53 protein-coding genes (1 of these 53 running past the window's edge) are annotated in these 57,671 nt (G+C 40.9%); 22 read left to right on the top strand and 31 right to left on the bottom strand.

Annotated features, from left to right (window positions below; translation table 11 throughout):
* The 8 genes from CWC17_RS07985 to CWC17_RS07950 all read left to right on the top strand — a co-directional run.
* Positions 1-2,592, top strand: the 3' portion of a protein-coding gene (locus tag CWC17_RS07985; RefSeq protein ID WP_138542061.1) for a bifunctional glycoside hydrolase/polysaccharide deacetylase family protein. 117 nt of this gene lie to the left of the window's left edge; 2,592 of the gene's 2,709 nt are visible here — the last part of the coding sequence; its start codon lies off the left edge, out of view; the stop codon is at positions 2,590-2,592.
* Positions 2,592-5,879 (top strand): tetratricopeptide repeat protein, encoded by a 3,288-nt coding sequence (locus CWC17_RS07980; RefSeq protein WP_138542088.1) that lies wholly within the window; start codon positions 2,592-2,594, stop codon positions 5,877-5,879. The genes CWC17_RS07985 and CWC17_RS07980 overlap by 1 nt, the downstream gene beginning before the upstream one ends.
* A 14-nt stretch (positions 5,880-5,893) precedes the next feature.
* On the top strand, positions 5,894-6,409 hold the full coding sequence (locus CWC17_RS07975; RefSeq protein ID WP_055015381.1) for a hypothetical protein: 516 nt from the start codon (positions 5,894-5,896) through the stop codon (positions 6,407-6,409).
* Positions 6,406-7,701, top strand: a complete 1,296-nt coding sequence (locus CWC17_RS07970) for a PelD GGDEF domain-containing protein (protein WP_138612551.1) — start codon at positions 6,406-6,408, stop codon at positions 7,699-7,701. The genes CWC17_RS07975 and CWC17_RS07970 overlap by 4 nt, the downstream gene beginning before the upstream one ends.
* Positions 7,694-8,677, top strand: a complete 984-nt coding sequence (locus tag CWC17_RS07965) for a HEAT repeat domain-containing protein (RefSeq protein ID WP_138612550.1) — start codon at positions 7,694-7,696, stop codon at positions 8,675-8,677. The genes CWC17_RS07970 and CWC17_RS07965 overlap by 8 nt, the downstream gene beginning before the upstream one ends.
* Positions 8,670-10,187, top strand: coding sequence for a GT4 family glycosyltransferase PelF (pelF, locus tag CWC17_RS07960; RefSeq protein WP_138612549.1), 1,518 nt, complete (start codon positions 8,670-8,672; stop codon positions 10,185-10,187). Before CWC17_RS07965 ends, pelF begins: the two co-directional genes overlap by 8 nt.
* On the top strand, positions 10,175-11,539 hold the full coding sequence (pelG, locus tag CWC17_RS07955; protein WP_138612548.1) for an exopolysaccharide Pel transporter PelG: 1,365 nt from the start codon (positions 10,175-10,177) through the stop codon (positions 11,537-11,539). Before pelF ends, pelG begins: the two co-directional genes overlap by 13 nt.
* Positions 11,540-11,607: 68 nt before the next feature.
* Complete coding sequence (locus CWC17_RS07950; RefSeq protein ID WP_138612547.1) at positions 11,608-11,925, top strand: hypothetical protein; 318 nt, start codon at positions 11,608-11,610, stop codon at positions 11,923-11,925.
* A 93-nt stretch (positions 11,926-12,018) separates the two neighbouring features.
* Here the strand turns inward: CWC17_RS07950 and CWC17_RS07945 are convergent, their stop codons facing one another.
* The 3 genes from CWC17_RS07945 to CWC17_RS07935 form a co-directional block, all read right to left on the bottom strand.
* Entirely contained in the window at positions 12,019-13,020 is a 1,002-nt protein-coding gene (locus CWC17_RS07945) for a D-Ala-D-Ala carboxypeptidase family metallohydrolase (protein ID WP_138612546.1), read from the bottom strand.
* Between the two features lie 15 nt (positions 13,021-13,035).
* Entirely contained in the window at positions 13,036-14,352 is a 1,317-nt protein-coding gene (locus CWC17_RS07940) for a L,D-transpeptidase family protein (protein ID WP_138612545.1), read from the bottom strand.
* A gap of 211 nt (positions 14,353-14,563) precedes the next feature.
* Entirely contained in the window at positions 14,564-15,541 is a 978-nt protein-coding gene (locus CWC17_RS07935) for a DNA topoisomerase IB (protein ID WP_138612544.1), read from the bottom strand.
* 247 nt (positions 15,542-15,788) lie between these two features.
* Here CWC17_RS07935 and CWC17_RS07930 point away from each other — a divergent pair, with 247 nt between their 5' ends.
* Both CWC17_RS07930 and purU read left to right on the top strand, forming a co-directional pair.
* On the top strand, positions 15,789-17,675 hold the full coding sequence (locus tag CWC17_RS07930; protein WP_138612543.1) for a hypothetical protein: 1,887 nt from the start codon (positions 15,789-15,791) through the stop codon (positions 17,673-17,675).
* 294 nt (positions 17,676-17,969) lie between these two features.
* Positions 17,970-18,800, top strand: coding sequence for a formyltetrahydrofolate deformylase (purU, locus tag CWC17_RS07925; protein WP_055015391.1), 831 nt, complete (start codon positions 17,970-17,972; stop codon positions 18,798-18,800).
* A 71-nt stretch (positions 18,801-18,871) separates the two neighbouring features.
* Here purU and CWC17_RS07920 read toward each other — a convergent pair whose 3' ends face one another.
* From CWC17_RS07920 to acs, 3 genes are all read right to left on the bottom strand, one after another.
* Positions 18,872-20,467, bottom strand: a complete 1,596-nt coding sequence (locus CWC17_RS07920) for an AbgT family transporter (protein ID WP_138542050.1) — start codon at positions 20,465-20,467, stop codon at positions 18,872-18,874.
* 198 nt (positions 20,468-20,665) lie between these two features.
* Positions 20,666-21,316 (bottom strand): response regulator transcription factor, encoded by a 651-nt coding sequence (locus CWC17_RS07915; protein WP_055015393.1) that lies wholly within the window; start codon positions 21,314-21,316, stop codon positions 20,666-20,668.
* 104 nt (positions 21,317-21,420) lie between these two features.
* Positions 21,421-23,361: an acetate--CoA ligase gene (gene acs, locus CWC17_RS07910; RefSeq protein WP_138612542.1), complete on the bottom strand. Its 1,941-nt coding sequence runs from the start codon at positions 23,359-23,361 to the stop codon at positions 21,421-21,423.
* Between the two features lie 419 nt (positions 23,362-23,780).
* Between acs and CWC17_RS07905 the strand changes: the two genes are divergently transcribed.
* A complete protein-coding gene (locus tag CWC17_RS07905) occupies positions 23,781-24,950 on the top strand; it encodes a DcaP family trimeric outer membrane transporter (protein ID WP_138612541.1) in 1,170 nt (389 codons plus the stop codon).
* A gap of 461 nt (positions 24,951-25,411) precedes the next feature.
* Positions 25,412-27,538 carry a TonB-dependent siderophore receptor gene (locus CWC17_RS07900; RefSeq protein WP_138612540.1) on the top strand — a complete coding sequence of 709 codons (2,127 nt, stop codon included), beginning with the start codon at positions 25,412-25,414 and terminating at the stop codon, positions 27,536-27,538.
* Between the two features lie 160 nt (positions 27,539-27,698).
* On the opposite strand, the gene recA is transcribed toward CWC17_RS07900, so the two are convergent.
* Both recA and CWC17_RS07890 read right to left on the bottom strand, forming a co-directional pair.
* Positions 27,699-28,742, bottom strand: a complete 1,044-nt coding sequence (gene recA / locus CWC17_RS07895; RefSeq protein ID WP_055015397.1) for a recombinase RecA — start codon at positions 28,740-28,742, stop codon at positions 27,699-27,701.
* Positions 28,743-28,807: 65 nt separating this feature from the next.
* Entirely contained in the window at positions 28,808-29,299 is a 492-nt protein-coding gene (locus CWC17_RS07890) for a CinA family protein (RefSeq protein WP_138612539.1), read from the bottom strand.
* 21 nt (positions 29,300-29,320) lie between these two features.
* Between CWC17_RS07890 and mutS the strand changes: the two genes are divergently transcribed.
* Entirely contained in the window at positions 29,321-31,906 is a 2,586-nt protein-coding gene (gene mutS, locus CWC17_RS07885; protein WP_138612538.1) for a DNA mismatch repair protein MutS, read from the top strand.
* 73 nt (positions 31,907-31,979) lie between these two features.
* On the opposite strand, the gene rpoS is transcribed toward mutS, so the two are convergent.
* The 11 genes from rpoS to CWC17_RS07830 form a co-directional block, all read right to left on the bottom strand.
* Positions 31,980-32,954 (bottom strand): RNA polymerase sigma factor RpoS, encoded by a 975-nt coding sequence (gene rpoS, locus CWC17_RS07880; RefSeq protein WP_055015400.1) that lies wholly within the window; start codon positions 32,952-32,954, stop codon positions 31,980-31,982.
* Between the two features lie 35 nt (positions 32,955-32,989).
* Positions 32,990-33,814, bottom strand: coding sequence for a peptidoglycan DD-metalloendopeptidase family protein (locus CWC17_RS07875; protein ID WP_138542045.1), 825 nt, complete (start codon positions 33,812-33,814; stop codon positions 32,990-32,992).
* 41 nt (positions 33,815-33,855) lie between these two features.
* Positions 33,856-34,434 (bottom strand): YqaA family protein, encoded by a 579-nt coding sequence (locus CWC17_RS07870; RefSeq protein ID WP_055015402.1) that lies wholly within the window; start codon positions 34,432-34,434, stop codon positions 33,856-33,858.
* Positions 34,435-34,443: 9 nt separating this feature from the next.
* Positions 34,444-35,082 carry a protein-L-isoaspartate(D-aspartate) O-methyltransferase gene (locus tag CWC17_RS07865; protein WP_138542044.1) on the bottom strand — a complete coding sequence of 213 codons (639 nt, stop codon included), beginning with the start codon at positions 35,080-35,082 and terminating at the stop codon, positions 34,444-34,446.
* Complete coding sequence (gene surE, locus CWC17_RS07860; RefSeq protein ID WP_138612537.1) at positions 35,072-35,836, bottom strand: 5'/3'-nucleotidase SurE; 765 nt, start codon at positions 35,834-35,836, stop codon at positions 35,072-35,074. The genes CWC17_RS07865 and surE overlap by 11 nt, the downstream gene beginning before the upstream one ends.
* On the bottom strand, positions 35,820-36,866 hold the full coding sequence (gene truD / locus CWC17_RS07855) for a tRNA pseudouridine(13) synthase TruD (RefSeq protein ID WP_138612536.1): 1,047 nt from the start codon (positions 36,864-36,866) through the stop codon (positions 35,820-35,822). The genes surE and truD overlap by 17 nt, the downstream gene beginning before the upstream one ends.
* The gene (ispF, locus tag CWC17_RS07850) at positions 36,863-37,360 is read right to left on the bottom strand and encodes a 2-C-methyl-D-erythritol 2,4-cyclodiphosphate synthase (RefSeq protein WP_138612535.1); all 498 of its coding nucleotides are present in this window, start codon (positions 37,358-37,360) and stop codon (positions 36,863-36,865) included. The genes truD and ispF overlap by 4 nt, the downstream gene beginning before the upstream one ends.
* Complete coding sequence (gene ispD, locus CWC17_RS07845) at positions 37,357-38,058, bottom strand: 2-C-methyl-D-erythritol 4-phosphate cytidylyltransferase (protein ID WP_138612534.1); 702 nt, start codon at positions 38,056-38,058, stop codon at positions 37,357-37,359. The genes ispF and ispD overlap by 4 nt, the downstream gene beginning before the upstream one ends.
* Positions 38,048-38,335: a cell division protein FtsB gene (gene ftsB, locus CWC17_RS07840; RefSeq protein WP_055015408.1), complete on the bottom strand. Its 288-nt coding sequence runs from the start codon at positions 38,333-38,335 to the stop codon at positions 38,048-38,050. Before ftsB ends, ispD begins: the two co-directional genes overlap by 11 nt.
* Positions 38,336-38,365: 30 nt before the next feature.
* Positions 38,366-38,995, bottom strand: coding sequence for a hypothetical protein (locus CWC17_RS07835; protein ID WP_138612533.1), 630 nt, complete (start codon positions 38,993-38,995; stop codon positions 38,366-38,368).
* A 75-nt stretch (positions 38,996-39,070) separates the two neighbouring features.
* A complete protein-coding gene (locus CWC17_RS07830) occupies positions 39,071-39,550 on the bottom strand; it encodes a DUF2947 domain-containing protein (RefSeq protein WP_138542039.1) in 480 nt (159 codons plus the stop codon).
* A 60-nt stretch (positions 39,551-39,610) separates the two neighbouring features.
* On the opposite strand from CWC17_RS07830, the gene CWC17_RS07825 reads away from it, so the two are divergent.
* From CWC17_RS07825 to CWC17_RS07810, 4 genes are all read left to right on the top strand, one after another.
* On the top strand, positions 39,611-39,850 hold the full coding sequence (locus CWC17_RS07825; RefSeq protein ID WP_055015410.1) for a DUF1653 domain-containing protein: 240 nt from the start codon (positions 39,611-39,613) through the stop codon (positions 39,848-39,850).
* A gap of 53 nt (positions 39,851-39,903) precedes the next feature.
* Positions 39,904-40,752 (top strand): AAA family ATPase, encoded by an 849-nt coding sequence (locus CWC17_RS07820; protein WP_138542037.1) that lies wholly within the window; start codon positions 39,904-39,906, stop codon positions 40,750-40,752.
* Position 40,753: 1 nt separating this feature from the next.
* Positions 40,754-41,941: a vWA domain-containing protein gene (locus CWC17_RS07815; RefSeq protein ID WP_138612532.1), complete on the top strand. Its 1,188-nt coding sequence runs from the start codon at positions 40,754-40,756 to the stop codon at positions 41,939-41,941.
* A gap of 279 nt (positions 41,942-42,220) precedes the next feature.
* Complete coding sequence (locus CWC17_RS07810) at positions 42,221-43,048, top strand: hypothetical protein (protein ID WP_138612531.1); 828 nt, start codon at positions 42,221-42,223, stop codon at positions 43,046-43,048.
* Here CWC17_RS07810 and CWC17_RS07805 read toward each other — a convergent pair whose 3' ends face one another.
* From CWC17_RS07805 to tkt, 12 genes are all read right to left on the bottom strand, one after another.
* Positions 43,049-43,246 carry a hypothetical protein gene (locus tag CWC17_RS07805; RefSeq protein ID WP_249935905.1) on the bottom strand — a complete coding sequence of 66 codons (198 nt, stop codon included), beginning with the start codon at positions 43,244-43,246 and terminating at the stop codon, positions 43,049-43,051.
* Positions 43,247-43,306: 60 nt separating this feature from the next.
* On the bottom strand, positions 43,307-43,678 hold the full coding sequence (locus CWC17_RS07800; protein ID WP_138612530.1) for a hypothetical protein: 372 nt from the start codon (positions 43,676-43,678) through the stop codon (positions 43,307-43,309).
* Between the two features lies 1 nt (position 43,679).
* A complete protein-coding gene (locus CWC17_RS07795) occupies positions 43,680-43,898 on the bottom strand; it encodes a hypothetical protein (protein ID WP_138612529.1) in 219 nt (72 codons plus the stop codon).
* 433 nt (positions 43,899-44,331) lie between these two features.
* Positions 44,332-44,748: a GNAT family N-acetyltransferase gene (locus CWC17_RS07790; protein ID WP_138612528.1), complete on the bottom strand. Its 417-nt coding sequence runs from the start codon at positions 44,746-44,748 to the stop codon at positions 44,332-44,334.
* Positions 44,749-44,765: 17 nt separating this feature from the next.
* Positions 44,766-45,221, bottom strand: coding sequence for a GNAT family N-acetyltransferase (locus tag CWC17_RS07785; protein WP_138612527.1), 456 nt, complete (start codon positions 45,219-45,221; stop codon positions 44,766-44,768).
* 71 nt (positions 45,222-45,292) lie between these two features.
* The gene (locus CWC17_RS07780) at positions 45,293-46,528 is read right to left on the bottom strand and encodes an NRAMP family divalent metal transporter (RefSeq protein ID WP_138612526.1); all 1,236 of its coding nucleotides are present in this window, start codon (positions 46,526-46,528) and stop codon (positions 45,293-45,295) included.
* Between the two features lie 142 nt (positions 46,529-46,670).
* On the bottom strand, positions 46,671-47,027 hold the full coding sequence (gene hpf / locus CWC17_RS07775) for a ribosome hibernation-promoting factor, HPF/YfiA family (RefSeq protein ID WP_024033129.1): 357 nt from the start codon (positions 47,025-47,027) through the stop codon (positions 46,671-46,673).
* 178 nt (positions 47,028-47,205) lie between these two features.
* A complete protein-coding gene (gene ppnP, locus CWC17_RS07770) occupies positions 47,206-47,520 on the bottom strand; it encodes a pyrimidine/purine nucleoside phosphorylase (RefSeq protein ID WP_055016910.1) in 315 nt (104 codons plus the stop codon).
* Between the two features lie 275 nt (positions 47,521-47,795).
* Positions 47,796-48,602 (bottom strand): hypothetical protein, encoded by an 807-nt coding sequence (locus CWC17_RS07765; RefSeq protein WP_138612525.1) that lies wholly within the window; start codon positions 48,600-48,602, stop codon positions 47,796-47,798.
* Positions 48,595-49,401, bottom strand: a complete 807-nt coding sequence (locus CWC17_RS07760) for a hypothetical protein (protein ID WP_138612524.1) — start codon at positions 49,399-49,401, stop codon at positions 48,595-48,597. The genes CWC17_RS07765 and CWC17_RS07760 overlap by 8 nt, the downstream gene beginning before the upstream one ends.
* Positions 49,398-50,588, bottom strand: coding sequence for a hypothetical protein (locus CWC17_RS07755; RefSeq protein WP_138612523.1), 1,191 nt, complete (start codon positions 50,586-50,588; stop codon positions 49,398-49,400). The genes CWC17_RS07760 and CWC17_RS07755 overlap by 4 nt, the downstream gene beginning before the upstream one ends.
* A 380-nt stretch (positions 50,589-50,968) precedes the next feature.
* Positions 50,969-52,960, bottom strand: coding sequence for a transketolase (gene tkt / locus CWC17_RS07750; protein WP_055016909.1), 1,992 nt, complete (start codon positions 52,958-52,960; stop codon positions 50,969-50,971).
* Between the two features lie 304 nt (positions 52,961-53,264).
* Here tkt and metK point away from each other — a divergent pair, with 304 nt between their 5' ends.
* The 5 genes from metK to serA all read left to right on the top strand — a co-directional run bounded on the left by metK (position 53,265) and on the right by serA (position 57,652).
* Positions 53,265-54,416: a methionine adenosyltransferase gene (metK, locus tag CWC17_RS07745; RefSeq protein ID WP_004586168.1), complete on the top strand. Its 1,152-nt coding sequence runs from the start codon at positions 53,265-53,267 to the stop codon at positions 54,414-54,416.
* 147 nt (positions 54,417-54,563) lie between these two features.
* Positions 54,564-55,106 carry a hypothetical protein gene (locus CWC17_RS07740; RefSeq protein ID WP_055016907.1) on the top strand — a complete coding sequence of 181 codons (543 nt, stop codon included), beginning with the start codon at positions 54,564-54,566 and terminating at the stop codon, positions 55,104-55,106.
* A 19-nt stretch (positions 55,107-55,125) separates the two neighbouring features.
* Positions 55,126-55,722: a 5-formyltetrahydrofolate cyclo-ligase gene (locus tag CWC17_RS07735; protein ID WP_138612522.1), complete on the top strand. Its 597-nt coding sequence runs from the start codon at positions 55,126-55,128 to the stop codon at positions 55,720-55,722.
* Positions 55,723-55,759: 37 nt separating this feature from the next.
* The gene (rpiA, locus tag CWC17_RS07730) at positions 55,760-56,413 is read left to right on the top strand and encodes a ribose-5-phosphate isomerase RpiA (RefSeq protein WP_138612521.1); all 654 of its coding nucleotides are present in this window, start codon (positions 55,760-55,762) and stop codon (positions 56,411-56,413) included.
* 9 nt (positions 56,414-56,422) lie between these two features.
* Positions 56,423-57,652, top strand: coding sequence for a phosphoglycerate dehydrogenase (gene serA / locus CWC17_RS07725; RefSeq protein ID WP_055016904.1), 1,230 nt, complete (start codon positions 56,423-56,425; stop codon positions 57,650-57,652).
* Positions 57,653-57,671: the final 19 nt, after the last annotated feature.

The raw sequence follows: 57,671 nt of genomic DNA, 5'->3' as shown, positions 1-57,671 counted from the left end.
TATTCACGGGTTGTTGTGCAACCACAAAATATCACTAAACACGAACTGAATTGGCTAAAAGAGCGTGATATTAGTGTATATGCTTATCTAAGCGTAGGAGAGTCGTATACTGAAAATGAATCTTCAGTAGCTCAAAACCCACACTGGGATAGCCACATTGCTGATTTAACCGCTGAGCATTGGCAACAACATTTGCAAAAACAAGCGAATCAATTAAAGCAACGCGGCTTTAACGGTTTGTTTTTAGACACACTCGACAGCTACCAATTATTAAAACCCGATTACGATAAAGCAGCTCAACAAGCGGGCCTTGTTGATATAATTAAGGGTTTGTCGAGTACGTTTAACAAACACTTAATCCTCAACAGAGGATTTGAGTTATTGCCTAAGCTTAATAATTACGCATCTGATTTAGTTTCCGAAGGACTCTTTAGCCACTTTAACCCAGTCGATAACAGTTACAAACTCACCACTGTGGATGATCAAAACTGGTTAAATGCACAGCTTAACAAAGCACAAAAACTTGGCTTTAAAGTGCAGGTTATTGACTATGCAAAACCGCAGGCTCGCCTTGCAATGGCAAAACAAATTAGCGATCAAGGCTATGCACCTTGGGTTACTGATGGACACCTTCAAACTTGGGGGACATCAAGCATCCAGCCTGTGCCTAGGCGTATACTCATTCCGTATAACAGTAATGTAAAGCCACTGATATACACCACTGTCCATTTAAAACTTGCCACAATGATTGAGTATTTAGGCTACATCCCCGATTACATTGATGTAGCAAATACGCCTTTACCTAAAGTAGATACCAGCCTCCATGCTGGCATTATCTCGTGGACAACGAGCGATCAGTTTTATGATGCTCAAGTTATTGAGTGGCTCGAAGGTAACTTGGGGGTGGTACCACAACTTATTCTCGGCGAACTTCCACCTTCTAATAAATTATTACAAAGTTTAGGGGTAGAAACCCTTAACACTCCTTCAAATGGGCCTTATAAGCTTGCAACGATGGTACCTTGGCTGAAGGGTGAAGCGGCCAGCGCGCCCGCTATTGTAAAACCGTATTTATTAACACTTACTACGAACGCGCAATCATTAATATCAATACACGCTGACGATGGCACCACGCTAACTCAGGCAAGCAAAACAAAGTACGGTGCACTCATTGCGGCCCCCTGGCTAATAGATACATTACCTATGGAGGGCAGCAACTGGGTTGTAGACCCAGTTGCTTTATTAACTGATGCGATGGGACTTGCACCAATACTTGCCCCTGATACCACCACATTAAGTGGCCGGCGGATGCTGACACTGCATATTGATGGCGACGGTTTCACGAGCATTGCGCACTTTGCAGGTAAGCCTTATGCTGCAGAAATAATCCGTGATGAATTTATTAAAAAATATAAGCTGCCATTAACCTCTTCAATTATTCAAGCTGATATTGAGCCTAATGGATTGCATAGCGCTGACAGCCCAAAGCTTGAAAAAATAGCCAAAGAAATATTTGCGCTTCCCTATGTTGAGGTTGCATCACACACCTACAGCCACCCCTATTTTTGGACAGCCTTATCTGGCAGAAAAGAAATAGATAAAGACGATACCGACTACGGGTTTCATTTAGATGTTCCCGGCTATGATGCCATAGACTTAAACAAAGAAATAACTGGTTCAATAAACTACATTAATGAGCGACTCGCACCAAAAAACAAAAAAACCGTAATGATGCTATGGTCGGGTGATGCGACCCCAGGGCCTAAAGCGCTTGAGCTTGCACGAAATGCGGGAGTAATTAACGTAAATGGGGGAAATACCGACGTAAATGCTGATAACCCAAGCTTGTCGCATATTTCGCCTATTGGCCGCCCTGAGCGAGATTTGCTGTATCAAATATACGCCCCTATCTTAAACGAAAATGTTTACACTAACTTATGGCATGGCCCTTACTATGGCTTTAAGCGTTTAGTAGAGACATTTGAAATAACCGAAAAGCCATACAGGTTAAAACCTTACACAATTTACTTTCATTTTTACTCTGGCGAGGTGCCGGCGGGGCTTGACGCACTGCATTACAATGTGGATTACGTATTAGCCAGAGAAAACACCCCTGTGCATTTGAGCCAATATGCACGTATCGCCAAAGATTTTTATTTCTCTGCGCTTGCTAAAAATGCGCGTGGCGAATGGCTCTTTAGCTCTAAATATATAAAAACGCTACGCTTGCCTGCTATTTTTGATGTACCTAACATGACTAACAGCCACGGTATTTTAGGGGTAACGGCGAAAGGCAATTATATTCACGTGGGCGATGAAATAGCCACAATCAACTTTGATCACACAACCCCCGATAACCAACCTTATTTGCTTTCTGCCAATGTAGCGTTTAGTCATTGGCAGGTAAACGGCCCTGTCAGCTTTAAAGCGTGGATTGAAGCTAAAATTGAGCTAAGAAATGCCCAAAACTGTCAGTTTATCTCTCATATGGGTGAGCGTTACAGTGGAAAAACGTTTGGTAATAAAACGCAGTTTACATTACCTGCTGGCGAATTTTATGGCTATTTAAACTGCGCAACAAGGGCTCAATGATGAATAATAAAAAACGCCCTCACTTAGTGTCTGTTAAAACTATTTTAATTATTTTAGCCGTAAGCTGCTTTTCTCTTTACGCGCTGTTCCCACACACCCTCTTTTTTGAAGACGACTCATTATCGCAAGATTATACCTTTGAAAAAACCTACTTAAATGCCGCGTTAATTACAGACCCCTACAATGAAAAACTACGTGCAAAAAAAATAGCCATTCATATTGGTTTAAATGAATATTCACAAGCAACTAGCGAGCTTAAAAAGCTTCCTAAAAGTGATAAAAAAACTGAGCTAGAAATTAAACTTTTATACGCACTATGGGTTGATAGCGGTGCTAAAAAAGATGACCGTTTTGAAGAATTAACTCTTAAATTGTCGGCATTCACACATTGGGATGAACAATTATTAGAAATAGCCAAAGCAACAGGGCTTAATACAAGCGTAGCCCAATACTATGAGCGATACGCTCAGCCATTACTAGCCGCTGATTTTTGGTTAAGCGCTGGGGAGCCAGCCAAGGCCTTGGCCATTTATAAAACCCATATAAATGCTGATGTAGCTCAAAAAGCAATTGAAACTGCGCTTGGCGCTAACAACCCAAAGCAAGCCTACAGATGGTGGAAAAAATACGGTGATACCGCAAATTCTGAGCGTACATTATATTATGCAAGCCTAGCAGGTGATGATGTAGCCGCCTTGAAAGCAGTTGAAATATTACTAAAAGCACAACCTAATAACAGCGAGTATTTAACCAAAGCCATGCACTTACGCCTTGCCAATGGCGATGCACCAGGGGCTGAGCAATTAATCGCAAAGTTATTACGTAAAACCCCAAACAATAAATCGCTTAGGCTTTTAAACTGGAAAATTATGCGCTGGCAAAACAAACCAAAGCAAGCGCTTAAAGAATTTAAATGGTTAATGGCTCACAAAGCCGTTGATGTGGCTATGCTGACCGATAGTATTAATGACGCCAACGCTCTTTACTTGTACCAAGACGCTAACGACATTTACGAATATAAAGCGCAAAACCGACAGCTTAAAGGCAACGGATTTGCAAATTGGATGCAAACCAACGAATTTATTGGTAACGCAAAACAAGAGCTTAATCATATTGAGCGCTATGAGCAAATAAACGGAAAAACACCTCTTTCACAATATTGGAAAGCCAAGGTGTTACACGATACCGGTAATTTAGCTGGATTAAGAGCCTTGTGGCCTCACTACGCAGGGCCAAAAAACGAAGAAGATTTACTCTGGCTTGCAAGAGCACATTGGTTAAATGATGACTTTACAACTGCTTTGACCATTCTAAAGCAAAAAACACACAGTAACGATGATGAGTTTTGGAGTGCACGTGTTGATATGGCTATGCGTGTGAACGATAAACAAGAAGAGTTGTACGCCTTAGAGCAATTAAAAAACATTACCCCCTTGAGTGTAGGTGATATGCTGCATTATCAGCAGTTAAAATTTGCCGACAACCCACAAGGTTTATTAAATTACCTATGGCAGCAAGCGCCATTGACCGATAGACAATTAATTCAAATCACCTTATTAAGTACGCAAATTGGCGATGAAGAACACGTTACTCGTGCTCATCAGGCTCTTGAAAAACAACGTTATAATAAAGCGCTTTACCCAGCATGGTTAATCTTATCAAACTGGTACCAAAACCAAAGTGACTTAAACTACGCGTACACAACACTTAACCGTGCAGCAAAACTAAGCGAATACAATCCCGATGTGGTACTCACGCAAGGCTGGCTTGCATTACAAATGCACGACACCATTATGATTAAGCGTATTTTAGCTAACTACTCAAGCAATGAGCCCAACCGAGATTGGGCACAATTATTGGCGAGTTTATCTATTCATCAAAAAGCCTTTAATAGTGCTTACTTTTATCTGCGCCAGTTAGCTGTTAGTAATCCTCGGGATTTAACCACTTTAGTAAATTTAGCCGATGTGATGAACCAATTAGGCTACTACGCTAACGCCAGCGAACTTAAACATTATTTATTAAACCATTTACCAAAAGACAAATACGCATACCGCGGTTTAATGATCCAGTGGGCAGGTGCTATGGCCGTGCCCCACTTACGCCAATTTAGTAGCTTAGATGACATAGCGCCTGAGGCTATAAACAACACAACCGCTAACTGGTGGTTAGCAAGACGGGCTGCACAAAAGCTTGAGCCATGGCAAAAGCTACAATTAGCTATGAGCAACGGCGAATTTAATAAAGTGAAGGCGCTGGTAAATACACAAACGTTAGGCAAAGTAGATGAACTCAGCGCTTTATTATATTTAAAGCAACCTTATGCAACTATGCAGCGTTGGTATGAGGAGTTAACACAAGAGCCAACACTAGCCGAAACGTCTTTATTACGTAATGCCCGCACCAGCTACTTTAGAGCATTAGAGATTAATCTATCGCCCGAGGCGGGTTTAAACACTAGCCAGTACGATGTAAATGTTTATTTTCCGTATGCTAAAGGGCAATGGAAACTAAGTATTAGTAATCAGCAAAATCTAAATAACAACGGGTTGCTGTTTGCCATTGAAGATAAGATGACGTGGGGCCGCTGGTACTTTGATGCAAAAGTAGACTCGCATCAGGGCAAATTAATGAGCCGCCAAGGCCTGAGTCTAGATACGCGTTACCAATGGGATTCACGTACTCAGGTAGGTTTAAAACTTGAGCACAATGTTGAAAACCGCCAGTCAGAAACCTTGCTTAGCTTTGCTAAATTAAATAAAACCACGGCTTATATTAATTACGCCATTGATGGGCGCCAAAACGTGCAGCTCTCGGCAGCCGCAATGGCGTTTAAACGCCGCAGCGATAGCTCAACGCTTGTAAAAGGCCAAGAATACAACGCCCGCTATCAATACACTATTTTAAAAGACCGCCCTATTTGGAATACCTATTTTAGTGCGCAATGGCAAGACTTTGAGCGCACACTCGCCCCTTTAGGTGTAGACCAAAGAGCACGACCGCAACTTATTGATATACAACCATTTAGGCGCTTTGCTCTGGGTACCTCGCTTTCGTCAAACACAAACTTAGCTCCGCCATACTTAGGCGAAAGTCCCTCATGGTTATTTGACATCAGTACGGGTTATCAAACGTTAAATGATACCCTTGATGTGTCAGTATCAAGTGGAGCAGGCTGGTCTGTGCTAGGGGATGACTTATTTAAATTACAACTGGGTTATCAAAGTAGTAATAAAGTGGGCAACTCAGATACACAATTACAATTAGGCTATTACGTACATTTTTAATGTTAGGAGAGAATATGTTTCGTTTAATCATACCGTGTTTGGTATTAGTGCTCAGCGCATGTACCACCAGCCGTGTGGCTGATGATGTAGAGCTGGGACCATCAACTACCGTGGCGTTACTGCCTTTGGTAAATCATGCGCAAACCCCATTAGCTGGTGAACGTGCAGAAGATATACTGGCCAGTATTTGGCAGCAAAATAAGCTACCAAAGTTATTACGTGCACCGCGAAATAATAACAAGGAGCTTCCGCCGCTTGACGACCAATACCGCCTTGATAACGCTATGCAGTGGCTAAACACGCAGCAAACAGACTATGTATTATCAGGCAGCATTGAAGAATGGCGTTATAAAGCAGGCCTCGATGGTGAGCCTGTAGTAGCACTAACACTCAGCTTAACGGCTACAGGTCAAACAACACCACTTTGGACCGGTACTATCGCCAAAAGTGGCTGGGGACGCGATAGTATTGCCGCCACAGCACAAGATGTTATTGCCGATTTAATTTCGTACATTGAGGTTAGTGAGTGAAAACACATTTTTTTCGACCAAGAGAGGTTCCTGAGCTACAAATTTGGGCTGAGGTAATTATATTTACCACGCTTGCAATTGTACTGCCGGTTATATTTAACGCCGAAGACCCCTTTTGGACGGAAAATGGGTTTTCGTGGCCAGTCCTTGGGCCGCTGTTAGTGGCTCTACGCTACGGTTTTTCAAAAGGTTTTATAAGTATATTATGTTTATTAGCTGGGCAGTTATTGTTAAGTGAAAGCCAGGTATTAGCGCAACCTAACGAGTTTAATATCAACGCTATGATTGGTTATTTAATTGTTATTATGATTGCTGGCGAATTCAGAGATGTATGGGAGCGCACCAATCAACAGCAAAGTATTGAACTTGAATATGTCACTAACCGATTAGAGACCTTTACCCGCCAATATCATTTAATAAACTCATCCCATGACCGGATTGAGCAAATGCTGGCAGGTCATACTCTTAGCCTTCGCGAATCACTTCAAGCGGTTCGCTCCGTTATCGGGCAACTAACACAAAGACGCTTAGACAGTGCAGCAACAAGCATTTTAAACTTATTTGTTGAGTATGGCTCACTCGAAAAAGCCGCACTTTATAAAGTAGAAAACAACGCCATAATAGAGCCGCCCTTAGCAAGTATAGGTGCTATGGGGGAGCTAAAGCTGGACGACCCACTTATAAAAGCTATGTTTGAAGAGCGCGAATTGGTTTCGGTAAAAGAGATTAAAAATACGTTTAGCCAATACCACATTGCTATCCCACTGGTTGATATTAATAACACCATTTATGGGGTTATTTTAGTACAAAACATTCAATTTTTTGCGCTCAAAAACACCACTCTCACCTTGCTTGCGGTTATGGCCGGTAATATCGGTGATTTACTTCGCCATGAAATAACCAACCCGGTAATGACCCCAGAAGAAACACCTTATTTTGTAAGACAGCTACGCAGAGCAAACAAAGAAGCTAAACGCTATAACATTCCCTCGCAGCTGCTTAAACTAAAAGCAGTGCAAACAAGTGATGAGTCGCGTCAGTTGTTAGAGTATTTAAGTGAGGCTCGTCGGGGACTAGATATTTACCTTTACGACAGTGAGAACTACACTCTGTTATTGCTTATGCCAATGGCAAATGAACTGGATAAAAGCGGATTTATATCGCGTATTAACACATGGTGTATTGAACACTTTGGCAAAACCATTGAGCAACTGCATATTAAAATAGAAGAACAAGTGGCCTTACCAATAAGTAGCGAACACATCGCTAAGCTAGTTGCACCTCATGATTAAAATTATTGTTGCCGCTTTTATTGGTTGTTTATGTGAATACTTTGCTTTTGCGCATATTTTAGATGCGCCTAACTGGCTATTGATTGTTTTATTGCATGGCATTGCTAGCCTGTGCTTTACCTTTGTTAGTCATGCTTTTATGCCTAACAAATATAAAACCACCTTAAAAAGTGGCTCAGCGCTGTTATTTTTGCTGCTATTTACCTTGCCAGTGTTTGGTATTTTAGGGGTGGTATTTGCCATTACTTTTGCCCTTAGTAAACCGCTTAAAAACAGCGACATTGATATTGTAGAGCACAAGGTTCCTGCCCTGCCTTTTGAAGCAAGAAGTGTCTCAGCTACGCCTATTTACTCAATGGGTGGATTAAAAGCTATTTTAAAACACGCCAGTGAGCCCAATAAACGCCTAAGTGCAGTAATGGCTGCTCGGCATATGAGCGATGCCCAGGCTATTCCTATTCTCAAACTGGCCTTAAAAGACTTAGAAGATGATATTCGCTTACTTGCCTATTCAACTTTAGATAGCAAAGAAACAAAACTGAACGAAAAAATAAGCCAGTGCCAGCAAGACATAGCCAATACTACTCAGCAACCCAAATTAAGCAATCTGCAGCGCCAACAAGCAGAGCTTTATTGGGAGCTTAGTTACTTAGGGTTAGCACAAGGCGCACTAAAGAAATACGTACTAGAGAAAGCAGAAACACTGACTTTAACAAGTATAGAGTTTGAACCTCAACCAGCAAGCTATGTGTTTTTAGGGCGTATTCAGCTAGCGCTGGGTAAGTTAAATGATGCACAACAAAACTTAAATCTAGCCACTCAATTGGGCATGGCCAGACGCCACGTATTGCCTTATAAAGCCGAAGTTGCCTTTGGATTACATAATTACACTGACTGTCAGCGCTATCTTGAAGAATTAGCGCTACAGCCCAAGGGTTCTGAGTTACGCCATTTACAGGAGTATTGGCATGAGTGAAAAAAAAGCTGACATTCTACTCTTACTTGAAGGCACTTACCCCTATGTCAGGGGCGGCGTATCGAGCTGGGTGCACCAGATAATAGAAGGCCTACCCCATTATAACTTTGAACTTGTGTTTGTCGGTGGCGCACCCGAACACTACGGCGATATTCAATACACGTTACCAAGTAATGTGACAAAACTGCACGAACATTATTTAGTTACGCCCCATAATGCAAAAATAAGCGCTAAACATGGCGTTAAATATAAAAAAGAGCTGTTCGATTTTTGGCAGCAACTGCACAGCTATTTTCGAGACTGTAAAGATCCTATCCCCACAGAATTAGTCAAGTTTGCCTTTGAAAACCTAGCTAAAAAAAGTGGCATAAACGAAGCCGATTTTTTATACAGCGAATCGTCGTGGCAAGTGCTGGCAAACTATTATTTAACCTATTGCGATGAATCCTCATTTATCGACTTTTTTTGGTCGTACAGAAATTTATATAAACCACTGTTTAAAATAGCCGAAATAGCCCGCTCCCTCCCCGATGTAAAACTGATTCATTCTATTTCGACAGGTTATGCGGGTATATTAGGCGCAGGTGCAAGCGTTATACACAACACGCCATTTTTGCTTACCGAGCACGGTATTTACACTAAAGAACGTAAAATAGATTTAATACAAGCTAGCTGGATAAAAGAGTCTGAGCAAAGTCTCGGTAAAAACCTAAATACTGAAATGGGCTTTATTCGCCGAATGTGGATCAGTTTTTTTGAGCAAATTGGCCGCACTACTTATCATCAGGCAGACAAAATCATTTCTCTGTATGAGGGTAACAGACAACGACAAATTAAAGATGGCGCCAGTGAAAGCAAAGCCTCTGTAGTCCCTAATGGTATAAAAACAAAACGCTTTGTTGATGCACTTAACGCAAGACCTAAATCGGTCCCGAGGGTGGTAGGGTTAATTGGCCGTGTAGTGCCAATTAAAGATATTAAAACCTTTATCCGTGCCATCAAAGAGGTCCAAGCCGACCTGCCAGACATAGAAGGCTGGATCATAGGCCCTTTTGAGGAAGACCCACAGTATTACAAAGAGTGTCAGTTACTGGTAAGCAGCCTAGATTTAAGCAATAACATTACGTTTACCGGCATGCAAAACATTGCCGAAATACTCCCCAAATTAGGCCTTGTGGCGTTGACTTCAATTTCTGAAGCACAGCCTCTGGTATTGCTTGAAGCAATGGCAGCAGGCGTACCTGTGCTTGCAAGTGACGTAGGATCGTGCCGAGAAATAATAGAAGGAGGAAGCGAAGAAGACAAGGCGCTTGGTAAGGCTGGCGAAGTAGTGTCTATTGCTTCACCTAGCGAGACCGCACAGCAAATAAACACGATATTACAAAACGAGCAAACATGGTATCAATACCAACAAAGCGGCCTCAAACGAGTTAAAACATACTACGACGAGAGCCACATGTTTGCCCGTTACGATAAACTTTACAAGGATACAATCGCATGGCCGGAATAGGTTTTGAGATACGTAAAATTCTCAAAAAAAATACCCTACTTTCTGTTTTTGAAGCCTACGGTTACGCAGGATTAATAGGCTCGGGGCCTTGGCTACTTTCTATTATAGCGCTCATGCTCATTGGTATTTTAAGCTTAGGTGTCGTGCTGCCTAAAGTATTAATTGTTCAATTTTTAACGCTCATCACCTATATGATGGCAGCGTCTCTTATATTAACAGGCGGACTACAGCTGTTATTAACACGCTTTGTTGCCGATCTGTTTTTTCAAAAAAAGGATGAGCAAGTACTGCCTAACTTACTGGGGGCACAACTAGTAACAACAGTTGCGGCCTTGCTTATTGGTTTAGCCGTTTGGCCAATACTACCGCTGCCCGTAGTCACTAAAATAATCATTTTAGGGGCATTTGTAAGCTTATGTAACCAATGGCTTGGCGCTATATTTTTATCAGGAATGAAAGAATACCGGCTTATTTTAGTGACCATGTTAAGCGGTTACAGCTTTATGGTGTTACTGGCATTTTTACTGCGCGACTGGCAAATAGACGGGTTGTTTTTTGCGTTTTTTGCCGGTGAAGCGCTACTGTTTTTTAGCTTTTTGTTTATGATTATTCGCCGCTACCCTGGCGGTAAACTCATTAGTTTTGATTTTTTAAACAATAAAAAAGTGTATTACAGCCTCTTTTTTTGTGGGCTCTTTTACAATGTAGGCGTGTGGGCCGATAAAATTATTTTTTGGTACACCCCCGCTACCTCTATTCAAATTATTGGCACATTAAGAGCAAGCCCTATTTACGACTTGCCTATATTCTTAGCCTATTTAACCATTATTCCTGGCATGGCGGTATTTTTAGTCAGAATGGAAACCGACTTTGTAGAACAGTACGACCGTTTTTATACCGCCATTAGAGGTGGCTCATCACTTGAAGAAATTTTTTATCTAAAAGATAAAATGGTGCAAACAGCGCAAGGCGGCCTTTACGATATATTTAAAATCCAAGGTATAACCGTTGCGTGCTTATTACTGTGGGGCGAACAAATACTGAGCTTTATTGGCATAGACCCTAACTACAAAACACTGTTGTTTATTGATGTGGTGGGTGTAGGTGTACAAGTAATATTTTTATCTATTTTAAATATTTTATTTTATCTAGATAAGCGTGCCACCGTATTATTTTTATCTGGGCTGTTTTTGTTTATCAATATTGTATTTACGATTGCCTCAATTGCATTAGGGCCACAGTTTTATGGTTACGGTTTTGCGCTCTCGACTATAATTACTTCGGTCGTTGGCCTGTATTGGCTATCAAAACAATTTGAAGAGCTTGAGTACGAAACTTTTATGCTACAGTAGATTAACCGTACCATTATTGGTAACTTACAATAATAAAGCTAACACTAAATAAAAAGGACTTAACTTTAATGAAAAAAGGAATTACTACGCGCTTTAATATCTTTGCGAGTATAGCTTTGTGGGCTATTAATTTGCTGTGTACGTTAATGACATTTGATATAGGGAATACATATCAAACGAATAGCCTTATTGACATTTATATACACTCGTTCACAGTAAAAATGGCGCTACTACTAGCAATGTGGATTATAAGTGCCTGTATTTTGTCAGCACTGTTTAAAGAAGTTTGGAACCGTTTAATTTCTGATATTTTCAACCTGCGCTTAATCCGTTTTAACGAGTCTTATACCTTATGTGTTTTAATAACATGGCTGGTATTGATTTAAAGCTTTGCACTTAAATTTGAGTAAGCTATAAAACGTGAACAACATTTAGCAATACTTTTTATGCTAACGTAATAACTGACCACTAAACATATATTATTTACTCACCCAACGCGCTTTAAAACCCCGTGTATCAACATGTATAAATGCGCCGCGGTGCGACTTAGGCCCGTAAACACCTAAACCGCCTAATAAGCCTTTAAATGATTCTCGCTTAGCAAGCGACTCCACTATACCAGCCATCGCTTGTGCATCGCCAATAGAGTGCTTACCGTCGTTGTTTATGTCATCCATACGGTAGTCGCCATCGTTATCTATAAATATATCGGCAGCGTCGCCAAACACATGGCGGCTAAGCTTTACATTACCAATGGCTTTATTGTAATAAGGGGTGCGGTAACCGCTCATTACCACCATATTTTTAACTGGTATGTTTTCTAAAATCAGCTCTTTGCGTATTTTTTCAAGTTTAAGTAACAACTTGTTTTGTAAAAATAAGTATTTAGGGTGTTTACTTCGTTGCTTACTCACAAATTCTTTAAGAGAAAAATGCGGTGATATTTTTGTATTTTCGTTCTCAGGTGTCACCTTTACAAAGCCATCGGGTACTATGTAATGCTCACTGTCTTTAATTTGCGAAGGTTTTGGGTAATGACCAATATGGTAATATTTAAGCTTTCCACCTTGTACTTCACCTGCAGGCACTTTTACAAACACATTAATTGTCATGCGCTGCTTTTTATCGGGGGATTCAATAATGACCTGTGTTAAACCTGGCTTTTTAGGTGCACGCCACTGCCATCGGTTTGTATCAGTTAAGGTGGCGTTTCTGTCGTCATTTATAAACGAATAGCTGCGTTTTGATTGTGCGTAAAGTACTTCAAATTCAACCGCTTCATTAGGCATCACAAAAACAGAAAACACCGAATAAGGCATTACTATGTCGTTAATTTTTAGGCTAAATTCTGCATCTTCAAAATTTGCTTTATTTTGAATATTAACGCTCGGGTGCGCTTGTTTAACGGGCTCTGCAGCATAACCACCTACGCTTACGCAAAGTGCTAGTACACACCCTAAAATACATGGAATAAACGGCATAAATCCCCTCATAATCTATTTTATTAATGCAGCAATAACTGATTGCTCTTCGTCATTAAGTAATGCTTTTGTGTCGTGCTGATAAATATCATCTCTAAAATTAACGAGCATGTCCTCATCAACCCAGGCCGTCCAATACACTAAATGAATAGGTAACGGCTCATCTAAATGAAACGTTTGCGTGGTGTCGTTTACCCTAGCTTCATCCATTTGTTTTAATGTGTGAGTTTCTCCTTGGTGCTTGATTATTTCACGCGCTAAAGAAAATGGCTTTTCGACTCGAATACAGCCATGCGATAACGCACGCTGTGTTTGTCCAAAGCGTTGCTTTGCTGGGGTATCGTGAACATAAATGGCTTCAGGATTTGGAAACAAATACTTCACTTCGCCAAGTGGGTTTTCATCCCCTGCACGCTTAACTAAAAAATGATCAAACTGATAGGGTTTAATAGCCTGCCAATCGATATTACTGGGGTTTACTGTTTTAGAGTCTAGGTAACTATTTTTTCTAACTTCGATATTATTTTTAGCAAGGTAGTGAGGATCTCTTGCCACCTTTGGCGCTATTTCTTTGGTTGCAATAGAGGTAGGTATGCGCCACTCGGGATTTACAACAAACTTTTCGATTTCGTCACTAAAGGCTGGTGTTTTCCAACTTGGTTTGCCGACGATGACGTTATTTTGTAGTTTTACCTCGCCCGCTTTTACATACCGTAATGTGTACTCAGGTATGTTTACATAAACATATTGTTCATCGCTTGAGCCGGCAAAGTTAGTAATACGATAAAAATTTAGCTTTAACTTATTTAGCTTCACCTTTGCAGGTACATTTAATTTAGCAACAGTGCGTTTGCCAACGCGCCCATCAACCTTTAAGCCATGGCGGTGCTGAAATTGCTTTACGGCCTGTTCAATTTGTTGATCAAAAGTACACTCCGCATCGGTACATGTATTATTTTTTAAATCACGCTCCTGGTATAAACGCTCTGCAAGCAAGTTTACCTCTTTACCTGTGCTGCCTAATTCAAGCAGTTCACTTATTTGCAGCGGAATAAAACCACCATTGCTGACAATTTCTTTATACCAGTTGATTGCTTTTTCAGTACGTTCTATTAGCTGTGCTGCATTTTGATCAAAGTAGTAGTCTTGGTTGCTTTTAAGGTGCTGCTGCGAGCTATAGGTGATTAATGAAGAGCCTGCTAATGCAGTACTTTCAAGCTCAGAGGCGGCCAAAGCAGGTAAAGAGCTTATGCAAGCTCCCCCTATAAAAGCAGTGCTTAATGTGATGCTTTTTACCTTTTTAGACACCTGGTTTGAAAATAACCCCTTCATTGTGTACCTCCTCGCTAAATATCGTTGATAAATGCTTATGTACTTACTGCTAATCAGTAACAAGAAGGTGCAACGCCAGTGCCAAACTTAAATATAACTTTAAACAATTGATATTAAATAAGTTTTAATAAATTCCATTTTTAATACAAGCAGGTTTAGTGTATCGCATTGTGTAATTAATTTGCTGTAGTGTGTAAAGTTGCCACAGCTATTAATCCTTTAAAAAGGCTAAAAAACCACGTTCATAGCGGCTTAAATATTTTGTTTTTCGTGGTAAAGATAATGACTCTCGCCACGCAGTTTGGGTTTGCTCCCCCTCTTTACACAAGGCAATTAAATCAGGATGAACATACGATTTACGGGCAATAGCTGGCGTGTTACCTAGCTGTTCAGACACGCTCTCGAGCATACTTTTTAAACTAAGTGCACCTTTTGCTTTTACTAGTTGCTTAAAGGCAATAACACTGGCTCGCCAAGTTCTAAAGTGCTTAGCGCTAAAGTCCTCGCCCATTATTTGTTGAATATACTGGTTAATTTCACTAGAGGTTACGTTTGTGCGCTCTCCATCGCTTATATATTGAAACAAATGCTGACCGGGTAAATCTTGAAGATCTTTAATTACATGACTAAGCACTCTGTCGGTTATGTTTACCTCGCGCTCTTTACCCGATTTAGCCCGATACCGTAGCTGTATATTTTTACCCGTCAGCTTGGCATGGCGTGTACGTAATGTGGTGGCACCAAAGCTTTTGTTTTGCTTTACATTTCGCTCATTACCAACTCTCAAAGCGCCTAGGTCCATAAGTCTAACGACCGCAGCCAGGGTTCGCTCTACGCTGAGCTCATCCCCTTGTAAATCGTTTTCTAAACGGGCGCGTAAAAGGGGAAGCTTGTTGCCAAATATACCGCACGATTGATATTTTTTAGCCTCCTGCTGGGCTCTAAACTCAGGGTGATAACGATACTGCTTGCGACCTTTGCTATCAAACCCGGTAGCTAAAATATGGCCATTTTCTTCAGGGCAAAACCAGACATTTTTATAAGCGGGCGGAAACGCTAACGCATTTAAACGATCAATCACTTTTTGCTCGTTAATTTGCTTGCCTATAGGGTCAAAGTACAGCCACGTTTTGTTTTTGCGCTTACGAGTTATACCGGGTAAATTATCATCTACGTAAATCAGTTTCATTTGCGCTCCAAGCAACTTTAACCATTTTTAACAAATGTATCACTGTAAAATAACCTTAAACTGAACAACGTAATTGATATATAATCAAAAATTCAATAATAATATAAAAAAGCTCGCGTTTAATTACCTGGTTCAGCATATAAACAGCACCTTGTGGCTCAGTTTAGCCATGCTTAAATCTGGTCAAAATACACGCAAATAATAATAACCTCCCCTTCAAAAATGTGCTGTTTAAAAGGAGCATACAATGGCATTTGATTATGGTTCTATTGATCTAGGATTAAAAAACCCCTTTAAACTAGAGGGTAAAGTAACTGCAGCAAGAGGTCTTGTTGAGTCAATTACAGGCATCAGTTTACTTGTTATAGCTGCAAGCTCGGTGAAAGAAGATACCACCGCAGGTTGGGTTTTAATGCTGTTTGGCATGTTCATTTTAGCACTGGGTATTCGCTCTTTATCAACGGGTATTTATGCTACCTTAAAATACTTTGTTGGTAGGAATCACCCCACTTCGCTTGCGTACAACTTTAGTAAGTCAGAAAGCTCTACAGCGCAGGAAGAAAAAAATGAGGTTGCCTATAATGCTCAATCGCTTGAAGAAATGCTGGTTGGTCGTAAAAACAGTACTTTTAAAGAACCAAATGGCTTTTTATCTCGTTTGTTACACAGCTTAATCCCCAAGCTATTATTTTTACCTTATCCTATACGCAATGTCGCCCAGCGGTTATTTGGCTCGTGGGTGAGTACGCTTGTTGCACTCGTTGCTTATGGGCTTGTTGCCTTTGTTTCGTTGTCGGGCTTTACTGGTGAAGCCGGCGAATTAGCCTTTCCGGTTTACAGTGCTATTTTGATGTTTTATGTGCTTTTTTCTTGGCGTTCGAGTAGCAAGCCGATTTCTCGCAATGCTGAAAGAAACATTGAAGCGCTGGGAGGCGGGACATTAGCTAAAATTATTTCGTTGTCGTTTATTTTGCCTATTGTTATTGGTCTGTCTATGTCGTGGTTGATGCAAGAGCAGCATATCAGCAAGCAAGAAATAGACACATGGCTGGCGCAGCTGCCAAACTTACATGCTGGCTTGTACCTGATTGCTATTATTATATTAGCAACGTTAAGCTGCACACTTGTATTTACAATGGTTAAAGCACGCTTAAATACTGTAACCCCTAGCGCAGAAGTATCAGAATTACGTGAAAACTGGCAAGAGTCTGTTCACCCTGATGAAGTATTTATAAACCTTGATAACCTTGTTATGGCAAATAGGCGCTACAAAGAAGTGCCAAATAGAGTTTACCGCGAGTTAGACCCAAAACTGCAAGAGCAAATTGAAGGCAAAGGCGGTTTTAGAGGCGAAATGATTCAAGAGGTACAACCTAAACTTCATACTGTGGAGCTTGGAAAAAACTTTACCCTCGCAAGATTAGTTTCACTCATAAGTGCTAATTTACTTTATATTGTGGCGTTAGCATTAACGGTATTGTTAGCCTATTCATTAATAGATATTTATTACTATATAGATAGCGCTAACATTAACAATCTACAACAAGCGTTTAATAATCAAAATGTTACACAGTTTAGTAGCTTAGTAATGAGCAGTGTTCATATTTTAATAATAGCAGTGATAATTAAAGCTTTTGCGCGTTTACTGGCTAACTGCGCACACTTATTTTTTGCTGAAATGCAGTTTGAATCATTATTAGTTTACTTCAAATGCGAAGGCACATTTACTGAGTCAAAAATTTCAACAGGAACCGGTATTCACGATAGCACTCGCTCTGAAAACACCTTAGTGCGTAGCAGTATAACGCCTTGGGTCATTGTCTCTCGTGTTATTTCGAGCACATTTGCAGCTACTGGCATGAAAAACCTTGAGCACCCTCGCCATATTATGGAAATGCATAAAGACGAAGGTCAATTACAAGCGATTAAAAATGATGTGATAGCCTTTCTAAAAGACCGCGAATCAATCGCTTCAATTACCAGTGAACGCGATTTAGGCAATGCATCACAAATACATCAACTAAACCAACAGACCCGTGCAATCCCTACTCAGCAAGCTATAACGAAAGAGGATGAAGAGGCTGCAGGCTACTTAAGGCAAGAAGAAAACTCAACGCCAGAGCCCAAAACTTAACAATCGCTTTGTTATACTTTTAAACGCTATCCGGCCTCGCGGTTTGTAGCCTAACCAACAAGGTTACAAACCGCGCACCACCTACTAACTGTTTAACCCTTCTTGTAAACACCACCTTGTTAAAAATTGGGTGTGTATGTGCCACGCTGTTAACGTATTTTTAATTGTTCTTCACTTTATTGAATCATTTATACCTATTTGACTAATTAATTCTAAATTTACGCATAAACTCCTTGCTTTATGCGCTAAAAACCAAATAATGAAGCAATTATAATCTGGGTAAGAATGAGGAAAATGAGCTATATACTAACCACCCAATGTGACGATGATGTAGGCCTAATTGCCAAAATTACTGGGCTTTGCCACGCGCACAATTTAAATATTACACGTAATAACGAGTTTGTAGATAAAGACGCCAAACGTTTTTTTATGCGCACTGAGCTAACGGGCGAACCACAAAACGACTTTTTATCGCAATTACGCGCATTATTACCTGAGGGTGCACAACTTGCTCTGCATGACGATACAAAAACTAAAGTGGTGCTGCTTGCAACAAAAGAAGCGCATTGTTTAGGAACTGTACTACTCAAGCAATTTGAGCAAGCGTTAAATATTGAAGTATTGGCTGTAATCGCCAATTACCCAGATTTAGAACCACTAGCAAAAGGCTTTAATGTGCCTTTTCATGTTGTCTCACACGTAGGCCTAAGCCGTGCAGAGCATGATAAAAAAGTAGGTGATTTAATTGCCTCTTATAACCCAGACATTATTGGCTTGGCAAAATACATGCGCATACTAAGCCCAGAATTTGTGGGCCGGTTTGAGAACAAAATTATTAATATTCACCACTCGTTTTTACCGGCCTTTATTGGCGCTAAACCGTATCATCAAGCATTTGAGCGCGGCGTAAAAATTATTGGTGCCACAGCCCACTTTGTAAATAATGAGCTAGATGAGGGCCCTATTATTTTACAAGACGTCACTAGCGTAACGCACGCTAACACTGCTGAAATGATGGCTAAAATGGGTAAAGACGTAGAAAAGACTGTATTTAGCAAAGCGCTTCAGCTTGCCTCTGAACACAAGCTATTTATTAACGGTAATAAAACCGTGGTATTTAGCTAAAATACTTTTGCACATATTAAAAAGCCAGCAACAGGGTCTGCCCTGCTGCTGGCTTTTTTATACCAAACAAATTATGGCGTGTAGTAAATAGGTGATTCAGGCCCAACAGGCAAACCTAACGCAAACACCCATACGTAAAATAAAATTACCCAGCCAATAAAAAACACAATGCTGTAAGGCAACATCGTCGCCACTAAAGTCCCTATTCCCATGTCTTTTTTATATTTAACCGCCACCGCTAAAATAAGTCCAAAGTAGCTCATCATTGGGGTAATTAAGTTAGTTACAGAGTCACCAATACGATAAGCCGCTTGAATAGTTTCTGGCGCGTAACCAATAAGCATAAGCATAGGCACAAAAATAGGTGCTGTAATCGCCCACTGCGCCGATGATGAGCCTAAACTCAAGTTCACCAATGCACACATTAATATAAACAATACAAATACTTCTGGACCAGTTAGGTTTAAGGCCTGTAACAGGGCTGCGCCGTTAATTGCCAAAATAGTGCCTAAATTAGTCCATTTAAAAAAGGCCACAAACTGTGCGGCAAAGAACACTAATACAATGTATAAACCCATTGAGCTCATGCTTTTACTCATTGCGTTAATAATGTCTTTATCGTTTTTCATACTGCCAACAACACGCCCGTAAACAAAGCCTGGCACACTAAATGTGACAAATATTATGGCAACTATGCCTTTTAAAAATGGTGAGCCTGCTACCTGGCCTGTTTCTGGATGGCGTAAAATGCCATCGGCGGGAATAATCGTCCAAGCAAATAGAGATAGCACTACTAATAGCGCAACGCCCGCCCACTTTAAACCGGTTTTTTCAAGCGCGGTAAGTGTATCAATATTGTTTTGTGATAAGTCGATGCTGGCTTCATCTGGGTTATATTTACCTAAACGTGGCTCGACTATTTTTTCGGTAACCAGTGTACCAAGGGCGGCTATAAGTAATACCGATATCATCATAAAATACCAGTTAGCCTCAGCCCCAACCTCGTAATTTGGGTCAATCATTTGTGCGGCAGGTGTTGTGATACCCGCTAATAGTGGGTCTATTGTACCGAGTAGTAAATTAGCGCTATAACCACCAGACACACCAGCAAATGCAGCCGCTAAGCCAGCTAAAGGGTGGCGCCCTAAACTATGAAATATCATCGCTGCAAGCGGTATTAAAACCACATAACCAAGCTCTGAAGCCGTGTTAGACATAATGGCTGCAAACACCACCATAAAGGTAACTAAGCGCTTTGACGCGCCCATAACCATGCCTCGCATCGCAGCAGAGAGTAAACCTGAGTGCTCAGCAACACTTACCCCAAGTAGTGCCACTAGTACGGTGCCTAAGGGCGCAAAACCAGTAAAGTTAGTAACCAGGCCAGCCATAATACGCTGTAGCCCCTCAGCACTGAGTAAACTAACGACCTCAATCACGCCACCAGGTGCACGCCCTGCTGCGCCAATAGGCCTTGGGTCTACGGCGCTTAATCCGAACCAATCTGCTATACCACTTATCAACACAATTGAAACTGCAAATATCGCAAATAAAGTAATGGGATGCGGAAGCATATTTCCTAAAAACTCAACGGTTGCTAAGAAGCGATTAAATAAGCCGTTATTGTCTTTAGGTTGATTATTAGGTGAGTGTGTGGAGTCTGTCATACTTAGCTCTATAAATTACAAAATTGCGCTAACCTAGCATTGTTTGCAAAAGAGATCATGTATAAAAGGTAAATGACATGTAGATTTTAAGTGTAAAATTAAGTTGTGTAGAGACGAGCAGGCTTTTTAATTAAACGTTTTACAAGCTAAGGGCGATTTAATAGCTGAAAATAAAACGCCCTCACTTTTATATTATATTTATGCTTGCTCTATTGGCTCTAACTGTAGTTTAGCGGCAATTAAAACAGCCTGTGTACGGTTATAGACCCCAAGCTTTCTAAAAATAGCAGTAATGTGTGCTTTTACGGTTGCCTCTGAAATATGCAATTCGTAAGCTATTTGTTTGTTTAGTAACCCTTCATGCAGGTATTGCAATACACGGTATTGCTGCGGCGTGAGCGAGGCGACTTGTGCGGCAATTTCTCTGTCCTCTCCTTCTATTTCAGCTACTTTATTTTTTAATTCGTTTGGTAGCCACGTATCGCCTTCAAGTATTTGGTTAATAGCATTGGCAATATCATCTGAAGACGATGACTTAGGAATAAAACCCATTGCACCATAACCCATTACCTTAGAGACTATGTTGATGTCTTCACTCCCTGAGACAACCGCTATGGGTAAACTTGGGTAGTCTTCGCGAATGCGGATCAGGCCATATAAATCACCATTGCCTGGCATGTGTAAATCTAGCAGTAATATATCAAGATCTTCTTGTTCGCTGAGTACTTGCAATGTGCTGTCAAAATCTGATGATTCAAATACCTCTAAATCGTCAAACTTAGCACTTAATGCTCCCTTTAGTGCCTCACGAAATAACGGATGATCATCCGCTATTAAAAACTGACTCATGGTTCGCTCCTAATAAATTCGGCCGCCAATAAGGTATAACATACTTACTGACAGCCGATATACTACGTTTAGAATCAACTTGTAATCAAGTTTTTAACGCGCATTTAACGATTTAATCGGTTTTCTATGAGCTCATCTACCACGGTTGGGTCTGCAAGGGTTGATGTATCCCCTAGCTGTTGGTGCTCATTTGCGGCTATTTTACGTAAAATTCGACGCATAATCTTACCTGAACGCGTTTTCGGTAAACCTGGCGACCATTGAATCATATCAGGGGAGGCAATCGGGCTTAGTTCTTTACGTACCCAATTACGCACTTGCGTTGTGAGCTCATCACTGACAGTAATGCCTTCGTTTGGCGTAATGTAAACATAAATACCTTGGCCTTTAATATCATGCGGGTAACCTACTACTGCAGCCTCTGCTACTGCTTCGTGGGCTACCAGCGCGCTTTCTATTTCAGCGGTGCCTAAGCGATGCCCTGATACATTAAGCACATCGTCTACTCGCCCTGTGATCCAGTAATAGCCATCTTCATCACGACGACAGCCGTCACCTGTAAAGTAAACACCAGGGTAAGCACTAAAATAGGTTTGTTCAAAGCGTTCGTGGTCGCCATAAACAGTACGCGCTTGTGATGGCCAGCTATCTAATATAACTAAATTACCGTCAACCGCACCTTCAAGCGTATTACCCTCTGCATCAAATAACGCGGGTGCAATACCAAAAAACGGATGGGTTGCTGAGCCAGGTTTTGTTTGGGTTGCACCCGGCAATGGGGTGATCATAATGCCGCCTGTTTCAGTTTGCCACCACGTATCTACAATTGGGCAACTAGCGTTACCAATATTTTCGTAATACCAGGCCCATGCTTCTGGGTTGATAGGTTCACCCACCGAGCCTAAAATACGTAAGCTTTCACGCTTTGAAGACGCGGTTGGCTCATCACCTTTGGCCATTAACGCACGGATAGCGGTTGGTGCAGTGTATAAAATGGTGACGCCGTGCTTATCAATCACCTCACCCATACGCCCTGCTGTTGGATAGGTAGGCACGCCTTCAAATACCACTTGCGTACAGCCATTGACCAATGGCCCATAAGCAATATAGCTGTGCCCTGTGATCCAACCCACATCGGCGCTACACCAATATACGTCATCCTCTTGTAAATCAAACACGTACTCGTGGGTTATTGATGAGTAAACTAAGTAACCACCTGTAGTATGCACAACCCCTTTTGGTTGACCGGTAGAGCCCGACGTGTACAAAATAAAGAGTGGGTCTTCTGCATTCATTGGCTCTGGTTCACATTGCGCCGGTTGGTCAGCAACGAGATCGTGCCACCAAATATCGTTCTCGTTCCAATCAACTTCGCCACCGGTTAACTGGTGTACAACAACATGTTCAATTGTTGTAACAGATTCTTGGGCTACCGCCTCATCTACATTGGCTTTTAATGGTACACAATTGCCCGCTCTGCGCCCTTCATCGGAGGTGATCACCACTTTAGCGCCTGAGTCTTTAATACGGTCAGCAATAGCTGAAGGAGAAAAACCACCAAATACAACCGAGTGTATGGCGCCAATACGCGCACAGGCCTGCATGGCGTAAATTGCCTGCGGTGTCATTGGCATGTAAATAGCTACTCGATCACCTTTTTGTACGCCTAGTTTTTTTAAACCATTTGCAAAGCGCGCCACTTCATCATGTAATTGTTGGTAGGTAATGTTTTCACTTTGGTTTGGGTTGTCCCCCTCCCAAATAAGCGCCACTTTATCAGCTTTGGTTTTTAAATGGCGATCAATACAATTGTAAGAAGCATTTAAAACGCCGTCTTCATACCATTTAATATCTATATGGCCTTTATCAAATGAGGTGTTTTTAACTTTGGTATAAGGAGTAAACCAATCTAAGCGCTGGCCATGTTCACGCCAAAACCCTTGTGGGTCATCAATCGACTGTTTGTAGAGTGTTTTATATTTATCGTTATCAACTAACGTCGTTTTTTCAATGTGTGCAGGAACAGGATAGATACTTTGTGACATCTCAGTCTCCATTTTAATAACTTGCCATGAATTAAGGATTACTCAGCAGTACTTTATTAAGTATTAGACCTTAGTTGTACAACCCTTCTAATTGCCGTTTTGTGGTTTATAATCACGCGGCTCATGACTTTTTTACATAGAAATACAATATGTTAAATATAAGTAAGTGATCACTAAATTACTCTTAAACCTTCGTCTTATAGACCAATAGGTAATTGAGTAAATTTTGCACATATTTAAAAGTAGTTTCGAGCATTAAAATAATGTGACCATGCTACTCAAAGCTTTATTTAACGGATGAATTCATAGCGTGAAGCAAAATAAGTAAAAGTTTTATTCGTAAGTAATACCAGTAGCAAGTAATACATTTGAACGTATAAAAAGCAACAAACAACAAGTAGCCTTTAAAGGACACCACAATGAAATTTACCCCATTAAAAACTCTTGCAGCGAGCGCTGTGTTATGTGCCTTGACAAGCACAGCTTATGCGGCAACTGCAGCTAAAGTAGGTAACACAGAATTTACTTACGGCGGATACATTAAGCTTGATACTATGTGGAGTGACTACTCTGCAGGTGCCCCTTCTGGTTCAAGTGTAGGGCGTGACTTCTATGTACCAAGCACAGTGCCCGTAGGCGGTGATGCTGATTCAGATGCTGTATTTGATATGCATGCACGTGAGTCACGCTTTAACTTTGGTACTTCCACATTAATGGATAACGGTAAAACAGTTAAAACTAAAATTGAGCTAGACTTTTTAGCTTCAGCCCCTGGCGGTAACGAGCGCGTATCAAATTCTTATGCTCCACGTATTCGTCATGCATTTGTGACTTACGACGGTTGGTTATTTGGCCAAACATGGTCAAACTTTCAAAACGTAGGTGCACTTGCTGAAACACTTGATTTTGTCGGCCCAGCCGAGGGCACTGTTTTTGTTCGCCAAACACAAATTAAATACACAACAGGCGCATGGTCGTTCTCTTTAGAGAACCCTGAAAGCACTATTACCACTCAAGGTGGCGCGCGTGTAGAAACAGACGATGCATCACTTCCTGATTTTACTGCACGTTACACACATAACGCCGACTGGGGTAACTTTGTAGTTGCAGCACTTGCTCGCCAACTTACTTATAAGGTAGGCGATGTGGACGCTGATGAAACCTCGTTTGGTATTAGCGCTTCGGGCCGTGTAAATTTTGGTGAAGACTACCTTAAATTTATGCTTACTCAAGGTAAAGGCCTTGGCCGTTACGTGGGCTTAAATGTAGCACACGGTGCAGTACTTGATGGTGATGAGTTAGATGCAATTGACTCAACCTCGGGCTTTGTTGCTTATCAGCATAAGTGGACAAGCCAGTGGCGCTCAACTTTCTTGTATTCTTTCTTTAGTGCTGATAACAACACTGATTTATTAACCATTTCGGGTGACCCTGTTGAATCAAGTCAAAGCTTCAGTGCAAACATTTTATACTCACCCGTTAAACGTTTGACATTTGGTGCTGAGTTTAAGCATGCCGAGCGTGAAACGGAAAGTGGTATTGACGGAGATTTAGACCGTTTACAGTTTTCTGTTAAGTACAACTTTTAATTAAGCATATTAATAACACCAAAGCGGCTTAGGCCGCTTTTTTTAGTCTTTGAAAAAATACTGAACCAGCGCTATTTACTATTAATCAGCGTAAACTGTACTTTAGCAACGTTTACATCAGTTGTAGTAGAGTGATTAGCTGTTAAATCGTCTGCTAACGTGAGGCATTAAAAATGTTTAGTAGCAAATTTTAAAGTAACTAATTGACTAACATATTAAATCGTCTAAATAATGATTTAGCTAAAAGCTCAGTAGAACTTGTAATTCAATCCCCTATCCCACTTAATATAATTGTTGCCTTAACATCAAACTAAGTAGCTATTAAGGCGCTAAAATTCCCAAACTATCAATAATTTCTGGTAAGCCCTAATTATTTTGTTTATATAACACCCTTGTTATTGAAAATCACTCTCATTTAGATTATGTTATGCACTTCTTTTTTGAACCTATTGGAAAAACACATGTCGTCCCAACAAATTTTGCGTTTATCTAAGCTTAGCCTTATTACTTCACTTGTTTTATCTGGTCATGCATTTGCACAAGAAACTACAACAAATACAGATGATTCATTAGAAAAAATAGCGGTATACGGCCAGCATCATAAAAACTACATCACTGAAGATGCGCAATCTGCTACAAAACTAGGCCTAACAATCAAAGAAACTCCTCAAAGTATTTCTGTTGTTTCTCGCGCGTTAATGGATGATTTTTCACTAGATGATATTAACTCAGTGCTAGAAAGCACGCCTGGCGTAACTGTAGAGCAAATAGAAACAGACCGTACTTATTTTAAAGCCCGCGGCTTTGAAATCACAAACTTTCAGGTTGATGGTTTAGGTATCCCACAAAGTTCAGGCTCTATTCAAGGCACTTTAGATACTTCTATTTACGACCGTGTAGAAATTGTACGAGGCGCAAACGGCCTAATGACAGGTGCAGGTAACCCTTCTGCCACTGTAAATATGGTGCTAAAAAAACCAACCTACATAACACAAGCTCACGCATCTTTATCTTACGGCTCATGGGATAACAAGCGCTTAGAGCTCGATTATTCTACACCGATTAATGATGATCACGCTGTGCGTGCAGTTTTCACAAAGCAAAAATCTGAGTCATACCTTGATCGTTACGAAACAGATAAAACAATTGGTTACCTTGCCTACGAAGGTAAATTAACTGACGATACAACGTTAAGCATCAACTATGTTAACCAACAAAAAGATGCCGACAGCCCTCTTTGGGGTGCACTGCCTCTTTACTATACCGATGGCACAGCAACAGATTACGACGTATCTACAAGCACTGCAGCTGATTGGTCATACTGGGATAACAGCGCAGAGCAAGTCTACGTAACACTTGAGCAAAACTTATCTGCTACATGGGTTGCAACGGCGCGTTATGCACACATAGAAAATGAGCAAGACTCAGAGCTATTTTACGTATACGGCACACCCGATAGCGAAACTGGCCTTGGTTTAACAGGTTACGCAAGCCGTTACGACTACGAAGATAAGCACGACCTGTTTGATTTATACGCTAGCGGAAAATTTGATTTATTTGGTCAAGAGCACGACTTATCATTTGGTGTAAGCCAAGCTAAAATGGATTACGACGAGCAGTCACTTTATGATTACACCACGGGTAATGGCTTCCCAGCAATGCCTTCGCTTGACACGTGGGATGGTGTAATACCTGAAGCAACCCTTGCTGATGGTTTAAACGGCAGTGAGATAGAAAACAAACAGCAATCTGCCTATATATCTACTCGCATAAAATTAAGCGCACCGTTAAGTGTACTTGCGGGTGTACGTTACACAGATTGGGAAACATCAGGCACAGCTTATGGTGTTGAGCAAACCCGTGACGATAGTGAAGTTATTCCATATGTTGGAGCTGTATACGATTTCAATGAATCACTTTCAGCTTATGCAAGTTACACTGAAACGTTCGTACCGCAAAAAGAGCTAGATATTAATGCTGAGCAATTGGCGCCTATTACAGGTAAAAGTAGCGAAATTGGTTTAAAAGCACAGCTTTTAGATGACCAAGTATTTGTCACCTTTGCCTACTTTGATGCAAAGCAAGAAAACCTAGCCGTTGCATTACCTGATTCATTACCAGGCGATACTCGTTATTATGGTGCTGATGGTATCAACAGTGATGGGTTTGAAATAGAACTAAGTGGTAAAGTAACCGACGATTTAAGTGCAAGCATCAGCTTTAGTAATTTAAGTATTGAAGGTGATGATTTAGTTGAAGATTACACACCAGAGAACCAGTTAAAACTTGCTGCAACTTATCAAGTTCCGTTTGTTGAAGGCTTAACATTTGGTGCAAACTACCGCTGGCAAGATTCTGTTAGCCGCGTACAAGTTGAAGATGCAACCGGTGCCGCCCTTGTAACCACTAATCAAGATGCCTACGGTATTCTTGATCTGATGGCTAACTACAAGATCACAGAAAACGTCGGTGTTACTTTTAACGTAAATAACACCACAGACGAAAAGTACCTACACAGCCTTTACTGGGCTCAAGGTTACTACGGTGCTCCGCGTAATTACGCGCTATCAGTAAACTGGCAGCTATAATACCCTCTATGATGTAAGGCACTTTTAAAGCACAGCTTTTAAATTTAACGGCACTTTTTAGTGCCGTTTTTTTAAAGTTACAATACAAAAAGGCGCTAACCATTGCTTGTTAGCGCCTTTTAAAGCTCGGGTCAAATCAAGCTTAGAGAACATTTAACACTTAAAGATCAGGCTCATCACCTAGTACGTCTTCGCCATCTTCTGGCTCAACGGTTGCTTTTAATAGCAACATATCGCGTAATTTACCTTCAATCTCATCAGCAATTTCTGGATTTTCTTTCAAAAACTTAATAGAGTTTGATTTACCTTGGCCTACTTTATTGCCATTGTAGCTGTACCAAGCACCTGCTTTTTCAACAATTTTATGCTTAACACCTAAATCAATTAACTCACCTTGTTTAGAAATACCTTCACCATACATAATGATGAACTCAGCTTGCTTAAATGGTGGTGCAACCTTGTTTTTAACCACTTTAACACGGGTTTCGTTACCGACTACCTCATCGCCTTCTTTTACAGAGCCAATGCGGCGAATATCAATACGAACTGACGCGTAAAATTTAAGTGCATTACCACCAGTTGTGGTTTCAGGGTTACCAAACATTACACCAATTTTCATACGAATTTGGTTAATGAAAATACATAGCGTATTTGAGCGTTTAATATTACCTGTAAGCTTACGTAATGCTTGCGACATTAAACGTGCTTGTAAGCCCATGTGCGAATCACCCATATCGCCTTCAATTTCAGCTTTAGGTGTAAGTGCCGCAACAGAATCGACAATAACAACATCTACAGCACTTGAACGTACTAACATGTCACAAATCTCAAGAGCTTGCTCGCCGGTATCTGGCTGAGAAACTAATAGCTCATCAATGTTAACACCTAACTTTTGCGCGTATACCGGATCTAGCGCATGCTCAGCATCAACAAAGGCACATGTTTTGCCCTCTTTTTGTGCTTGTGCGATAACTTGCAAAGTAAGCGTTGTTTTACCAGATGACTCAGGGCCATACACTTCAACAATACGCCCCATAGGCAAACCACCTATGCCTAAAGCAATATCAATCCCAAGTGAGCCTGTAGATACAGCATCTATGTTTAGGGCTTTGTTATCGCCCAACTTCATAATTGAGCCTTTACCAAACTGACGCTCAATTTGTGATAGTGCAGCGTCCAGCGCTTTTTGTTTATTATCGTTCATTCTGTTCTCCAAATCCGGCTAATGCGAACAAGTATACTGTATGAAATCACAGTATCAAGTTAAATTTATAACTTTATCTTATCGATAGTGCTTTTTAACGCAAATTCAATAGCTTGCATTCTAACTTGTGCTCTATCTCCCTTAAATATTTGCTTAAACGTAAATTGTTCATTGGCAATTTGTATGCAAAACCACACAAGGCCTACCGGTTTATTAGGCATTGCTCCGCCTGGCCCTGCGATACCCGAAATAGCAATTGCAATATCAGCTTTGGCAGCGCTTGCGGCACCAAAAGCCATCTCTTTTACGGTTTGCTCACTTACGGCACCAAATTGCTCAAGCGTAGTATTAGCCACATTAAGCAGCTCATGCTTAGCTTCATTACTATAAGTAACAAATGCGCGGCCCAAATAAGCAGAGCTGCCAGGTGTATCTGTCAGCGCATAACTCACCCCACCACCAGTACATGATTCAGCGGTAGTGATCCATAAGCGTTTATCCGTTAAAATAACGCCCAATTGCGCAGCAAGTGTTTTAATCTCTTGATGTAATTCCATATTCAGCCTTTGGGTAAATACATGTCGTTTGATCTTTATGCACCGCACACTATAAAACAACAAACCCCTATGATGCAGCAGTATCTAAAAATTAAATCTGAGCATCGCGATATTTTATTGTTTTATCGTATGGGGGATTTTTATGAACTCTTTTTTGATGATGCTAAACGCGCGGCCCAATTACTTGATATCTCGCAAACGCATCGTGGTAAAGCCGGTGGCGATCCTATCCCTATGGCGGGTGTTCCTTATCACGCAGTAGAAAACTATTTAGCACGTTTAGTGCAAATGGGCGAATCAGTCGCTATATGTGAGCAAGTTGGTGACCCCGCAACCAGTAAAGGGCCTGTTGAGCGCAAAGTAGTGCGTATAGTAACACCGGGCACAATTTCAGATGAAGCGCTATTGCAGGAGCGCCAAGATAACTTACTCACTAGCGTATGGCAAAATAAAAAAGGGTTATACGGTATTGCCTACCTTGATATAAATTCAGGGCGTTTCAATATAGTTGAAGTGAACACCGACGAAGCGTTTACTTCAACCCTGCAGCGTTTAGCTCCTGCTGAGCTTTTATACTGTGAAAGCTTTGAAAGCACACATTTAATTGAACATATTAAAGGGGCACGCCGACGCCCTGAATGGGAGTTTGACTTAGATACCGCTCAACACTTACTGTGCGAGCAGTTTGGCACCAAAGATTTAGTAGGCTTTGGTGTAGATAAAGCGCATGCTGCTTTGGTCGCTGCGGGTTGTTTAATGCAATACGTAAAAGATACACAACGTATTGCCCTGCCTCACATTCGTGCTATTACACTTGAACATAATGAGCATGCCGTTATATTAGATGCTGCAACACGCAAAAATTTAGAGTTAACTGTTAATTTATCAGGTGGCTTTGAAAACACCTTAGCTCAGGTACTCGATAAGACTGCCACAGCCATGGGATCACGTTTACTTAAACGCCGCATTCATACACCTGTGCGCAATAAAAATGAACTTAACTCACGTTTAAATGCTATTAGCGCTATTTTAGATGCGCAGTTATATGGCGAGCTACACGACTCATTAAAAGAAATTGGTGATATTGAACGCGTCATAGCACGTCTTGCTTTATGCACCGCACGCCCGCGCGATCTAACTCGGCTACGCAGTGCCTTACAAGCACTCGCACCACTGCACGCATTATTAAACGATGCTAATGATGAGCGTATCGCCAGCATTGTTCGCCATTCTCCAGAGCTGCCTGAACTACAAGCTTTACTTGAGCGCGCTGTAATTGATAACCCACCAGTACTCATTCGCGATGGGGGCGTTATTGCACCAGGCTACAACAGCGAGCTTGATGAATGGCGAAACTTGAGTAAAGGCGCTACCGATATACTTGAGCAACTAGAGCTTAGAGAGCGCGAGCGCACGGGGATCAGCACATTAAAAATTGGCTATAACAAGGTGCATGGCTTTTTTATCGAAGTAAGTCGTGCTAATTCGCACTTAGTACCTGCTGATTATATTCGCCGCCAAACGCTTAAAAATAATGAGCGCTATATAATACCTGAACTAAAAGAGCATGAAGATAAAGTACTAGGCAGCCAATCAAAAGCGCTCGCACTTGAAAAACAGTTATACGAAGAGCTATTTGAATTTATAGCTCCGCATATTGAACAGCTGCAAATGATGGCTAGTGCATTGGCCGATTTAGATGTACTCAATAACCTAGCAGAGCGAGCACAAACACTTAACTATGCAAAACCACAGCTATGCGATGATGATAATATAAGCATTAAGCAAGGTCGCCACCCTGTGGTTGAGCAAGTAATGAAAGAACCTTTTATTGCTAACCCTGTGGAGCTAAATAGCCAGCGTAAAATGTTGATTATTACTGGTCCTAACATGGGTGGTAAATCAACCTATATGCGTCAAACAGCACTTATCGTATTAATGGCGCATATTGGCTGTTATGTCCCTGCTGATAGTGCAAAAATTGGTAATATAGACCGAATATTTACTCGCATTGGCGCAAGCGACGACTTAGCCTCTGGTCGCTCTACTTTTATGGTAGAGATGACAGAAACCGCCACAATATTAAATAATGCAACTGCGCAATCTTTAGTATTAATGGATGAAATAGGCAGAGGCACCAGTACCTACGATGGCTTATCACTTGCTTATGCAACCGCTGATCATCTGGCACAAAAAATATCTGCTAAAACATTATTTGCTACGCATTATTTTGAATTAACAGAACTTGCAGAGCAAAAAACGGGGTTAGTGAATGTGCACTTAGATGCCATAGAGCACAACGACACCATAGCATTTATGCATACCGTACTTGATGGTGCAGCAAGTAAAAGCTTTGGGTTACAGGTTGCAGCGCTTGCTGGTGTGCCAAAGGCCGTAATAGCTCAAGCAAAGCAAAAGCTTAAACTGCTCGAAAACCACCAAAGCGTGACCGCTCCAAATTCAGAGCAGCAAGCGTTTTCTTTTGCTAATGAGTTACCTGCGCCACAGCCATCAGAGGTTGAGGAGCAACTCAGTGCCATTGACCCTGATAATCTATCGCCGCGTCAAGCACACGAATTACTTTATAAATTAAAAGCGCTGCTTTAAATTTAATTTGGCATAAAAAAAGCTGAAGGTTTTATCCTTCAGCCTTTAAACACATAGACAGTCTAAGTATGAGTTACGAGAACTGGTCAAACAAACTTTCTGTGCTTAACCCCTCTTGTTGTAAAATATCTTTTAAACGACGTAATGCTTCTACCTGAATTTGTCTTACGCGCTCTCGCGTTAAACCAATTTCACGGCCAACATCTTCAAGTGTTGATGGCTCGTAGCCTAGTAAACCAAAGCGGCGCGCTAATACTTCTCGTTGTTTAGGGTTTAACTCACCTAACCAATCTACAATGTGCTTATTAATATCGTTGTTTTGTACTTCACCTTCAGGACCTGCGCTTTTTTCATCGGCAATGATATCTAAAAGAGCGCTGTCGTTTTCACCACCAATTGGCATATCAACTGAGGCTATTTTTTCGTTTAAGCGTAGCATTTTAGTTACGTCTTCTACGGGTCTACCTAGGCACTCAGCAATTTCTTCAGCGGTAGGCTCATGGTCTAGCTTTTGAGTTAGCTCACGTGCTGTACGCAAGTAAACATTTAATTCTTTAACTACATGGATTGGTAATCGAATAGTGCGCGTTTGATTCATAATAGCGCGTTCAATTGTTTGGCGTATCCACCAAGTTGCATAAGTTGAAAATCTAAAACCGCGTTCTGGGTCAAATTTTTCAACAGCGCGAATTAACCCTAGGTTACCTTCTTCAATTAAATCTAAAAGTGCTAAACCTCGGTTATTATAACGGCGGGCAATTTTTACAACTAAACGTAAATTACTTTCAATCATACGCTTGCGAGATGCTTCACATCCACGTAGTGATTTGCGGGCAAAAAAGACTTCTTCTTCAGCGCTAAGCAGGGGAGAAAAACCAATTTCTCCTAAATATAGTTGGGTCGCATCGAGGTTTTTAGTTACTTCCTCTTTTGCAAATATCTCTTCTTCGTTCTCTACCTCTTCAAGTAGGGCTGCAGTTTCCTCTACTGCGGTGTCATCAAATTTTTCGTCGGTGGTGTTTTTGTCAAGTTTTGCTGCGTTAGCCATAAGCCTTCTCCCGAGCAATTATCAATACCTAGAAATTAGGGAAGGTATTTAGCAGGGTTGACAGCTTGCCCACGGTAGCGAATTTCAAAACGAAGCGCAGTGACCGAAGATTCTGACTTGCCCATTTCTGCTATTTTTTGTCCTGCCTTAACTTTCTGCTTTTCTTTAACAAGTAGTTTCGAGTTGTGTGCATAAGCACTTAGGTAATCATCATTATGTTTCAAAATGATTAAATTACCGTATCCTCGAAGCGCATTACCCGCATACACCACCGTTCCTTGTGCTGCGGCTAAAACTGAAGCCCCTGTACGGCCAGTAATCTGTAAACCCTTGTAACCGTTTTCCTTATTAGAAAAGCGTTTAGTCACTTTGCCCTTTGCAGGCCAAAACCACTTTACTTTACTGCTCGACGAAGGTTTAGCATTACTAACTATTTCATTGGCTTGTTTTCGAACATACTCTCGTTGTTTCGGCTGATCAAGACTTTTCTTTAATTTTTTGTTACTTTTTTTCTGTGTTTTATTTTTAGTGCTTTTACTCTTATTAGAAGAGTTTTTAGCAATACTATTTTTATCATTGGCGGTTAGGTCAATAACCTGGCCAGGGTAGATAACATAAGGTGATGGAATTAAATTGTTTTTTGCAAGCGCTCTAAAATCTTTTCCTGCGCTAAAGGCAATCGAATAAAGTGTGTCACCTTTTTGCACCCTGTATTTACTACCATAAATGTTAACGCCTTTTTGAAAATCGTTAACATTACTATTTAAACTACTTACTGGAGCTGGCGCGTTCCGAGATGAGCAACCATGGAGTAAAACTGCTGCAAATACAATTAAATAAAGTGAAAATCGTTTATTCAACAGGTTTTACTCCAAAACTATAAAAGTGTTGTTTTTAGCAATTAACGTAGAAAAAAGTACGCTATTACTATTAATACAACTAAACCCCAGCCAAGTACTTCAACATATTGACGTAATTTTTGCTCCATTTTAACTCCGCCCCACTTCATTAAAGCTGAAACTAAAAAGAAACGCGCACCACGGCCAATTGCTGAAGCTATTAAAAATGGCAAAAAGGCCATCTGTAATACCCCTGCACCTATGGTAAATACCTTATAAGGTATCGGTGAAAACCCTGCTAAAAATACCACCCACACACCATACTCTTTAAACCACGTAAGTGCTGTTTCAAACTTTTCTTGCCAATGCATTTGCTCTATTAACGGCTGAACAACCGGCTCAAATAACCAGTACCCTAAAAAATAACCTACAATACCACCAAGCACTGAGGCAACCGTTGCAAAGCTTGCAAAACGCCACGCTTTACTTGGCTGTGCAAGCGACATAGGGGCCAGCATGACATCAGGGGGCACCGGAAAAAAAACCGACTCTGCAAAGCTCATGGCTGCTAAGTAGCGCTCAGCAAAACGGTGTTTTGCCCACACGAGGGCCATATCGTATAACTTAGTAAACAATTTCAACGTGAATTCCTATTCAATATCACCAGGGACGAGGGGGACAAACCGTACGGGTGCAATAACATGCTCTGCGAAGCCATTGCCTTGGCGAATAATCATGGTTAATTTTTGTTCTTGCTCTCCAATAGGGGCAAGCAATACCCCCCCATCAGCTAACTGCCCGAGCAAGTCCTGAGGCACTTTTGAAGCGGCGGCAGTAACTATAATACCATCAAACGGAGCTTGAGATTGCCAGCCTTGCCAACCATCTCCATGTTTCATGGTTACATTGTATAAATCAAGTTGATGTAAACGGCGTTTGGCTTGCCATTGCAGCGTCTTAATCCGCTCAACCGAAAATACTTTATTAAAACATTTGGCTAACACCGCGGTTTGATAACCAGAGCCTGTGCCAATTTCTAATACTTTGTCGCGCACACCCGCTAAATAAAGCAGCTCGGTCATGCGCGCCACAATATAAGGTTGCGAAATAGTTTGCCCTTGTCCTATAGGCAAGGCCGTGTTTTCATATGCTTTGTGCTTTAGCACATCATCAATAAAGGCATGGCGTGGTATATCGGCAATGGCTTTTAATACCTGTTTGTCTTCTACCCCTTCTTGCTCTAAAAGCTGAGAAAGCGCATTAGCACTGCGCGAGTAATTAGCCAGCACGGTTTATCTCCATTTCAGCCAACCACTGTCCTACCGCTTCAATACTCTCTTTTGCTGTCATATCTACACTTAATGGCGTTACTGATGCAAAGCCATTATTAATAGCGTAAAAATCAGTACCCTCACCAGCATCACTTTCAATACCAAGCGAACCATACCAAAAAATATCGCGCCCCCATGGGTCTGTTTGTTTGGTCATGGTTTCCGCTTTATGACGAGCACCTAATCGTGTTACTTGTACGCCTTTTAATTCACTTAAAGGAACATCAGGTACATTAACATTGATAATTTGATCTTTAGGTAGTGGGTGCGAGGCCAACCCTTTAATTATGTTTACGGTTACAGCAGCTGCGGTCTCAAAATGCTCACCATGGTGCGAGCAAAGTGATACTGCAATTGCTGGTAAACCCAAATGGCGCCCTTCAGTTGCCGCTGCAACAGTACCAGAATAAAGCGTGTCATCGCCCAAGTTAGCACCGTGGTTAATACCTGCCACTACTAAATCTGGGGTTTCATCAACTAACTGATTAACCCCTAGATGTACACAATCCGTCGGCGTGCCATTAACAGATATAAAACCGTTTTCAAGGGTGGTTGAACGTAATGGGTTGATGAGCGTTAACGAGTTACTGGCGCCACTACAGTTGCGGTCTGGAGCGACAAGAGTTACATCGGCAATTTGCGTAAGGGTTTGGTATAAAACCGCAATCCCTTTGGCATTTACACCATCGTCGTTACTAAGCAGTATCTTCATTTTGACTGTCCTTTTCTTTTCGCTCATTAGGGCTTGCATCGGTGTAATCCACCAGCTCACGTAAAAGAGCGGTAGCAAAACACCCTTTAGGCAATCCAAAGCTTAATTTTAAAGTCGTTTCGTCTAGTGTTTCTATGGTTAAATTTTGCGGAATGAGGCGCAGCATACGGCGCTCATTTTTAAGGCCTAATTCGCCTAAGCCTTCACACCATGCTTGGTACGGTTTTAACCATATTTTTTCTTGTTCAGTTAAACCTTTTTCACTTTTTCCCACCATAGGGGCCGACATCATAATATCGCCAGAGGCTAAACGTGCTATGTTTTCATCGCTTATTGCATCTTCAAAAAATGCGTTACTACCGCTGAGCATAAATACTTCACGGTGCATGGTTTTGGCTAAGCCATGCTCTTTAACACGCAAGCTCACTATTTGATTGAATACATGAGAACGGGCGGCGGAAATAATAATACCGCGCAGTTTTTTATCGCGAATACGCTCCCCGGCAAACATTTTTTCGGCCATTACTAAATTATGCCCATCGCGACCAAATCGTTGCTCGCCAAAGTAGTTAGGCACACCAGCACGCACGGCATTAATACGACATAATATATCAAGCGGCTCGGTAACATTACGAAGGGTAATAGTGAATCGGTTTCCTTTATGGCAACCAGTGCGTAACTTGCGCTCGTGGCGCTGTTGCGAAACCACAAAAATGCTGTCGCTATTTAGCTCGCTAAAATCAATATGCTTTTTAATGGGCACTTTTACGCTAAACCATTGGCTACACACGCCGTGGCGGTCTTTCATGCCGGCATAGCTTACTTCACGCGGCGACACTCCAGCCTTTTGTGCAATTAACTTAGCAACGTATTGCGTGTTTTCGCCTTTTTTTACCACTTGCAAGCATACATGCTCACCACTGCCGGTAAACTCTATACCGAGGTCTTCATCAACCATAAAATCTTCAGCAGTGGTTTTAAAGTCTGCTTTTGAAAGCGGTGCGCCGTATAAATAGTTTAAATCGCTCATGCGTTGGTGGTACTCGTAAGCGCTTTATTCATAATAACCACCGCATGGCTAGAAATACCTTCTTTGCGCCCTTCAAACCCAAGCTTTTCGGTGGTGGTGGCTTTAACGTTAATTTGGCTAAGCTCGCAATCTAAATCGCTGGCTAAATTAGTGCGCATAGCGTGGATGTGCGGCAGCATTTTTGGCGCCTGTGCAACAATAGTGACATCGCCGTTACCCAATACATAACCTTGCTCTTTGGCAAGGCCTACAACATGGCGAAGTAAAATACGGCTGTCGATATTTTCATACTCGCTCGCCGTATCCGGAAAATGCTTACCAATATCGCCCATCGCCAACGCGCCTAAAATAGCATCGCATAATGCATGAATAGCAACATCGCCATCAGAGTGTGCTAAAAACCCCTGCGGGTAATCTATTTTTTCGCCGCAAATTGTTATTGGGCCTTCGCCGCCAAATTTATGTACGTCAAAACCATGGCCAATTCGAATCATAATGCTTGCTCGTTTTGTTGTTTGTTTAATAAAAACCCCGCCAGGTCTAAATCCTCTGGCGTGGTTATTTTAATATTGTCGCTTCGCCCTGAAATTAGTTTAACGGGCTTGCTTGCCCACTCAATGGCACTGGCTTCATCGGTAATTGTTACGTCTTCACAAAGCGCATGCTGCAACGCATTTTTTAGCTCGTCATATTTAAAAAACTGTGGCGTAAGGGCTTGCCATAAATCATCACGAGGCACGGTTTGCTCACTATGCGTGCTACCGCGTTTGATGGTGTCTTTCACTTTGCTTGCTAAAATACCGCCTTCGTCGTCGGCTATACAATGCGCTATTAAGGTTTCAATATCGTTAATAGTGACAAGTGGGCGGGCCGCGTCGTGCACCAACACCCATTCAGGAGGGTTATTTTCTAAAAATAATAAACTATTAAGCACTGAATCAGCACGCTCTTGTCCGCCGTTAGCGCGCAAGATGCGAGAGTCTATACATGGAAGCGTGTCAAAATAAGGGTCTGTTTGGCTCACGGCGACCACTATTTGGCTTAAACTTTGAAGCTGCGAAAGCTTACAAAGCGTATGCTCTAAAATAGTTTTTCCTGCCAATTTAATATACTGCTTAGGTGCGCTGTGCTGCATTCTGCTACCCACGCCGGCAGCAGGGACAATGGCAGCAATTGTAGTATTAATTTTCATGTTGTTTACCCGGTAAAACACGTATAAATGTTTCATCCGGTTTAATCATTCCTAATTCGTTACGAGCGCGCTCTTCTATGCCTTCTTGGCCAAGTTTTAAATCTTCTATGTCGGCGGTAAGTACTTTATTGCGCTTAATTAGTTTTTCGTTTGTTTGTTGATGAGAAACAACGGCCGCTTTTAAACGCGTATAATCTTGCACACCGTTATGACCAAACCAAAGTCGGTATTGTATAAACAGTGCTAAGCACAACAGGCCAAGCTGAAACAACCGCATTTAACACTCCCTATTCGTTTTTAAATAAAATTAGGCTTGTGGGCGTTTTATATTACGCCAATTAATATTACCCGCTAATAGCATTTCTCTAAGTGAAAGCAGCCTAGGTGCGCAGCGTTTTGAAAATTGCCACTGATGCCCACAACACGCGGCTGTTAAACTCATTTTACTGGGTTTTACCAACTGCGCATTTGCATGCTCTAAACCCTTGCCAAAAAAATCGAACCAACCTAGTTCGTTGCAATGCAGTTTATTGTCGCTTACTTGATCTATGCTGTCTATTCTTAGCCTCACTTGGTCATGGCTATTTAATAACACCGGCACTATTAGCCCCACTTTGGCATATTCTTTATAAAAAAGTTCATTTGCCTGAGCATTAACCTTTGGTGGCGTTGGCTTTTGTTTTTCAAGCCAGGAGCCATTTTGCGAATCAAGCGTAAAAGGCGAGCCACCATTAGCAACCAATGTGGCCGCGCGCTCTATGTAATACGGTAAACTTTTTAATTGGCGACGAAGTTTATCGGCATTAGGCTCAGCAACTAGGCGCTGCACCTCACGCTGATAAAACGCATTACACAATTGTGCATACAACACCTTTTGCGCATCACTTTGCCATATTTCTTGCTGCTGAGCTGCAAGTGGCTGATTTTTCGCGACCAATAGTTATACTCAAAAAACGAATAGGTAGCTGTTTTATAGCACACCAACGATTATTTTTTAAGCACACACTACAATTTAAGCGCTTGGTTTTTCACCTAACTTAGCAATGCCGCTTTCTAAAAATTGCACCACGGTATTGCGCTTTTTACCAATTAATAAACTGCCATCGGCTAAAAACATAAAGTTTTGCCAATTGCGTTTAAATACATCAAAAGTGGTTTCGATAACGTTATCGCGCGCCATACAAAAATAAACCGTGGTATTAGCCTGCCAATCTAAATGATCCAATATGGCTTGTGGTAAGCTTTCATCGCCATTTTCCCAGGCATCTTCCCAGTTTACTTCATCGCTAAAACTTTCTTCTTTACCGCACCAATCGGTTTTATCAAAAAAATCGGGGTGGTCGAACTCGCGACTCACCATAGTGCTCCAAAGCACCGCAGCACGTTCGCTGGTCATGGGTTTTATACGCGCAGCGTCTTCATCAGATACAGGGAGGTCTTTATGACGAAAAACCCAGGCCTTTTTGTGATCATCGAGAGAAATATAATTCATAATGTTGGTGTATTCTTTGGCATAATAAAAAGCAAACGCAATTATACAAGAGATCAAAACATGACTACAGCAATAAAACCGCTTTCCCTCAAACCTGGCATATATCAGCACTACAAAGGGCCGCAATACAAAGTATTTTACGTAGCTAAACACAGTGAAACCGACGAGCAACTAGTTATATACCAAGCCCTTTATGGCGAGTACGGCATGTGGGCACGCCCACTAAGTATGTTTTTAGAAACCGTTGAAAAAGATGGCGAAACCATACCTCGTTTTGCATACCTTGGACCTGCAGATTAACTATGGCATTATAAACCACATTTAATACTGCTCAGACCAGATAAGGGTAACCCGTGCAATTTAATTCTACCGACAATTACATCGCAAGCAGCTCACTAAAACAGGCTGTAAATGCCGCCATTATGCTCGAAAAACCATTGTTAATTAAAGGTGAACCAGGCACGGGTAAAACCATGCTGGCTGAGGAGCTTGCAAAAAGTTTAGATACCGAGCTTATTCAGTGGCACATAAAATCGACCACCAAAGCGCAGCAAGGTTTGTACGAATACGATGCCGTATCGCGCCTACGCGACAGCCAACTCGGTGACGAACGCGTACACAACATTGGCAACTACATTGTAAAAGGTAAATTGTGGCAAGCGTTTAACTATGCCGAGCTTAACGGCAAACGCCCTGTACTTTTAATTGATGAAATAGACAAAGCCGACATCGAGTTTCCAAACGATTTACTACTAGAGCTTGATAAAATGGAGTTTCATGTTTACGAAACCAACGAGCGCATTGTAGCCAAAGAGCGCCCAATTGTGATCATCACTTCAAACAATGAAAAAGAATTGCCAGATGCCTTTTTACGCCGCTGCTTTTTTCATTATATTGATTTTCCTAGTAGTGACGAAATGCAGCAAATTGTTGATGTGCACTACCCTAACGTTAAACAAGATTTAGTTCGCCAAGCACTCGAAGTATTTTTTAACTTACGTGAAGCCAACGGCCTTAAAAAGAAGCCCTCTACCAGTGAGTTACTCGATTGGTTAAAGCTTTTAATGGCAGAAGATATAGACGCAAAAACGCTGCACGACAAAACCCAAAAAGGCGGCTTAATGCCAATGTTTGGCGCTTTACTTAAGAACGAGCAAGACATAAGCCTAATCGAAAAACTAGCGTTTATGAGCCGTCGCTAACATGCTAGTACAGTTTTTTTTCATGCTGCGCAAATACCGCTTACCGGTAAGCCTGCGCGAACTACTCGATTTAATTAACGCCTTAAAAAAAGGCGTTATATTTGCCGATGTAGATGGCTTTTACCATTTAGCCCGCACCATAATGGTAAAAGACGAAACCCATTTTGACAGGTTTGACAAAGCCTTTAGCGACTATTTTAGCGGCATTGCCGACCTTGATTTGCTCGAGAGTTTAAAGCAACAGCACAACTTACCTAAAGACTGGTTGCGTAAAGAGTTTGAAAAACACCTAAGTGATGAAGAAAAAGCCCAACTAAAAGCCATGGGTGGGCTCGACGAGCTTATGAAAACCTTAAAAGAGCGCTTACAAGAGCAACAAAAACGCCACGCAGGTGGCAATAAATGGGTGGGCACTGGTGGTACATCACCTTTTGGAGCGTATGGGTATAATCCTGAGGGCGTGCGTATAGGGCAAGACGGCAACCGTAATCGCCAAGCGGTAAAAGTGTGGGATAAACGCGAATACCGTAATTTAGACTCTGACAGAGAAATTGGCTCACGTACAATAAAACTCGCCCTTAAAAAACTACGTAAATTTGCCCGCACTGGCGCAAGTGACACCCTTGATTTAAACGAGACTATTCGCGCAACTGCCAAACAAGGCGGCATGCTGGATGTAAAAATGGCACCCGAACGCCACAATGCTGTAAAAGTATTGATGCTATTTGATATTGGCGGCTCAATGGATGACTACATTCATACCTGTGAAGAGCTATTTAGCGCTGCCCACGGCGAGTTTAAACACCTAGAGTTTTACTACTTTCATAACTGTTTATACGAGCACGTTTGGCAAGATAACGCGCGGCGCCATTCAAACATCATCGACACCATGACGCTGATTAATAAGTTTACCAGCGACTATAAAGTGATATTTGTCGGTGATGCCACTATGGGACCTTACGAAATTGCCTACCCAGGCGGCTCGGTAGAGCATTACAACGAAGAGCCCGGCAGCGCATGGTTATCACGAATCACCAATCACTTTGATAAAGTCGCGTGGCTCAACCCACAACCGGTTGAACATTGGCCGTATTATCAATCAATTGATTTTATAAAGCAGCTAATGAACAACCGCATGTATGCGCTGAGTTTAGATGGGATAAGTAGAGCAATAAAAGAGTTGAGTTAAATCTAAATTAACGACGACTCAGCGCTAGCAGCAGAGCTTCGGGCGTGAACCTATAACTTTGTTGGGTGGCGCCTTCGGCTTAACCAACCTACCTTTAGACGTAGGTCGGATAAGTGGAGAAGCCACGCCATCAAAAAAAATGATGAATTAACTAGAAACATTCTGACTTACAGCGCTAACATAAAAAGGCGGCTCGATTACAAAATCTATTCGTTATTCTATCTAGTTATTAAGTAATCAAGGTTATAAAAATTAAAATATTAAAAAAAATGAGTGTTGATGATGAGTGTTTTTTTGTATGTAGTGACGTTAATTATAAGCTTTATTTCTATTGGATATGTATTTTTTGAAAAGTTTCGCTTTGACTTAGAGGCTCCGATTGAAAACTGGGTTAATACTGCTAATTATTTCAACGGCATATTTACCCCACCACTTTTAGCTGTTACTTCTATTTTTATTCTTTTAACTTGGCGAACAAGTAAAAAAGAACTAAACAGTACTAAGGATCTATTAAATAGACAAATTCTAGAGCTAGAATTTAAAAATGAGTTTGACATTTTTTCTGGGCGAATAAAAAATTTATCTTATGAAATAAACAAAGCACCTGAACACCAATTTAAAAAATTCATTTATATGAATTTACTTACACATAAAGGGCCTAGTTACTACAGCCCCTTATTTAGAGTATCCATACCTGAAATAGAAAAAAAAGTAAGTAACAAAGAAAAAGAAGAATTAATTCTTAATTACATAAATGATAGTGTCTTTGACTTGGGTAATTCTATCAGCATGTATATAAAGTTAGGGGGTCCTAAGCTGGAATTGAAGGCTATACTTTCAAATCTAGACAATATAGATACAATTTTTAAAGTAATCGTAGGCTATATTTTCATCGAAAGTAAAAAAGGGAGTTTATGGTTCAAGACCTTTCGAAAACAATTGATACTAATTTCTAAAAAAAAGCTCAAGAATCAACAAAAACATATGTTTGAAGAGCTAATTTTCAATATTGATAGCGATTTAGTTTTAGATATTGTGGAATTTTTAGCTCTTACAGAGCTTACTGAAGAGCAAAAGGAGCTTTTTAAAGAACTTATTTTAGAATAATTAGGTGTAATTCCCTTTCATACCAAAATGATGTGACATATTAAATGTTTTTCGAATATTCACTATTTCATCGGGTGAGATAGCAAGATCGTTAATATCATTTACCGCATGAGTACGTAACGTAAGTTTTCCTTGTGAATGTGCTTTAGCATCATCAAGTGCTGTCGTTAATTCTGAAAATAAATCACGTTTGCTCATTGCGCCAGACTTTAAAAACTCAAGTTTTAGTTTTTAGAGTCTCTATTTTATTATTTATAGTTAAATTAAGAACTCTACAGAGTCCTTTGATTTCCATTCAGCTTTTCTCATTACTGTAATTACAATGTTCTCATGATGCTCACCAGAATGGCTTTGAATCTTATTTACAGCGCACGGCATATTAATATGTGAGATTGTGCACCGAATATTAAATGTACTATTGTGCTTAAGGTTTAAAATGTTCTCTTTATGTCTCGCGGTTAAACGGTTAAATATACTGTTTAGTTCAGCAATCATAATCATTGGGGTGTTACGAGAGTCATTCATCCTATCTTTGACAAAGTGTTTTGACATTTTAAATGACATATTGTGTTTACGGAGTATTTCATTGACCGAACTTTCTAATGCAGATATTTCAGCTTCAGTAATCATTTTATGCACCTCCAATGTGCTTATTATATAACTCCAATAACTTCGAATTCAGTTCAGCATCAGTAAAAGCAACTACATTACCAACGGGCTTCGAATCTTCTAAGCTTCCTACTCTCACTTCAAAATTTTCATTATCAAAACTATCTATGAAAATATGACTTCCTTCTTTTTCATCATAAAATGATGCGAAGTTGTCTGTAATTGCCATATCAAATTTCATGGTTTCTTCCTTGTAGATTAAACATCAAATAATAAAACCTAATAGTATGCCGTTTCATAACATGCATATTAATATCTTTACCCGGCTAACTTATCAAATCACTTACTAACTTACTAACTTACTACAAAATAATAGCCACTTAACATTAATCTGTTGACTCTAAATAGCATTGATTACACAGTTAATGAACAATCGCATGTATGCGCTGAGTTTAGATGGGATAAGTAACGCGATAAAAGAGCTGAGTTAGATATTAATTTACCTCAGCTCAGCGCTAGCAGCGGAGCTTCAGGCGTGAACCTATAACTTTGTTGGATGGCGCCTTCGGCTTAACCAACCTACCTTTAGACGTAGGTTGGATAATGAGTTAACTAGAAACAACCCGACTTACAGAGTTAATGGAAAATATAAAAAAAATCAGCAATATTTATTATTACTTGCTAATAAACTTACACATTGCTAATCCTAAAGCATCGCCATCGCGTTTTACATAACCATATTGTGTATAAAAACTCTCTTTTCCGTGAGCACTTAATAAAGCTATTGTCGCGCCATTAGAGCAGGTGCTGCTTAGGTAGTTTTCAATGTGGGTCATAACTAAATGACCAATGCCTTGTTTTTGATAACTTGGCGCAACAATTACATCTTGAATATAAAAATACATTGCGCCATCACCAATTACTCTCCCAGTGCCTATCAACTTATCAGTGTCGTATACAGTGACCCAAAAAAGTGAGTTTTCGATGCTTGCTTTTAAAATTTCATCGTCAGGATTTTGCCACTTTACTTGTGTACGTAAATTAGCAAATTCATCCAGTGCTGGGGCTTCAAGTTCAACGTTATAAACCATAATATCCCCTACTCACTTTAAAGCACTTTACTCATAAACAAGCTATACGGATCTTGCTCATAATTCCCAAATGGTTCGCATTCTTTAAAACCAAATTGAGTGTAAAGCTTTTGTGCGGGCAAAAATGCCTCTGCTGTTCCAGTCTCTAAGCTTAACTTTTTATAACCTCGCTGTGTTGCTTGCTCAATAATATGCGTGAGTAACTTAGCGGCTATACCTTGGCATAAATAACTGCTTGAGGTGCGCATTGATTTAATTTCGCCATGCGTTGTATTTAGCGCTTTTAATGCGCCAACACCCGCTAAATTATTATCAACCCACAAGCTATAAAAAGTTATATCGGGCTGGGTGAGTTTAGTTACATCCAGCGCATGTACGCTCTCAACAGGCGAGTGTTTTAGCATATCGTTATGATGTGCTTGTAGTAACTTTATAATGTGTGGGTTTGAAAGCGCGTCTGTTCTAATATCCATTTATACCCCATTTAATCCTTGGATTTAATGCTTTAGGGCTTTAATTAAAGCCCTAAAGTAAAAAGCTATATTTAGGCTGCTAGTTTCCACACTACAAACGCAACAGCAAAACCAACCAAGTACACTAAACCTAACCAAGTTAAGCTGCGCAATAGTACACTGTGTTTAATGGCGGGCTCTGAGCGTACAAGGCTAAAGTTAAGCCATGCAAAAACAGGTGTTGTTACAAAGGCTAGTGTCATGGCAAAGGTAAGCATGGGGCTAAGAGCTGATTTAAAAAATAAAATAACCGCCATACCGGCAAGTGCTTGTAGTATTAACCAAATATTTAGGCTGTGTTTTGACTGCCCAAAGCCAAGTAATTTATGAGATTCGTCTAGCGTGCGCGCGTAGCCGTCAAGTACAGTTAGCGTAGTGCCAAACATACATAAAAAGGCAATAGCTGATACAAGCGGCCTTGCCCATTCGCCTATTGTGAGTGCATACATATCAATAAGCTGTTTAGCAAAGGCAACCCCACCAAGCTCTATATTGCTGCTTTGCCCATATTGCACCAGCACTCCTAAGCTAAAAAATACTAAGGCTAAGCACGCTGTTAACCAATAGCCTAAATTAAAATCAAACAAGCCTTGGCTTTTAGACACTGTTTGCTGCGCTTGTTTTTCTTTAAGCCATAGCGAGCTAAGCGCTGATATTTCTATTGGTGCTGGCATCCAACCCATTAATGCGACCATAAAACTAAGCATAGCAAGCTCATATGGTGATGGACCAACATAATCAGCTGGCGCCATTGGGCCATTACTAAACGCAATAACCAGCGCAATAACAGTAGCAAGCGTTAATAGCCCCATAATGCCTTTTGCAACGCTGTCGAGCGCTTTAAAGTGCCCTAACAATAATATAGCTAAGCATACCCCGAGCAATATCCAACACAGCAGGGTTACCTCTATCACTACAGGCAATGCATAATGCAGTAAACTTGCTGTGAGCAGCAATACACCAGCAGTATTTACTATGGCAGCAAGTATGTTTAGCCCTATAAAACTATAAAAATAGACAGGGCCTTTATTTTTATAGCCTTCTACTAAGCTGTTTTTAGTTACTAATGTGTACTCCATACCAAAACGAAAAAATGGGTATTTTAATACATTAACCGCCAATATAAGCCAAAATAGTTGCCAGCCAAATAATGCGCCAGCTTGAGTGGATGCAACCAAATGGGAGCCACCTATTGCGGCGGTTGCCATTAAGATACCAGGGCCTAAGGCGCCCAATCGAGATTTCCAAGAAGTGTGTGTTTGCTGCATTAATTTCTCAATATGTGTGTGTTATATATACAAAAGATTAAGTTTTATAATTAAAAAACATAAAGAGAGAACAACTTACCTAAAATCAAGGCAATAAAAAAGAGCCATAAGGCTCTTTTTTATAGTACTTTGGGACTAAAGGTTATTTTAGCTCCATCTCTTGGATGATCTCATGCGCTATTTCTGGCGTTGTGCTTACAGGCTTTTCGTGTAAATTTGCTTTTATTTGCCCTTTTCGATGTTTTAGTGCTGCATCGAGTTTTTTAGCTGCGCTGGCAATCGCTGGGTACATAACTTCATTTTCCCCTTTTACCGATATACGCGCACCTTCGTAATTTGTGCTAATTTCTGCTTGGATTTTGTGATGCTCTTTAGACAATATAATGTCGAGTGCAATAAGTGATGGAAAGTGGCTCTCGATTTTTGAAAACTTTTCGTTGATATGCTCTCTAATAGAGTTAGTAACGTCTACATGGTGACCAGAAAGATTAATTTTCATAGGGTATCCTTTTATTTGTTACCTCATAAATAGTATTGGGGGCTATTTAGATTAACACAAGGAAAAAGCACTGTTTTTTAAAATTAATTTGTTACTCAAACTGATTTAAATCATACGTTGTGCAAAGTTTATGCAAAGCCCATAAACTATGGGCTTTCAGACGTCTAGCCTTAAGCGTTTAGTCTGTATACGAACAGCAATAGTCAGCAAACTCACTTACTTTTACTTTAAAGCTAACATTGGCATCAACGTTAAATGATTCACCCGCGGTAAATGTTTTCCACTCACTCTCGCCTGGTAATAAAATCTCCCACTGGCCACCTAAAAGCTCCATTAATTCTTTTTTACTGGTATCAAATACAAATTCGCCCGGTTGCATAAAACCTAGCGTTTTGGTTGTGCCATCATTAAACACCACGGTACGGCTTGATACTTTACCGTCAAAATATACATTGGCTTTTTTAATTACGCTTACATTTTCAAACTGAGACATTTTAGCTCCTGCTATTAATTTAAGATTTTTGTTTATAAATTTTATCGCACTACCTTGCCTGATAGAAAAATGCCTTGCAAGGAAAGCGCTGTGAAAATTACTCATCAAGAAGCAAAAGTTTAAAATAAAAATATTATGGCGGAAATAGACTTTGGGCAAAGGGTTATGAACCTCTAACAGAGCTTTTAGTAATCTATACACAAAGAGAACTAAGAGGAGCTTCGCTTTAGAGAAAGTGTTAAAACCCATGAAAGGCAGAAATAGCCTTAGCTAATTTAAGCATTATTAGAATTATCAGTAATTAGATTATCGTGATCTGGAGGTAAATCACTGAGCTTTATTGTTTCCATAATCCGCTGTTGTGATTCAAGTGCATGCTTAGCCCATTTTTTATGCTTGTCAGAGCGATCAACACGATGGTTAAACTTTACTTCTAAAAAAGCATGCTCACTTAATGGCAAACAATAAAAATCGTGGCGAGAAAGAACATTACCTCTGCATTCTTGGTAAAACACCCACTGGTAATTATTAATAATTATCTCTTTAGCCGCCGGTAATGGCGGTTGACCATAAACCTCAATACGGCCTAAGATTTCTTCTTCTAACTCATCAGGCTCAAAGGGGACGGCCATTTTACTAGATTCTAAGGTAGTATCATTTTTAATTTCAGTGTTGTCACCATCAGGTCCCCAATGATAATTATCATACTCATCAATTACAAAGCGTCTTAACTGCGTAGTATCAAGAACATTGATTTTATTGGTTTGTTTAATCCGTAACTGACAACTGAGCATGCCATACTCACTACTGGGCAAATAACTAACTGGTGGCAAATACATCCAGTTTTCAGTGAGCATATGCACGTATTCATGGTGTAAATAGTTTTTTTTATGTTGGTTAAACCAGCTGGTTGAATTATGCGGAAATGAGATATCGATGGAAGATGGTACAGCTGCGACATTGCTATCCGGCACATCGAGAGTGAGTAGCTTATCTTCTAGAATAAGACGATGGTGGATGCAGTTTTCAAAACTAGGCCCGCCAATAAAACTACGGTAAAAAGCCTTGGCTAAATTAATCATTCTTAGAATTATCAGTAATTAAATTATCGTGATCGGGGGGTAAATCACTGAGTTTAATTGATTCCATAATTCGCTGCTGTGATTCAAGTGCATGCTTAGCCCATTTTTTATGCTTATCTGAGCGGTCAACACGATGATTAAATTCAACCTCTAAAAATGCATGCTCACTTAATGGTAAACAATAAAAGTCTTGACGAGAACGCTTATTACTTTTCTTTATTTGATAAAACACCCATTGGCGATCATTAATAATTACTCCTTTAGCTGCCGGCAGTGGCGGATAACCATAAGATTCAACGCGCCCTAAAATTTCCTTTTTCAGTGCTTCGCCTTCCCATGGGTTTGCTCTTTTATTCGACTCTAGCTTAGTATCATTTTGAAGCTTAGTGTTATAACCATCTGACCCCCAATGATAATTATCATACTCATCAATTACAAAGCGTCTTAATTGCATAGTATCAAGAACATTGATTTTATTAGTTTGCTTAATTCTTAGTTGGCAACTAAACATGCCATACTCACTGCTTAGTAAATAACTTACTGGAGGCAAATACATCCAGTTTTCAGTGAGCATATGCACGTATTCATGGTGTAAATAGTTTTTTTTATGTTGGTTAAACCAGCTGGTTGAATTATAAGGAAACGAGACATCAATGGTAGACGGCACTGCTGAGACGTTGCTATCAGGCACATCGAGTGTTATCAGCTTGTCTTCTAGAATAAGACGGTGGTGGGTGCAATTTTCAAAATTAGGGCCTCCTACAAAACCACGGTAAAAAGCTTTGGTTAATTTGATCATAATCGCGCATCCGTAGGCGGTAGAGTTTTAATAAACTTTCTTACTATATCGGCCTTATCGTTATAGCCCAGCATTTGCAGTTGGTCTGCATAGGTGATTAGGCCTAAAAATGGCAAAGTGTGTGGGCTTGCAAAAGCATCATCACCTGTAACTAAGCCTTTAAATTTCATCGAACGGACAAGACTGCTTGATGATAAGTCATTACGCCCCGCTAAGTTAGGCACTAAGTCATAGGGGTTATTACGCACTGAGACTACTTTTAAGCCCGTACTGTTAGCAATGCGTTTTAAACGTTCGACATTTGAGCCTGAGCCATGCACCGCGAGTTGCTGACCTGTAAGTGGCTTACCATAGTGAATGCGATAATGTTCTAGCGCGGCGCAAAAAATGATTGCCCCTTGGCTGTGCGCCAGCCATTTCACCTGCTTTCCTTGCTGATTATTTTGTGCCAGCACGGCCGCTAAATGCTGGGCATTATGGGATTTTGTACCTAAGCGCTTATCAAATACGCACTCCACTAAATCGAGCTTTGCTCGATCTGTGGGGTTATGAAACAAGGTATAAGCTTTTATGCCGTCTCCCTCATAGGCTCTATCAAGGTGAGTACCCATTAACCATGTAGCTTTGGTAAGCTCATTTTGCATACCATTGACTGCTGCGTGCTGTGTATTGACACGCGTAACCGGAATAGGATCAGCTTTCCATGCTCCTTGTATTTCTCTTATTTCTTCTTTGCTTATTGCTTTTTCATAGGTGTGATTACTAAGCCTTTGGACTTCATAAAGCATCGTACGCTCTGCAGCAAAATTATCTTTAGATCCCTGTAATTGCCTGTCGAAAAGTATATCTTCCAAATTGATAGAATTATTTTTAAGTGAGTATTCTATCAAAAAATGGTAATTACGGAACGGGTACTTTGTTCGCCACAAACGGCGCAGCGGGTTACGGCTATGCTTAATTGAGTTTGTGGCATTAGGGTTCGCGCATATTTGAATGATATCGGCACTGACCATTTTTAAATCATAGTCATTGAGCTGCGATAGCATAGCGAGAGCTTGGCAAGTAAATTTAACTTTATTAAATGGAAAATTAACGGGGAGATTAACACCAAAATCACGACAACTTAGCGCGTCAAGAGGGATTACAGAATGGGCATTGATAGTTTTATTGAGTTTTGACCAAGACATATTTCTTCCTTGTAAATGAGTCTGTGCCCGAAATGATACTGCAAACTAATTTTTAGAGCAAAAATAATTTTATGCTGTAATTACCTTTATTTGGACGTTTACCAGCCTTAGTATACGCTTAAAACTAATGAATTAGCTCTAAACGCCTTTGAAGTCATAGCCAATCATCATTTATGGTAACAGCTTTGATTGTTTTACGCCGCCTAAAGCACGACTTTCACTACAACTTTTTATAAATAACTAGTGCTAAAACCTCCCCCCCATTGTAAATTTACCTGTGAGTTAAACTGACAGCTGATAGCTTAAATCTGTCAGCTCTGAAATAAAAAAAGCCCGCCCTGATTTACACAGGGCGGGCTTTAAAATATTAAATCAATTGATTAAAACAAGGCGTTTGCTTTATTCACAATGTTTTCTACTGTAAAACCAAAGAACTCAAACAGCTCATTTGCTGGTGCAGACTCACCAAAGGTCGTCATACCTACTACTGCGCCATTTAGGCCTACGTACTTGTACCAGTAATCAGCAATACCTGCTTCTACTGCTAAGCGGCGTGTAACGGCTGAAGGTAGTACGCTTTCTTTGTATTCGGCGCTTTGATCTTCAAACGCATCAGTACACGGCATAGAGACAACACGTACCTTTTTACCTTGGCTGCGTAGTTCTTTTGCTGAGTCTTGCGCTAGTTGTACCTCAGAACCAGTAGCAATAATAATTAGCTCAGGGTTGCCGTCACAGCTAAGGATGTACCCGCCCTTTTTAACATCTGCTAATTGTTGAGCGTCACGCGATTGTTGCTCAAGGCCTTGGCGAGTAAAAATAAGTGATGTAGGGCCATCTTTACGCTCTATAGCTTGTTGCCATGCAATTGCCGACTCAACTTGGTCACACGGGCGCCAGTTGTATAAGTTTGGCGTTAAACGCATGCTAGCAATTTGCTCTACCGGTTGGTGAGTTGGACCGTCTTCACCTAAACCGATTGAATCATGTGTGTATACAAAAATGCTTGGTTGCTTCATTAGTGCAGCCATACGTACAGCGTTACGCGCATATTCCATAAACATTAAGAAAGTAGCACCGTAAGGAATAAAGCCTTTATGAAGGGCAATACCGTTCATAATTGCCGACATACCAAACTCACGTACACCGTAATAAACGTAGTTACCACTTGCATCGTCTGCAGTTAATCCTTTAGAGCCATCCCAAATTGTTAAGTTTGAGCCAGCTAAGTCGGCTGAGCCACCCATGAATTCTGGTAAAATTGGGCCAAAGGCGTTTAATGCATTTTGTGATGCTTTACGCGATGCTGGATTTGCAGGGTTTGCTTGTAACTGCTCTATGTACTCTTGTGATTTTTGTGCCCAATCAGCAGGTAAATCGCCAGCTGTACGACGTTTAAATTCTGCTGCTAGCTCTGGGTACGCATCTGCGTACGCTGCAAACTTTTCGTCCCAGCTTGATTCAAGTTCTTGCCCTTTAGCTTTTCCATCCCACTGTGCGTAAATATCTTCAGGAATTTCAAATGCCTCGCCAGTCCAACCTAAAAATTCGCGAGATGCTGTAATTTCGTCATCACCTAAAGGTGCGCCGTGACAATCGTGGCTACCCGACTTGTTAGGCGAGCCATAACCAATCACTGTTTTACAACAAATAAGCGTTGGTTTATCGGTAACACTTTTAGCTTCAGCTATTGCAGCACTGATTGCGTCGCTATCGTGGCCATCTACGCCACTAATTACGTGCCAGCCATACGCTTTAAAACGTGCTGGTGTATCATCGCTAAACCAACCTTCTACTTCACCATCGATTGAAATGCCATTGTCATCCCAAAAAGCAACTAACTTGCCTAGGCCTAAGGTGCCCGCAAGTGAACATGCTTCATGAGAAATACCTTCCATTAAACAACCATCACCCATAAATGCATAGGTGTAATGATCAACAATGTCGTGACCTTCACGGTTAAATTGTGCAGCCAATGCTTTTTCAGCAAGTGCCATACCAACCGCGTTTGTGATCCCCTGACCTAATGGGCCCGTAGTGGTTTCGATACCTGGCGCGTAACCGTACTCTGGGTGGCCAGGTGTTTTTGAATGCATTTGACGGAAGTTTTTAATTTCATCAATTGGTAAGTCGTAACCACTTAGGTGCAGCAGAGAATAAATAAGCATTGAACCGTGGCCGTTTGAAAGAATAAATCTGTCACGGTCAGCCCACTCTGGATTAGTTGGATTATGCTTTAGATAATCGCGCCATAATACTTCTGCGATATCGGCCATGCCCATAGGGGCTCCAGGGTGACCAGATTTGGCCTTTTGTACTGCGTCCATTGACAAGACGCGAATAGCATTTGCAAGTTCTTTGCGAGATGGCATGAATTCTCCTACCTTTATGTGTATTTGCGCGGGTACTAATGTGCTCGTTTATACCCTTAAGTAACTTAAGAGCTGTTATAGCAACCATTCTTACTTAATGTGGGTGCTGTGTGCAATTAAAAACCCCATAAAAATGGGCTATTATGAATATTTTTTAAGACCAAAAAGTGATTACTCATTTTATTTAGACGTCTAGGCGTAAAAACACTATGCAAGCAGTTTCGTTTTAGATAAAATACGCCCCTTAATTTTTTAGCGCTAATACCGACGTTTGTGAAGCGCAATATTTGTGAGCAGAAATACAATGGCAAAACATTTATTTACTTCTGAATCTGTTTCTGAAGGTCATCCGGATAAAATCGCCGATCAAATCTCTGATGCGGTACTTGATGCTATCCTAGAGCAAGACTCTCATGCCCGTGTTGCGTGCGAAACTTACGTAAAAACCGGTATGGTTATGGTTGGTGGTGAAATCACGACTAGCGCATGGGTTGATATTGAAGAAATTACACGTAAAACAGTACGTGAAATTGGCTACACGCATTCAGACATGGGTTTCGATGCAGACTCGTGTGCTATTTTAAACACCATTGGTAAGCAGTCTCCTGATATTAACCAAGGTGTAGACCGTACTAGCCCTGAAGAACAAGGTGCTGGCGACCAAGGCCTAATGTTTGGTTATGCATGTAACGAAACAGAAGTGTTAATGCCTGCGCCAATTACTTACTCACACCGTTTAGTACAGCGCCAAGCCCAAGTACGTAAAAGCGGCGAGCTTAATTGGTTACGCCCAGATGCAAAATCGCAAGTAACTTTTGCATACGAAAACGGCAAGCCAGTAGGTATTGATGCAGTTGTACTTTCTACTCAGCACGCTGAAGAAATCTCGCAAAATGATTTAGTAGAAGCCGTGATGGAAACCATCATTAAGCCGGTACTTCCTGCCGAGCTTATTACAAGCGCGACTAAATTTTTCATTAACCCAACGGGTCGTTTTGTAATTGGCGGACCTATGGGCGACTGTGGTTTAACAGGTCGTAAAATTATTGTAGATACATACGGTGGTATGGCACGTCACGGTGGTGGTGCTTTCTCTGGTAAAGATCCATCAAAAGTTGACCGCTCAGCGGCATATGCTGCACGCTACGTAGCTAAAAACGTAGTGGCTGCAGGCCTTGCTGATAAGTGTGAGCTGCAAGTATCTTACGCAATTGGTGTTGCAGAGCCTACCTCTATCAGCGTTGAAACCTTTGGTACAAGCAAGCTTGAAGAAGGTCGCTTAATCGAACTGATTCGCGAGCACTTTGACCTACGCCCTTATGGCTTAATTCAAATGCTTGATTTAGAGCGCCCAATTTATCAACCAACAGCGGCTTACGGTCACTTTGGTCGTGACGAATTCCCTTGGGAACGTACAGATAAAGCAGATGCACTACGCGCAGCTGCTGGCCTTTAAGCCAACGCATTAAGTTAAAAAACGGCCCTTTTAAGGGCCGTTTTTATATCTAAAGCAAAAGTTAGTAATGAGTTTTAGCGAGCCCTCGAATTACTTGCTGTTTTAGGTATATACTCTTTGCATAATAAAAGCTTAAGGGATAAGTAAATGGCCAATAATTTTCGCGTTATGTTTGTAGGGCTCGCTGAGGGCACTGAGACTAAAACTGCCTGCGTTAATTTAGCAAATAAACTAAAAACGTCTGAAGATAAAGTAACACAGTTTTTTAACGGCAAGACACTCTTTGCACCAAGCAATAAAGACAAAGCCCTAAAGCAAGCCAAATTACTCGCAAGTTTAGGCATTAAAAGTAAGTTACAAGCCACAGGTGAGCAGCCTCCTCAAAACCCTAGTGCAGCTAGTCAGCGTGATGAACGGATTTTTGATGCCCTCGATTACATAACAAGCAGCCTGATCCGCCTAGAAGAAAAGCTAGAAGAGCTAGAACAAAGGCTTCCAACCAATGAGCTAAAAAGCCCTGCAGACGAAAGCGATGAGTGGCAAGAAGATGATCTAATGCTTGACGAGCAGCTCGATGAACCTGTTAAAGCGCGTAGCAATATTTTGTTATATTCACTGATTGCCACCGCCGTTTTACTACTGATTGTGCTTGCTGTTTACTTAGCTTTTCCTGATTTAGTGTCTATTTAATCGAAGGTGCGTAATTACAATGAGCAATAAACGTACACAAATACGCCAATCTATTCGCCAATTACGCAATAATTTATCAAAAAAGCAGCAAGAAAAAGCCGCTGCACAGCTAAAGTTGAATTTTACTCAACAGCTAAATAGCGAGAAAACAGCCTCGAAAAAACAGATAGCCATTTACTTTAGTAACGATGGAGAATTAGATACATCGTTGTTAATTAACGAGTTATGGCGACAAGGCCATACTCTTTACTTACCCGTTATACACCCGTTTAATGGGGCTACGTTGCTATTTCAACGCTATGAAAAAAACTCACCCATGAGGGCAAATCGCTATGGTATCTTGGAGCCTAAGCTGAACTGCTCTCAAATATGCCCATTAACTGATTTAGATTACTTACTGATGCCACTTGTTGCATTTGATAATCAAGGTAACCGATTAGGAATGGGGGGTGGATTTTACGATAAAACACTGGCGCAATTACACGCATACAATTGGCAAAAACCGCAACTTATTGGCCTAGCACACAGCTGCCAAAAAGTAGATGCACTGCCAATTGAATCGTGGGATGTTCCACTTAAAACCATTATTACTCCTGATAAAATTTATCACTGGTAATATACACCCACTACACATTTGAAACATGAGCATAACAATGACGCAAGACGAATTAAAAAAAGCAGCTGCGTGGGCTGCACTCGAGTTTGTAAAAGAAAACACCATTGTTGGTGTAGGCACAGGCTCTACCGTAAATCATTTTATTGATGCCCTAGGCACAGTAAAAGACACCATAACGGGGGCGGTATCTAGCTCTGAGGCTTCAACAGCGCGCCTACAAGCATTAGGTATTGAAGTGTTTGAGCTAAACGATGTAGATGTGCTTGATGTTTATGTAGATGGCGCAGATGAAATTAATGCCCATAACGAAATGATCAAAGGCGGCGGCGCAGCACTTACCCGCGAAAAAATAGTCGCAGCCGTTGCAAAACAGTTTGTGTGTATTGTTGATGACACAAAATTAGTAGATACATTGGGCGACTTCCCACTTCCGGTAGAAGTTATACCCATGGCACGCAGCTACGTAGCGCGTGAATTATTAAAACTTGGTGGCGACCCTGTTTACCGCCAAGGCGTAGTAACCGATAACGGTAACGTTATTTTAGATGTACACAATTTAAGTATTAGTAATGCCAAACAACTTGAAACACAAATTAATTCAATTGTTGGCGTAGTTACCAACGGCCTATTTGCGATGCGCGGTGCTGATAAAGTAATTATCGGCACTAAAAATGGGCCACAAATTAAATAGGATGAGGTTATGAGTAAGGTATCGTTAGCAAAAGACAAAATTAAAATTCTCTTGCTTGAAGGTGTTCACCAAAGCGCTGTAGAAACGCTTAAACGTAATGGTTACAGCAACATCGATTACGTAAAAACATCGCTACCTGAGGACGAACTTAAAGAGCGTATTAAAGATGTGCACTTTGTAGGGCTTCGTTCTCGTACTCATATTAATCAAGCCGTTTTAGACTCAGCTGAAAAGCTAGTAGCCATTGGTTGCTTTTGTATTGGTACTAACCAAGTTGACTTAAACGCAGCGCGCGAGCGCGGTATTGCGGTATTTAACGCACCGTTTTCAAACACGCGCTCTGTCGCAGAGCTGGTACTTGGCGAAATACTCTTGTTATTACGTGGTATTCCACAACGTAATGCAGCAGCGCACCGTGGCGGCTGGTTAAAAACAGCAACAGGCTCATTTGAAGCTCGCGGTAAAACACTCGGGATTATTGGCTACGGCCACATTGGTACGCAGCTTGGTATTATGGCTGAAAACATTGGTATGACCGTAGAATATTACGATATTGAAGATAAGCTATCTTTAGGTAATGCCACGCAAATTCATAACCTAACACAGCTTTTACAGCGCGCTGATATTATTAGTTTACACGTACCAGAAACACCGCAAACTAAAAACCTGATTGGCACTGCTGAGCTTGCCGTAATGAAGCAAGGTTCTATTTTAATCAACGCTTCACGCGGTACTGTGGTAGATATTGATGCACTAGCAGAAGCGCTTAGCGAGAAAAAACTAAGCGGCGCTGCTATTGATGTATTCCCTGTTGAGCCAAAATCTAACGAAGAAGAATTTGTATCGCCACTGCGCGAATTCGACAACGTTATATTAACGCCGCACATTGGTGGCTCAACCCAAGAAGCGCAAGAAAACATTGGTATTGAAGTAGCCGGTAAATTAGCTAAATACTCAGATAATGGTTCAACTATTACGGCTGTTAATTTCCCTGAGGTTTCGCTGCCAGAACTTGCTAACCGTAGCCGCTTATTGCATGTACACCACAACCGCCCAGGTGTACTTACGCAAATTAACCAAGCATTTGCCCAGCACGGTATTAACATTGCCGCTCAGTACTTACAAACTGATGAATCAATTGGTTATGTAGTTATTGACGTAGATACCGATCAATCAGAAGTTGCACTTAAAGAGCTAAGTGCAGTAGAAGGTACAATTAGAGCGCGTATTCTTCACTAATCAGCTATCAGCTATCAGC

This window comes from Pseudoalteromonas sp. S3785 (genome assembly GCF_005887365.1).
Taxonomy (GTDB): Bacteria; Pseudomonadota; Gammaproteobacteria; order Enterobacterales; family Alteromonadaceae; genus Pseudoalteromonas.
The sequence above is the reverse complement of the archived record's forward strand: the minus strand, read 5'-3'. Positions and strand labels throughout refer to the sequence as shown.

Bases quoted from the DNA above. Each gene is read 5' to 3' on its own strand.
- CWC17_RS07980 (WP_138542088.1), top strand. From the start codon at position 2,592: ATGAATAATAAAAAACGCCCTCACTTAGTGTCTGTTAAAACTATTTTA.
- CWC17_RS07975 (WP_055015381.1), top strand. From the start codon at position 5,894: ATGTTTCGTTTAATCATACCGTGTTTGGTATTAGTGCTCAGCGCATGT.
- CWC17_RS07965 (WP_138612550.1), top strand. From the start codon at position 7,694: ATGATTAAAATTATTGTTGCCGCTTTTATTGGTTGTTTATGTGAATAC.
- pelF (WP_138612549.1), top strand. From the start codon at position 8,670: ATGAGTGAAAAAAAAGCTGACATTCTACTCTTACTTGAAGGCACTTAC.
- pelG (WP_138612548.1), top strand. From the start codon at position 10,175: ATGGCCGGAATAGGTTTTGAGATACGTAAAATTCTCAAAAAAAATACC.
- CWC17_RS07950 (WP_138612547.1), top strand. From the start codon at position 11,608: ATGAAAAAAGGAATTACTACGCGCTTTAATATCTTTGCGAGTATAGCT.
- CWC17_RS07945 (WP_138612546.1), bottom strand. From the start codon at position 13,020: ATGCCGTTTATTCCATGTATTTTAGGGTGTGTACTAGCACTTTGCGTA.
- CWC17_RS07940 (WP_138612545.1), bottom strand. From the start codon at position 14,352: ATGAAGGGGTTATTTTCAAACCAGGTGTCTAAAAAGGTAAAAAGCATC.
- CWC17_RS07935 (WP_138612544.1), bottom strand. From the start codon at position 15,541: ATGAAACTGATTTACGTAGATGATAATTTACCCGGTATAACTCGTAAG.
- CWC17_RS07930 (WP_138612543.1), top strand. From the start codon at position 15,789: ATGGCATTTGATTATGGTTCTATTGATCTAGGATTAAAAAACCCCTTT.
- purU (WP_055015391.1), top strand. From the start codon at position 17,970: ATGAGCTATATACTAACCACCCAATGTGACGATGATGTAGGCCTAATT.
- CWC17_RS07920 (WP_138542050.1), bottom strand. From the start codon at position 20,467: ATGACAGACTCCACACACTCACCTAATAATCAACCTAAAGACAATAAC.
- CWC17_RS07915 (WP_055015393.1), bottom strand. From the start codon at position 21,316: ATGAGTCAGTTTTTAATAGCGGATGATCATCCGTTATTTCGTGAGGCA.
- acs (WP_138612542.1), bottom strand. From the start codon at position 23,361: ATGTCACAAAGTATCTATCCTGTTCCTGCACACATTGAAAAAACGACG.
- CWC17_RS07905 (WP_138612541.1), top strand. From the start codon at position 23,781: ATGAAATTTACCCCATTAAAAACTCTTGCAGCGAGCGCTGTGTTATGT.
- CWC17_RS07900 (WP_138612540.1), top strand. From the start codon at position 25,412: ATGTCGTCCCAACAAATTTTGCGTTTATCTAAGCTTAGCCTTATTACT.
- recA (WP_055015397.1), bottom strand. From the start codon at position 28,742: ATGAACGATAATAAACAAAAAGCGCTGGACGCTGCACTATCACAAATT.
- CWC17_RS07890 (WP_138612539.1), bottom strand. From the start codon at position 29,299: ATGGAATTACATCAAGAGATTAAAACACTTGCTGCGCAATTGGGCGTT.
- mutS (WP_138612538.1), top strand. From the start codon at position 29,321: ATGTCGTTTGATCTTTATGCACCGCACACTATAAAACAACAAACCCCT.
- rpoS (WP_055015400.1), bottom strand. From the start codon at position 32,954: ATGGCTAACGCAGCAAAACTTGACAAAAACACCACCGACGAAAAATTT.
- surE (WP_138612537.1), bottom strand. From the start codon at position 35,836: ATGAAGATACTGCTTAGTAACGACGATGGTGTAAATGCCAAAGGGATT.
- truD (WP_138612536.1), bottom strand. From the start codon at position 36,866: ATGAGCGATTTAAACTATTTATACGGCGCACCGCTTTCAAAAGCAGAC.
- ispF (WP_138612535.1), bottom strand. From the start codon at position 37,360: ATGATTCGAATTGGCCATGGTTTTGACGTACATAAATTTGGCGGCGAA.
- ispD (WP_138612534.1), bottom strand. From the start codon at position 38,058: ATGAAAATTAATACTACAATTGCTGCCATTGTCCCTGCTGCCGGCGTG.
- ftsB (WP_055015408.1), bottom strand. From the start codon at position 38,335: ATGCGGTTGTTTCAGCTTGGCCTGTTGTGCTTAGCACTGTTTATACAA.
- CWC17_RS07830 (WP_138542039.1), bottom strand. From the start codon at position 39,550: ATGAATTATATTTCTCTCGATGATCACAAAAAGGCCTGGGTTTTTCGT.
- CWC17_RS07825 (WP_055015410.1), top strand. From the start codon at position 39,611: ATGACTACAGCAATAAAACCGCTTTCCCTCAAACCTGGCATATATCAG.
- CWC17_RS07815 (WP_138612532.1), top strand. From the start codon at position 40,754: ATGCTAGTACAGTTTTTTTTCATGCTGCGCAAATACCGCTTACCGGTA.
- CWC17_RS07810 (WP_138612531.1), top strand. From the start codon at position 42,221: ATGATGAGTGTTTTTTTGTATGTAGTGACGTTAATTATAAGCTTTATT.
- CWC17_RS07805 (WP_249935905.1), bottom strand. From the start codon at position 43,246: ATGAGCAAACGTGATTTATTTTCAGAATTAACGACAGCACTTGATGAT.
- CWC17_RS07800 (WP_138612530.1), bottom strand. From the start codon at position 43,678: ATGATTACTGAAGCTGAAATATCTGCATTAGAAAGTTCGGTCAATGAA.
- CWC17_RS07795 (WP_138612529.1), bottom strand. From the start codon at position 43,898: ATGAAATTTGATATGGCAATTACAGACAACTTCGCATCATTTTATGAT.
- CWC17_RS07790 (WP_138612528.1), bottom strand. From the start codon at position 44,748: ATGGTTTATAACGTTGAACTTGAAGCCCCAGCACTGGATGAATTTGCT.
- CWC17_RS07785 (WP_138612527.1), bottom strand. From the start codon at position 45,221: ATGGATATTAGAACAGACGCGCTTTCAAACCCACACATTATAAAGTTA.
- CWC17_RS07780 (WP_138612526.1), bottom strand. From the start codon at position 46,528: ATGCAGCAAACACACACTTCTTGGAAATCTCGATTGGGCGCCTTAGGC.
- hpf (WP_024033129.1), bottom strand. From the start codon at position 47,027: ATGAAAATTAATCTTTCTGGTCACCATGTAGACGTTACTAACTCTATT.
- ppnP (WP_055016910.1), bottom strand. From the start codon at position 47,520: ATGTCTCAGTTTGAAAATGTAAGCGTAATTAAAAAAGCCAATGTATAT.
- CWC17_RS07765 (WP_138612525.1), bottom strand. From the start codon at position 48,602: ATGATTAATTTAGCCAAGGCTTTTTACCGTAGTTTTATTGGCGGGCCT.
- CWC17_RS07760 (WP_138612524.1), bottom strand. From the start codon at position 49,401: ATGATCAAATTAACCAAAGCTTTTTACCGTGGTTTTGTAGGAGGCCCT.
- CWC17_RS07755 (WP_138612523.1), bottom strand. From the start codon at position 50,588: ATGTCTTGGTCAAAACTCAATAAAACTATCAATGCCCATTCTGTAATC.
- tkt (WP_055016909.1), bottom strand. From the start codon at position 52,960: ATGCCATCTCGCAAAGAACTTGCAAATGCTATTCGCGTCTTGTCAATG.
- metK (WP_004586168.1), top strand. From the start codon at position 53,265: ATGGCAAAACATTTATTTACTTCTGAATCTGTTTCTGAAGGTCATCCG.
- CWC17_RS07740 (WP_055016907.1), top strand. From the start codon at position 54,564: ATGGCCAATAATTTTCGCGTTATGTTTGTAGGGCTCGCTGAGGGCACT.
- CWC17_RS07735 (WP_138612522.1), top strand. From the start codon at position 55,126: ATGAGCAATAAACGTACACAAATACGCCAATCTATTCGCCAATTACGC.
- rpiA (WP_138612521.1), top strand. From the start codon at position 55,760: ATGACGCAAGACGAATTAAAAAAAGCAGCTGCGTGGGCTGCACTCGAG.
- serA (WP_055016904.1), top strand. From the start codon at position 56,423: ATGAGTAAGGTATCGTTAGCAAAAGACAAAATTAAAATTCTCTTGCTT.